At 64.3% G+C, this 56126-nt stretch carries 53 protein-coding genes and 2 pseudogenes (1 of these 55 running past the window's edge); 22 read left to right on the forward strand and 33 right to left on the reverse strand.

Annotated elements, in window-relative coordinates:
* Window positions 1-246: 246 nt before the first annotated feature.
* From HDG34_RS34920 to HDG34_RS34945, 6 genes are all read right to left on the reverse strand, one after another.
* A complete protein-coding gene (locus HDG34_RS34920) occupies window positions 247-1434 on the reverse strand; it encodes a fumarylacetoacetate hydrolase family protein (RefSeq protein WP_184067532.1) in 1188 nt (395 codons plus the stop codon).
* An 80-nt stretch (window positions 1435-1514) separates the two neighbouring features.
* A complete protein-coding gene (locus HDG34_RS34925; protein WP_184067758.1) occupies window positions 1515-3086 on the reverse strand; it encodes a UxaA family hydrolase in 1572 nt (523 codons plus the stop codon).
* A gap of 96 nt (window positions 3087-3182) precedes the next feature.
* Window positions 3183-3878 carry a hypothetical protein gene (locus HDG34_RS34930; RefSeq protein ID WP_184067535.1) on the reverse strand — a complete coding sequence of 232 codons (696 nt, stop codon included), beginning with the start codon at window positions 3876-3878 and terminating at the stop codon, window positions 3183-3185.
* Between the two features lie 27 nt (window positions 3879-3905).
* The gene (locus HDG34_RS34935; RefSeq protein ID WP_184067538.1) at window positions 3906-4799 is read right to left on the reverse strand and encodes a fumarylacetoacetate hydrolase family protein; all 894 of its coding nucleotides are present in this window, start codon (window positions 4797-4799) and stop codon (window positions 3906-3908) included.
* Between the two features lie 12 nt (window positions 4800-4811).
* Window positions 4812-5624 (reverse strand): 2-keto-4-pentenoate hydratase, encoded by an 813-nt coding sequence (locus tag HDG34_RS34940; RefSeq protein ID WP_184067540.1) that lies wholly within the window; start codon window positions 5622-5624, stop codon window positions 4812-4814.
* The gene (locus HDG34_RS34945) at window positions 5621-6433 is read right to left on the reverse strand and encodes an IclR family transcriptional regulator (RefSeq protein WP_184067543.1); all 813 of its coding nucleotides are present in this window, start codon (window positions 6431-6433) and stop codon (window positions 5621-5623) included. The genes HDG34_RS34940 and HDG34_RS34945 overlap by 4 nt, the downstream gene beginning before the upstream one ends.
* 84 nt (window positions 6434-6517) lie before the next feature.
* Between HDG34_RS34945 and HDG34_RS34950 the strand changes: the two genes are divergently transcribed.
* The 9 genes from HDG34_RS34950 (at window position 6518) to HDG34_RS34990 (ending at window position 15184) form a co-directional block, all read left to right on the forward strand.
* Window positions 6518-7951, forward strand: a complete 1434-nt coding sequence (locus HDG34_RS34950; RefSeq protein WP_184067546.1) for an MFS transporter — start codon at window positions 6518-6520, stop codon at window positions 7949-7951.
* A gap of 122 nt (window positions 7952-8073) precedes the next feature.
* The gene (locus HDG34_RS34955) at window positions 8074-8526 is read left to right on the forward strand and encodes a cupin domain-containing protein (protein WP_090805074.1); all 453 of its coding nucleotides are present in this window, start codon (window positions 8074-8076) and stop codon (window positions 8524-8526) included.
* Between the two features lie 10 nt (window positions 8527-8536).
* On the forward strand, window positions 8537-9439 hold the full coding sequence (locus HDG34_RS34960; RefSeq protein WP_260321436.1) for a shikimate dehydrogenase: 903 nt from the start codon (window positions 8537-8539) through the stop codon (window positions 9437-9439).
* Window positions 9440-9611: 172 nt separating this feature from the next.
* Window positions 9612-10631, forward strand: a complete 1020-nt coding sequence (locus HDG34_RS34965; protein WP_184067549.1) for a Gfo/Idh/MocA family protein — start codon at window positions 9612-9614, stop codon at window positions 10629-10631.
* Window positions 10632-10660: 29 nt separating this feature from the next.
* Complete coding sequence (locus tag HDG34_RS34970; protein ID WP_184067552.1) at window positions 10661-11689, forward strand: alpha/beta fold hydrolase; 1029 nt, start codon at window positions 10661-10663, stop codon at window positions 11687-11689.
* 509 nt (window positions 11690-12198) lie between these two features.
* Window positions 12199-12759, forward strand: coding sequence for a hypothetical protein (locus HDG34_RS34975; RefSeq protein WP_184067555.1), 561 nt, complete (start codon window positions 12199-12201; stop codon window positions 12757-12759).
* 267 nt (window positions 12760-13026) lie between these two features.
* Complete coding sequence (locus HDG34_RS34980) at window positions 13027-13719, forward strand: NnrU family protein (RefSeq protein WP_184067558.1); 693 nt, start codon at window positions 13027-13029, stop codon at window positions 13717-13719.
* Window positions 13720-13872: 153 nt separating this feature from the next.
* Entirely contained in the window at window positions 13873-14580 is a 708-nt protein-coding gene (locus tag HDG34_RS34985) for an SDR family NAD(P)-dependent oxidoreductase (RefSeq protein WP_184067560.1), read from the forward strand.
* A 139-nt stretch (window positions 14581-14719) separates the two neighbouring features.
* Window positions 14720-15184 (forward strand): RidA family protein, encoded by a 465-nt coding sequence (locus HDG34_RS34990; protein ID WP_184067563.1) that lies wholly within the window; start codon window positions 14720-14722, stop codon window positions 15182-15184.
* A 68-nt stretch (window positions 15185-15252) separates the two neighbouring features.
* Here HDG34_RS34990 and HDG34_RS40300 read toward each other — a convergent pair.
* The 8 genes and pseudogenes from HDG34_RS40300 to HDG34_RS35030 form a co-directional block, all read right to left on the reverse strand.
* Window positions 15253-15438 (reverse strand): annotated as a pseudogene (locus tag HDG34_RS40300) (acetolactate synthase, large subunit, biosynthetic type); the annotation flags it as partial.
* A 121-nt stretch (window positions 15439-15559) separates the two neighbouring features.
* Complete coding sequence (locus HDG34_RS35000; protein WP_184067569.1) at window positions 15560-15760, reverse strand: copper chaperone; 201 nt, start codon at window positions 15758-15760, stop codon at window positions 15560-15562.
* Window positions 15761-15808: 48 nt separating this feature from the next.
* The gene (locus tag HDG34_RS35005) at window positions 15809-17038 is read right to left on the reverse strand and encodes an MFS transporter (RefSeq protein WP_184067572.1); all 1230 of its coding nucleotides are present in this window, start codon (window positions 17036-17038) and stop codon (window positions 15809-15811) included.
* 91 nt (window positions 17039-17129) lie between these two features.
* A complete protein-coding gene (locus tag HDG34_RS35010; RefSeq protein WP_184067575.1) occupies window positions 17130-18653 on the reverse strand; it encodes an efflux transporter outer membrane subunit in 1524 nt (507 codons plus the stop codon).
* The gene (locus tag HDG34_RS35015) at window positions 18650-19726 is read right to left on the reverse strand and encodes an HlyD family secretion protein (protein ID WP_184067578.1); all 1077 of its coding nucleotides are present in this window, start codon (window positions 19724-19726) and stop codon (window positions 18650-18652) included. Before HDG34_RS35015 ends, HDG34_RS35010 begins: the two co-directional genes overlap by 4 nt.
* Window positions 19727-19738: 12 nt before the next feature.
* A complete protein-coding gene (locus HDG34_RS35020) occupies window positions 19739-21211 on the reverse strand; it encodes an MFS transporter (protein WP_260321438.1) in 1473 nt (490 codons plus the stop codon).
* 557 nt (window positions 21212-21768) lie between these two features.
* A complete protein-coding gene (gene mug / locus HDG34_RS35025) occupies window positions 21769-22305 on the reverse strand; it encodes a G/U mismatch-specific DNA glycosylase (RefSeq protein ID WP_221309357.1) in 537 nt (178 codons plus the stop codon).
* Window positions 22306-22336: 31 nt separating this feature from the next.
* Complete coding sequence (locus HDG34_RS35030) at window positions 22337-23308, reverse strand: GlxA family transcriptional regulator (protein WP_184067587.1); 972 nt, start codon at window positions 23306-23308, stop codon at window positions 22337-22339.
* 419 nt (window positions 23309-23727) lie between these two features.
* Here HDG34_RS35030 and HDG34_RS35035 point away from each other — a divergent pair, with 419 nt between their 5' ends.
* The 4 genes from HDG34_RS35035 to HDG34_RS35050 are packed head-to-tail and all read left to right on the forward strand — an operon-like array spanning window position 23728 to window position 28465.
* Complete coding sequence (locus HDG34_RS35035) at window positions 23728-26625, forward strand: 2-oxoglutarate dehydrogenase E1 component (RefSeq protein ID WP_184067590.1); 2898 nt, start codon at window positions 23728-23730, stop codon at window positions 26623-26625.
* Between the two features lie 6 nt (window positions 26626-26631).
* Window positions 26632-27237 carry a GlxA family transcriptional regulator gene (locus HDG34_RS35040; RefSeq protein ID WP_184067593.1) on the forward strand — a complete coding sequence of 202 codons (606 nt, stop codon included), beginning with the start codon at window positions 26632-26634 and terminating at the stop codon, window positions 27235-27237.
* Window positions 27237-27536 (forward strand): helix-turn-helix transcriptional regulator, encoded by a 300-nt coding sequence (locus tag HDG34_RS35045; protein WP_184067597.1) that lies wholly within the window; start codon window positions 27237-27239, stop codon window positions 27534-27536. The genes HDG34_RS35040 and HDG34_RS35045 overlap by 1 nt, the downstream gene beginning before the upstream one ends.
* Window positions 27536-28465: a LysR family transcriptional regulator gene (locus HDG34_RS35050; RefSeq protein WP_184067600.1), complete on the forward strand. Its 930-nt coding sequence runs from the start codon at window positions 27536-27538 to the stop codon at window positions 28463-28465. The genes HDG34_RS35045 and HDG34_RS35050 overlap by 1 nt, the downstream gene beginning before the upstream one ends.
* A 60-nt stretch (window positions 28466-28525) precedes the next feature.
* On the opposite strand, the gene HDG34_RS35055 is transcribed toward HDG34_RS35050, so the two are convergent.
* From HDG34_RS35055 to HDG34_RS35075, 5 genes are all read right to left on the reverse strand, one after another.
* On the reverse strand, window positions 28526-29836 hold the full coding sequence (locus HDG34_RS35055) for an HlyD family efflux transporter periplasmic adaptor subunit (RefSeq protein ID WP_184067604.1): 1311 nt from the start codon (window positions 29834-29836) through the stop codon (window positions 28526-28528).
* 34 nt (window positions 29837-29870) lie between these two features.
* Entirely contained in the window at window positions 29871-31391 is a 1521-nt protein-coding gene (locus HDG34_RS35060; RefSeq protein WP_184067607.1) for an efflux transporter outer membrane subunit, read from the reverse strand.
* 54 nt (window positions 31392-31445) lie between these two features.
* On the reverse strand, window positions 31446-31883 hold the full coding sequence (locus HDG34_RS35065; protein WP_184067764.1) for a MarR family winged helix-turn-helix transcriptional regulator: 438 nt from the start codon (window positions 31881-31883) through the stop codon (window positions 31446-31448).
* A 106-nt stretch (window positions 31884-31989) separates the two neighbouring features.
* Window positions 31990-33552: a DHA2 family efflux MFS transporter permease subunit gene (locus HDG34_RS35070; RefSeq protein WP_184067610.1), complete on the reverse strand. Its 1563-nt coding sequence runs from the start codon at window positions 33550-33552 to the stop codon at window positions 31990-31992.
* An 85-nt stretch (window positions 33553-33637) separates the two neighbouring features.
* Window positions 33638-34075, reverse strand: a complete 438-nt coding sequence (locus HDG34_RS35075) for a MarR family winged helix-turn-helix transcriptional regulator (protein WP_184043427.1) — start codon at window positions 34073-34075, stop codon at window positions 33638-33640.
* A 196-nt stretch (window positions 34076-34271) separates the two neighbouring features.
* On the opposite strand from HDG34_RS35075, the gene HDG34_RS35080 reads away from it, so the two are divergent.
* A complete protein-coding gene (locus HDG34_RS35080; protein ID WP_184067612.1) occupies window positions 34272-34694 on the forward strand; it encodes a VOC family protein in 423 nt (140 codons plus the stop codon).
* A 200-nt stretch (window positions 34695-34894) separates the two neighbouring features.
* Window positions 34895-35605, forward strand: a complete 711-nt coding sequence (locus tag HDG34_RS35085) for an SDR family NAD(P)-dependent oxidoreductase (protein WP_184067615.1) — start codon at window positions 34895-34897, stop codon at window positions 35603-35605.
* 31 nt (window positions 35606-35636) lie between these two features.
* Here HDG34_RS35085 and HDG34_RS35090 read toward each other — a convergent pair whose 3' ends face one another.
* The 5 genes from HDG34_RS35090 to HDG34_RS35110 form a co-directional block, all read right to left on the reverse strand.
* Window positions 35637-36581, reverse strand: coding sequence for a LysR family transcriptional regulator (locus HDG34_RS35090; protein WP_184067618.1), 945 nt, complete (start codon window positions 36579-36581; stop codon window positions 35637-35639).
* A 166-nt stretch (window positions 36582-36747) separates the two neighbouring features.
* Window positions 36748-37848, reverse strand: coding sequence for a nitronate monooxygenase family protein (locus HDG34_RS35095; RefSeq protein ID WP_184067620.1), 1101 nt, complete (start codon window positions 37846-37848; stop codon window positions 36748-36750).
* 58 nt (window positions 37849-37906) lie between these two features.
* Window positions 37907-39190, reverse strand: a complete 1284-nt coding sequence (locus tag HDG34_RS35100) for an MFS transporter (RefSeq protein ID WP_184067623.1) — start codon at window positions 39188-39190, stop codon at window positions 37907-37909.
* Window positions 39187-40395 carry a YbfB/YjiJ family MFS transporter gene (locus HDG34_RS35105; protein ID WP_184067626.1) on the reverse strand — a complete coding sequence of 403 codons (1209 nt, stop codon included), beginning with the start codon at window positions 40393-40395 and terminating at the stop codon, window positions 39187-39189. Before HDG34_RS35105 ends, HDG34_RS35100 begins: the two co-directional genes overlap by 4 nt.
* Window positions 40396-40515: 120 nt before the next feature.
* A complete protein-coding gene (locus tag HDG34_RS35110; RefSeq protein WP_184067629.1) occupies window positions 40516-41448 on the reverse strand; it encodes a LysR family transcriptional regulator in 933 nt (310 codons plus the stop codon).
* Between the two features lie 222 nt (window positions 41449-41670).
* Here HDG34_RS35110 and HDG34_RS35115 point away from each other — a divergent pair, with 222 nt between their 5' ends.
* The gene (locus tag HDG34_RS35115; RefSeq protein WP_260321437.1) at window positions 41671-42384 is read left to right on the forward strand and encodes a cytochrome b; all 714 of its coding nucleotides are present in this window, start codon (window positions 41671-41673) and stop codon (window positions 42382-42384) included.
* A 179-nt stretch (window positions 42385-42563) separates the two neighbouring features.
* Here HDG34_RS35115 and HDG34_RS35120 read toward each other — a convergent pair.
* From HDG34_RS35120 to HDG34_RS35145, 6 genes and pseudogenes are all read right to left on the reverse strand, one after another.
* Window positions 42564-42727, reverse strand: a pseudogene (locus HDG34_RS35120) (Hsp20/alpha crystallin family protein); the annotation flags it as partial.
* Window positions 42728-42775: 48 nt separating this feature from the next.
* Window positions 42776-43051: a DUF1488 domain-containing protein gene (locus HDG34_RS35125; protein ID WP_184067770.1), complete on the reverse strand. Its 276-nt coding sequence runs from the start codon at window positions 43049-43051 to the stop codon at window positions 42776-42778.
* A 172-nt stretch (window positions 43052-43223) separates the two neighbouring features.
* A complete protein-coding gene (locus HDG34_RS35130; RefSeq protein WP_184067631.1) occupies window positions 43224-44078 on the reverse strand; it encodes a potassium channel family protein in 855 nt (284 codons plus the stop codon).
* A gap of 156 nt (window positions 44079-44234) precedes the next feature.
* On the reverse strand, window positions 44235-45476 hold the full coding sequence (gene chrA, locus HDG34_RS35135) for a chromate efflux transporter (protein ID WP_184067634.1): 1242 nt from the start codon (window positions 45474-45476) through the stop codon (window positions 44235-44237).
* 180 nt (window positions 45477-45656) lie between these two features.
* Window positions 45657-45968: a hypothetical protein gene (locus HDG34_RS35140; RefSeq protein WP_184003716.1), complete on the reverse strand. Its 312-nt coding sequence runs from the start codon at window positions 45966-45968 to the stop codon at window positions 45657-45659.
* A gap of 43 nt (window positions 45969-46011) precedes the next feature.
* Window positions 46012-46140, reverse strand: coding sequence for a transposase domain-containing protein (locus tag HDG34_RS35145; RefSeq protein ID WP_409259705.1), 129 nt, complete (start codon window positions 46138-46140; stop codon window positions 46012-46014).
* Window positions 46141-46190: 50 nt separating this feature from the next.
* Between HDG34_RS35145 and HDG34_RS35150 the strand changes: the two genes are divergently transcribed.
* Window positions 46191-46445 carry a hypothetical protein gene (locus tag HDG34_RS35150; protein WP_184067637.1) on the forward strand — a complete coding sequence of 85 codons (255 nt, stop codon included), beginning with the start codon at window positions 46191-46193 and terminating at the stop codon, window positions 46443-46445.
* 112 nt (window positions 46446-46557) lie between these two features.
* Here HDG34_RS35150 and HDG34_RS35155 read toward each other — a convergent pair whose 3' ends face one another.
* Window positions 46558-47433, reverse strand: a complete 876-nt coding sequence (locus tag HDG34_RS35155; protein ID WP_184067639.1) for a helix-turn-helix domain-containing protein — start codon at window positions 47431-47433, stop codon at window positions 46558-46560.
* A 37-nt stretch (window positions 47434-47470) separates the two neighbouring features.
* On the reverse strand, window positions 47471-48028 hold the full coding sequence (locus HDG34_RS35160; protein WP_184067642.1) for a carboxymuconolactone decarboxylase family protein: 558 nt from the start codon (window positions 48026-48028) through the stop codon (window positions 47471-47473).
* A gap of 205 nt (window positions 48029-48233) precedes the next feature.
* Here HDG34_RS35160 and HDG34_RS35165 point away from each other — a divergent pair, with 205 nt between their 5' ends.
* The gene (locus HDG34_RS35165) at window positions 48234-49250 is read left to right on the forward strand and encodes an alcohol dehydrogenase (protein WP_184022783.1); all 1017 of its coding nucleotides are present in this window, start codon (window positions 48234-48236) and stop codon (window positions 49248-49250) included.
* Between the two features lie 234 nt (window positions 49251-49484).
* Here the strand turns inward: HDG34_RS35165 and katG are convergent, their stop codons facing one another.
* Window positions 49485-51743 carry a catalase/peroxidase HPI gene (katG, locus tag HDG34_RS35170; protein WP_184067645.1) on the reverse strand — a complete coding sequence of 753 codons (2259 nt, stop codon included), beginning with the start codon at window positions 51741-51743 and terminating at the stop codon, window positions 49485-49487.
* A 546-nt stretch (window positions 51744-52289) separates the two neighbouring features.
* On the opposite strand from katG, the gene HDG34_RS35175 reads away from it, so the two are divergent.
* The 4 genes from HDG34_RS35175 to HDG34_RS35190 all read left to right on the forward strand — a co-directional run.
* Entirely contained in the window at window positions 52290-53534 is a 1245-nt protein-coding gene (locus tag HDG34_RS35175; RefSeq protein WP_184067648.1) for a tyrosine-type recombinase/integrase, read from the forward strand.
* A 226-nt stretch (window positions 53535-53760) separates the two neighbouring features.
* Window positions 53761-54342 (forward strand): hypothetical protein, encoded by a 582-nt coding sequence (locus HDG34_RS35180; protein WP_184067651.1) that lies wholly within the window; start codon window positions 53761-53763, stop codon window positions 54340-54342.
* Window positions 54343-54676: 334 nt separating this feature from the next.
* Entirely contained in the window at window positions 54677-55276 is a 600-nt protein-coding gene (locus HDG34_RS35185; RefSeq protein ID WP_184022779.1) for a DUF2760 domain-containing protein, read from the forward strand.
* On the forward strand, window positions 55273-56126 hold the start of the coding sequence (locus HDG34_RS35190; RefSeq protein ID WP_184067654.1) for an Hsp70 family protein. It continues 994 nt past the right edge of the window; only the first 854 of its 1848 coding nucleotides appear in the window; it begins with the start codon at window positions 55273-55275; its stop codon lies beyond the right edge, outside the window. Before HDG34_RS35185 ends, HDG34_RS35190 begins: the two co-directional genes overlap by 4 nt.

Here is a 56126-nt window from a genome sequence, read left to right on the forward strand (position 1 = left end):
GGCAACGCATTCATCACGGGCCAAACGATCCCCGTCAACGGAGGCGCAAGCTTCATATAGATCCTTGGCCGCATCGCGCGCGGGCAAGATCCGATATGGGCACCGCTTGGACCATGCAGCCGCAAACGGTCCAGTTTGAGGATGCGTTTAAAGCAGGTTGCTTGAAGTGACGCGACAACTGCGTTGACAGCCGCCGGTCCGCTGATAGTCAATGAAATATCAGCGCACCAACGGGCAATGGAGCGACTACGACTCCGCTTTCCCGGTATGCCCACGAAGAATGCTGGCGAGCAGTGCGCCGACCCCAAACTCCCAGGGCGCAATGCGATGCGAATGGTTGACCGTGTTGATGAGCGCACCGAATCGCGGGCTCGATATCGTCACCGTATCGCCGATCTGATGCGTGAATCCTTGCCCTGGCACGCTACGATCCGCGGTCGGTGCAAACAACGTCCCGAGATAAAGCATCATTCCGTCCGGGTATTGATGGTGAGAGCCCATCGCTTGCGCAACGAGTTCTGTCGGGTCCCGGCTGATGCGTTTCATGGAACTCGCCCCTGTCAGAACATATCCATCTGTTCCTTCTACGCGTAGCGAAAGCTCCGCAGCCCGAACATCATCGAGACCGAATCTACTGTCGAAGAGGCGAATGAACGGGCCAATCGAGGCCGACGCGTTGTTGTCCTTCGCCTTACCGAGCAGCAGCGCACTCCGGCCTTCGAAATCCCGGAGATTGACGTCGTTCCCAAGCGCGGCGCCGACGATTTCCGCCCGGCTGGTCACCGCCAGCACGATTTCAGGCTCCGGGTTATTCCACTGCGAATTTTCATGAATTCCGATTTCGCTGCCGGTACCGACAACGGACATGGGCTGCGCTTTCGTGAAAATTTCCGCATCGGGACCGATGCCGACTTCCAGATACTGCGACCACATTCCTTCCTGAATAAGTACCTGGCGCACCGCTTCGGCTTCGGCAGACCCCGGGCGAACGCTTGCGAGCCGATCGCCCAGTGCTGACATGACACGCGCGCGCACTTCGTCGGCCCGGCTCGCGTCGCCTCCCGAGCGCTCCTCGATCACCCGCTCCAGAAGGCTTTCGACGAACGTCACACCGCTCGCCTTGACCGCCTGAAGGTCACATGGCGCGATGAGCCAAGGAGTCGACGGATCGCGCCGATCGAAGGCGGAATTGGCAAGAACCAGGTCCAGTGTCGCAAGTCTCGGCAGGTTCGCAGCGGCCTCCTTCAGCCGAAGGCCGATTCCTGGCTGCTCAAGCAGCGTGCTGGTCGTCAGCGCGAACGACGACACATCCACCAGTTCGCCCCCGATAACGGCAACAGGACACGGCGCGCCGATATCGGGGCACCACGCGCGCCCCACGAGCACCGCCTGCTCCAGATCGTCAGGCAACGCGGATCGGTCATTCAATGTCATCTAATCTTTTTCCAACCTGGTATGGGTTATTGCTGAGCATCAGTGCGGAGCACGCTGTACTTGTGCCGGACAACAGCGGCTCACATGATTGCGCTGATTTGCCAAGGCACGAATTCGTTTTGCCCGTAACCGTGCTGCTCGCTACGAGAGCGTTTCCCGGATGCCACGTCGAGCAGCAGTTGGAACAGCACCGCGCCAAGTTGCTCGATCGTTGTGCTGCCTTCCAGCACTTCTCCGCAGTTCAGGTCCATATCGTCGGACTGACGTTGCCACAGTGCGGTGTTTGTCGCGAGCTTTACCGATGGCGAGGGCGCGCAGCCGTAAGCCGAACCGCGTCCCGTCGTAAAGCAGATCAGATTCGCACCGCCGGCAACCTGGCCGGTCGCCGACACCGGATCGTAGCCAGGCGTGTCCATGAACACGAGACCGCGCGCCTTGACCGGCTGGGCGTATTCGTACACCTCGACCAGGTTCGTGGAGCCTGCCTTTGCGATGCCGCCCAACGATTTCTCGAGGACGGTCGTCAAACCGCCGGCCTTATTGCCCGCCGACGGATTGTTGTTGATCTGCGCGCCTTGCCGCTGCGCGTATGCTTCCCACCACCTGATGCGATCGACCAGTTTCTGTCCCACTTGGGGCGTTATCGCGCGGCGGGTCAATAAGTGCTCGGCGCCATAAATCTCCGGCGTCTCCGAGAGAATCGCGGTACCGCCGCGCCGCACGAGCAAATCGACGGCTGCACCCAGCACAGGATTGGCCGTGACGCCCGAATATCCGTCCGACCCACCGCATTGAAGGCCAATGGTGAGATGACTTGCCGAAACCGTTTCCCGCTTAACGTCATTCGCGTCGGGCAACATCTGCCGAACCAGTTCGATACCTTTTGCAATTGTCAGGGTCGTGCCACCGGTGTCCTGAATCGTGAAGGTTCGCAAGCGGTCGTGTTCCCTGAGCCCCTGGGTTTCGAGCAGCCGCGAAATCTGATTCGTTTCACAGCCCAGGCCGATAACCAGCACGCCCGCGAAGTTGGGATGGCACGCATAGCCGCCAAGTGTGCGCTGGAGGATCGCGAGGCCGTCGCCTTCGGAGTCAATAGCGCAACCCGAACCATGGGTGAGCGCGACGACGCCATCGACGTTCGGAAACGCGGCCAACGCTTCAGGACGAATGTCACGGCGGAAATAGTCGGAAATGGCTCGCGCGACCGTGGCGGAGCAGTTCACCGAGGTAAGGATGCCGATGTAATTGCGCGTCGCCACACGGCCGTCTTCACGCACAATGCCGCGAAATGTCGCCGATTCAGTTGACGGGACAGTGGCACGTACGCCCTGACTGAATGCGTAGTCACGGGCGAATTCGCCCATCGCGAGATTGTGGGTGTGAACGTGCTGCCCCGCGCGGATCGGCTGACTCGCAAAGCCGATGATCTGGCCATAACGGTGCACCGCTTCACCTTCACCGATGTCGCGTGTCGCCACTTTGTGACCGGGCGGGATCAATCCCGAGACCGTCACCGCTTCCTCATCCAGCAACGTGCCGGACATGAGCTGATCGAGGGCGATGACGACATCGTCAGCGGGATTGAGTCGAATGACGCGAACCGGTCCGACCGCGGTCGATGCGACAGACTTGCCCGCAACAGGGGACGACATGGAATTACTCCTTCGTTTCTCAATGCGTAACGACGGTTTCAGGATCGGCTGCACGACGTCGCATTACGCGCGGTGCAGCCGTGTTCAAACGACGTTTCAGCCAGCGCTCCACGGCGTCTTGCAGCGCGTGTACTCGAGTTGATAGAGCGTGGAGTCCGGCGCAACCGCAGCGGCCCCTGGCAAAGCAGTGAGCCCGGCAAGGAAAGCGTCCACTGTTGTGCGGACGTAGTCGGCACGGCATCCTTCGATCATCACGATCCATGTCGGCACCTGGGTGCCTTCCGAACGCGCCTTCTTCTCAGCAGTTTCGACCTTGCTGACGGCCTCATCGGCCAGACACAGGTGCACGCCCGTGATCCCGGGCCGGTCGGCGAGCGGCGGCAAGACCCGTTGACGCAATCCCTTCACGACATCGGCCCGCGCCGCGGAAGGCACGTCGAAGCGCACCGTCATGAGACTGGCGCCCTGCCCAACACCTTCCGAATACGCCACATGGCAGATCGAGCGGGCCACGCTGCGAAACGAGGCGACGACCTGCTTCGTCCACGACGTCGGCGAATTGAGCCGAAGCAGGTAGTCCTGCGCGCCGAGCACCTCCACGGTGTCGGCTTCGTACAGATTGAAGTACTCGGGGCCCGCATCCAGCGCAATGTAGCGCCGCCCGCGCCTGAACCCCGGAATCCCGGCGCGTTCCGGCATGTGCTCGCGGTTGTGCCACTCGTAGAATTCATCCTTCGCTTCCGGCAGCAGGTCATGCCAGATTGCGACGACGCCCGTTCCAGCAAGGCTCATATCTCCTCCTCTACAGATCGAATCGTTTTATCGTGCCAACGGATATTCGCCACGGCCCCATGCCGTGCCAAGCGAATCCGCATACCGCACGACCTTCTGGCTCTGCTCGCCGAGTCCGCTGCCGCCGAGGGTCATGGTGTCGCCCGCTTTCAGAAAGACGGGCGGCTTCTGACCGAGGCCGACACCGGGAGGCGTCCCGGTAATAATGACGTCGCCAGCCATCAGTGGCATGAAGCGGCTGAGATACGCCACGATATGCGCGACGTTAAAGATCATCGTGCGTGTGTTGCCCGTCTGACGACGTGTGCCGTTGACGTCGAGCCACAGGTCGAGCACCTGCGGGTCGGGCACTTCATCACGCGTTACGAGCCACGGGCCGAGCGGCGCAAAAGAGAAGCCGCTTTTGCCCTTGGTCCACTGGCCTTCGCGTTCGAGCTGATACGCGCGTTCGGAAACGTCATTGGCAAGGCAGTAACCCGCCACATGATCGAGCGCGGTAGCTTCATCGATCTGCCAGGCAGGTTTGCCGATTACCACGCCCAGTTCGACCTCCCAATCCAGCTTTTGCGCGTCTGCCGGCAAGATAACCGGATCGTTCGGACCGCTGATCGAACCCGTATGCTTGTTGAATACGACAGGTTCCCGCGGGATGGGCGTATCGGTTTCAGCGGCATGGTCGGTGTAGTTCAGACCAATGCACACGAGGTTACGGACATTGCCGATACAGGCGCCGAGGCGCGTGCCCGCTTCCACGACGGGCAGGCGATTCAGATCGAGTTCGCTCAGCTTCGCAAGGGCGGCAGGCGAAACAGTCGTTCCGTCGATGTCGTCGACGACGCCGGTCAGATCGCGGATCACGCCGCTCGAATCGATGACACCGGGATGCTCCTGACCAGGCTGGCCGAAACGGACGAGACGCATTGAAGACTCCTATCAAGACAAAAAAAGTATCGGCAACGTGCCGAGATCACCGAAGCCGATATGCAACTCACAACCAATCGGTAACTCGAGCACGCCCGCGTAAGAGCCCGTGATCACTGCCTGGCCGGCATGCAATCCAAGGCCGCGGACGCGGAGAAAATTGACGAGCCAAACGATCGGCGCGAGCACGGTGCGATCAGGGTGGCGGCCAGCAAAACTGACCGTGTCGTGTCCGGCGCGAGTCAGACTGACGGTGAATTCGACCGGGAGATCGGCCGGCGTCGCGCCCTCGCGCAATTGAACGCGCGGCCCCATGACAAGACCGGCGTTGAACAGACCGTCTGCCAGCAATTCAGGAAACGTCAGCGATTCTGGATGCGCATAGCGACTGCCCAGCAGTTCGAGCGCGAGGTGAACATTCCCGAGAGCGTCGAGCACCTCGGCTTCGCCATACGATTCGCGCCGTGGCGGCAGATCGCGAGCCAGCAAACAGGCGAGTTCAGGCTCTGCCCTTACCAAGGACTGCCCAGGCATGGCGCGAATGCGGCATTGGGCGCCTCGATGGATGACGGCGTCGTAGATTGGCGCAGCGATGAGTTTGCCCGCCGGCGGCAGCGCACATTTCCACGCGCCAGCCTGCCGGCCGAGCTGATCGCCCACCTGTTGCTGGATCGCGAAACCCTCGTCCAGATTCGCGGGCCGCAGCTCGATGGGAAGGCGCTCCACGAGCGTGCCTTGCCGGCGCGCCGCGACGAGGACACGTGCTGCCTGCTCATCCAACGCGGTGAGTCGCTCGAGAGCCTGAGCTGCGCCCGGCGCGTTCATGCCGCCTCGCTCGCATGTGCACCGACGCTCTGGCGCGGCCATACGGCACCCAGCTTCGCGGACGCTTGCTGCAATAGCGCGTAAAAGGCCTCGTAACGCTCCGGCTGAACCCGTGTGACCGGCCCGGCAATGCTCATGGTGCCGACCACCGCACCGTCAGGCAGCGCACGCACCAGCACCGCCAATGCGACGACACCCGGCTCGGCCTCTTCGACGACAAGGCCATAGCCACGCTGCCTGGTCCGCTCCAACTCCGGAATCAGCTGCTCGACGCTGGTAATGGCCTTCGGCGTCCATGCGCCCGCGGCGGACGCTTTTCCGAGTCCACCACGCAGGGCGTATTCGATCGCCTGGTCGTTCGGCATTCCAGCCAGCCACGCCTTGCCAACCGATGTGGCATGCAAGACGATGGGACTATGCATGGACGGCGAATACATCAGGCCCGGTGCCGCGCCCTGGGACGCTGCCAGCCATGCGAGTGTTCCTTCGTTGACCACCGTCAGCCGGACCAGCTCGCGGCACTGACCCGCGACCTCATCGAGGATCGGCTGCACCAGACCCGGCAGACCAAGCCCATGCAGGTACCGCTGACCGAGCAGGGACAGCTTCAAGGTCAGACGGTACTGGGAGGTCTGTTCATCCTGTTCCGCCCAGCCCTGCTCGCACAGTTGCGCGAGTACGCGATGCGCGGGGCCCTTCTCCAGCCCGAGTTCGGCGGCGATATCGGAGATGCGCATCCAGCGCGCCTCACGTGCGAGCAACTCGATCGCCTGCAGCGACCGGTCAACTGCTCCCTTGACAACTCTCATAATTGACGTAACATGATTCTTAATGGAACGGTGTTACAACAATAGACAAACAGCACCGGAAAGTCAATCACGATGGAGACAAGCATGAATCGGAACACCCGGGTTAAGCCTCACGGCAAGCGCCAGTCGAAGATCGCCGCGGCCAGCGGCTGGATCGGCTCGGCGCTGGAGTACTACGACTTCTTCATTTACGCGACTGCGGCGTCGCTGGTGTTCCCGCAGCTCTTCTTTCCGTCTGATAATCCAACGGTCGCCATCATCGCCTCACTGGCAACCTTCGGTGTCGGCTATATCGCCCGCCCGGTGGGCGCCGTCGTCCTCGGCCACTGGGGCGACCGCCACGGCCGCAAGACGGTGCTGCTCCTCTGCATGTTCCTCATGGGCTTTTCAACGATGGCCGTCGGGGTCCTGCCAACCTATAAGCAGGTCGGCATCTGGGCGCCGGTGCTGCTCGTGGTTCTTCGCCTCATCCAGGGCTTCGCGGTCGCCGGGGAGCTCTCCGGCGCCAGCTCGATGATTCTCGAGCACGCACCGTTCGGTCGGCGCGGCTACTTCGCGAGCTTTACCCTCCAGGGGGTGCAGGCCGGACAGCTCATGGCGGCAGCGATCTTCCTGCCGCTCGCGCATTTCATGCCCAGGGACCAGTTCACCTCCTGGGGCTGGCGGATTCCGTTCCTGCTCAGCATTGTCGTTCTCATCGCGGGCTACGTCATTCGCCGCAAAGTCGATGAGACCCCGGCGTTCGCCGAGGAGCGCGTGCACGGCGAAATTCCCGCCTCGCCAGTCGTCGAAGTGCTCCGGCAGAGCTGGGACGATGTCGTGCGCGTAGTCTGCATGGCGCTTACCGCCGTAATCGCCCTTGTCGCCGCGGTCTTCGGCACCGCCTACGCGGTTCAGCCGGCGTACGGCATCGGCTTCCCTCCCGGCATGTATCTGTGGATCCCTGTTCTGGGCAATATCTGCGCAGTGATCCTGATTCCCTTCGTCGGCAACCTCTCAGACAGGATTGGTCGCAGGCCGCCAGTCCTTGTCGGCACCCTCAGCGCCGGACTGCTCTCGTTCGTGTATCTGTACGCTATCAGCATCCATAACGTGTGGCTGGCGATGGTTCTCTCGGTGCTCATGTGGGGCATCGCCTATCAGGGCTTCAACGGCGTATTCCCGAGCCTGTTCTCCGAACTGTTCCACACGCGCGTGCGCGTGTCCGGGATGGCCATTGGACAGAACGTCGGGACGACGCTTTCCGCGCTTCTCCCGGCATTCTTCGTCGCGGTCGCGCCCCCCGGCTCCGCCAATATTCCACTGAAGATCGGAGCCCTGACATTCGGCATCTGTGTCGTGGCCGCGATCGCCGCCTTTACCACGCGCGAGACGTACCGGGTCCGGCTCCACGATCTCGGCGACCGCAACGCGGTCCCTGTACCCAAAGGCGAATACGATCGTCTGCGCGCCGAGATGTTGCGTGAGGCGACCGGAACAGCCGGCTCACAGGATCTGACGAACCAACTGCGCTCGTAGCCGAAAGCAAGGGCCATCTCGGCAGCGACCGCCCGGCGCAACTTACGCTGTTCGGACGAGCCGGGCAGGAACACGCGGCCGCGGCACTCGCCAATATCTGATGCCACACAGGAGAAAGACACATGCACAACCAAGGTACGCCACGTTACGATGGCCCGCGCGAACTCGCGCAATCCCTGACTCCGTTCGCACGTGTGAGCGCATCCGCAGCGGTCTGGAACAAGGAAGGGCTGCGCGCGGACTCCGAGTATCGCGACCTCGGACTCGCCGCGGTGACCAACGGTCGCATCGGCGCCAAGCACATTCGCGCACTGACCCCGTTCACCGATGCCACGGGCTGGCATTGGCACGACATGACTGCGCACTATCTGTATGTGCTGCGCGGATCGGTGACGTTCCGTTTCGCCGGCGTCGAGGGCGATGTGACTCTCAACGCCGGGGACGACCTCTCGCAACCCGCCGGCGTTCCGCACAATGTGATCTGGCGCTCCGATGACCTTGAAGTCATCGAGATTAACGAGCCCGCTGTCTACGGAACATGGGATCTCGCCGAAGCCCCGGCACCCTGGAAGTGAGCAGTAAGCTATGACTGCACCTTCCGTCAACATCGGACATGAGGCCGCAATGCATCCACATATCACGGGAAGAACGCGACTTTACGGGTTAGTGGGCGATCCGCTGACGGCAGCCAGGTCGCCGCAACTGCTGAACCAGCTTTTTATCGAACAGCGCACGGACGCGGTCTGCGTTCCGTTTTGGGTCAAGGCGGAAGACCTGTCCGCATTCGTCGCCGGCGCACGAGCGTTACGCAATCTTTCCGGCCTGCTGGTCACAATGCCTCATAAGCAACGGATGCTGGATTTTGTCGACGAACTCCATCCCACTGCTTCCAGGGTCGGCGCACTCAACGTGATACGTTGCAACGAAGATGGACGCTGGGTCGGCGCCATATTCGATGGCGTGGGCTGTGTGCTTGGCATGCAATGGGAAGGCAATCATCCGGCGAATAAGTCAGTTCTTCTCGTCGGTGCCGGAGGCGCGGGCAGGGCTATCGCATTTGCAGTCGCGGCGGCGGGCGCCCGAACGTTAACCATATCCGACGTTGACGAGCAGCGGGCTGGCGAGCTCGCGGAATCCGTTGCTGCCGAAACCGGTTGCATCACGCATTCCGGACCTCCCGACCCGCACGGTTTCGAAGTCGTGATCAATGCCACACCGCTCGGCATGAACGCGAATGACGCCATGCCGGTAAATCCCGAGCGGCTCGCACCCGGCACCATCGTCGTAGACATCATCAATGCGCCAGAGCCGACGCAGCTTCGCCGCGCCGCGCATGCGCGCGGCTGTCGTACCCAGGACGGGGGGCCGATGCATGAAGGGCAGGCAGTGCATGCCCTACGCTTCCTTGGGTTCGATTACCACCCTGCTGGCAGGTCAGCACCAGACGACGGCGTGCTTTTCGCGCCTGCAACGAACGCAAGTCGTTAATGCCCTAACGCCTCTGGGAAAGCACCCGGAATCGACAGTTTTACCAGTTTGAATGGAGGGAAGATGCGATGAACAGTTTCAACGTTTCCACATTGGTATGTGCGGCCAGCTTTAATGCGCGCATCGCGCAAGCACGGAGTCGATTCGTCGACGGTGCGAAGGGAGAACGCGCATGAAAGTCGCATTGCTGGAGGCCAGCCATTGGCATGTCCCACTCTATCTCGATGCGCTCGAGGCGCCCGGTATCCAGGTGGTAGCCGTTTCAGATGCGGAGCAAGTAAAAGGACAGGCAATTGCCGCGCGCTTTGGGAGCACGTTGTACTCGTCGGCGTATGAGTTGCTCGAGCGCGAGGATGTCGATTTCGCGTTTGTGTTTGGGCGGCATTCCGAAATGCCGACGCTCGCGGAGGCGGTGATCGAACGAAAAATTCCGTTCGCGCTGGAGAAACCCTGCGGCGTAAACATGTCGCAGGTCACGCGGCTGCGCAAACTGACCGAGGAAGCCAATCTTTATTGCGCCGTACCGTTGATCTTCCGGATGAGCGAGTTGCTCGGCGCACTGGAAGATGCGGAGGATTGCATACCGTCGGACTTTAACTACATGTCTTTCCGTTTCATTGTAGGTGCGCCTGGTCGTTACGAAGCTGCAGGCGCAGGTTGGGCACTCGATCCTGTGTATTCCGGAGGCGGATCCACGATCAATGTCGCAACCCACTTCATCGATCTCTTCAGATTACTGACCGGCAAAGAAGTCGCGCGAGTCTCCGCCACCATGAACTCCCGAACGCATCGAGGCGCCGTCGAGGACTACTCGTTGCTGACAATGCAAACCGAAGACGGCGTGATCGGGCTCGTGGAGACCGGATACAGCTTTCCCAGTACTCAAGACGAGCAGCGCGAATTCTCCTTCACCCTTTCATCCGATCGCATGTACGCAAAATCGGGCCCCGACCGGATCGAGATTCGGGACCGGAACAATCTTGCCGCCGGCACTCGCAGTCGCCGTCTCCAGTTAGAGACCGACATTTACTACCCACTGTTCGTCAAGCGAGTGCTTGGTGAATGCCGCACAGGTGCAAGGCCGATCGCGTCCTTGCGCGACGCCGAGGCGATGATGCAGGTCATGGATGCGGCCTACGCTTCTGCTCGGCAGGGGGGTGCGCTTCAGACTCTTGAACCGATTTCCGGGTAATCCAGGCCATCGGATTGCGTCGCACGCCTATGCCGCTAACGAGATATTGCAATTTGGCCGATTATCCTGCACCGAAGGAAGGCGACTGGATCGCGCGAGACTTCCGTTTCCACACCGGGGAGGTGATGCCGGAGGTGCGGCTACACTACCGAACCATCGGCGACCCGTCCGGCGAGCCGGTCCTGGTCCTGCACGGCACGACGGGCACAGGCGCCGGCATGCTGACGCCCGCGTTCGCGGGAGAGCTGTTCGGGCCCGGACAGCCGCTTGATGCCAACAATTATTTCATCGTCCTCCCGGACGGAATTGGAGCCGGCGGATCGTCCAGGCCGTCGGACGGGCTGCGCACGCGGTTCCCGGCTTACAACTACGACGACATGGTGCTCGCGCAGTACAGGCTCCTGACCGAGGGCCTGGGCATCAGGCACTTGCGCCTGCTGATCGGCAACTCGATGGGCGGCATGCACGCGTGGATCTGGGCGGTGCGATATCCGGACTTCATGGACGCGCTGGTGCCAATGGCGTCGCAACCGACCGAGATGTCCGGCCGCAACTGGATGCTGCGCCGCATGCTCACCGAGATGGTCCGCGACGACCCGGAGTACCTGGATGGCAATTACGCCAGCCCGCCCCGCTCCTTGCGCATTGCCAGCGCGTTCTTCGCGCTGGCCACCAACGGCGGAACGCTGGCCTACCAGAAAGCAGCTCCGACAATGGAGTTGGCCGACAACTTCCTGGACACCCTGTTGGCCCAGCCTTTCACGTTGGATGCCAACGACTTCTTATATCAATGGGGTGCCTCGCGCGGCTATAACCCGGCACCCGGCCTGGAGCAGATCCGGGCTATGGTGCTCGCCATCAACGCGGCCGATGACGAACGCTATCCGCCCGAGACCGGTCTGATGGAGCACGCGATGCAGCATGTGCGCCACGGCCGGCTGCTTTTGATCCCTGCCAGCGAGGATACGTGCGGCCACGGTACCAACGGCCTGGCGCGTTTCTACAAAGCCGAGTTGCAGGAACTGCTGCAATCAGCCCCACGCCGCGCCTCCAGGTGATGCTGACCGGACAATACGGCGCCCCTTCGTCCGGCGCCTCGCTATTGAGCTGGACCTACACAACATGTCTTTCGAGCAACGACCATGTTCCGTTCGGCGATGGGCTGTTGCTGTCGCCGTGCGGCAGCGGGATGTGACGCATACGCTGCCCTCGCGTCCGCCTTGAGCGTCCGCCCGATGGTGTTGTCGCTGCGGTGCTCGTTTCTGCCGCTCGTGGATCAAGCGAACTGGCGCCAAGGCCCGTTGCGCCACAGAGGCGCAGCGGGACGAATGGAAGCGTCCCGCGAATGGATTTACGCCGGAGGGATTCCAGCATCTCGCGTTCAGGTTCATCGTTGGCCCGATAGCTCGGTATGAGCGCGGCGGGTGCAGTTGGATGCTGGATAAACGGCACGCAGGTGGAGGGTCCACGTTGAATGTCGGGGTTCATTTCATTGACCTGATCTCATCCCTCACAAACAGATCCCATCACCCACGTCTCGGCGCAGATGCGAACGTATCGACCTGATGTGACCGTCGAGGAGCAAGCCGTGTTCACGTGCCGAAACGCTGCGGGACAAATCGGCGTGGTTGAAACGGGTTACCTGTATCCATCGACAGCGGAGGATCAGCGAGACTTCGCGTTTTCCATCTCGCATACCTCCTCCTACGTCCGGGGTTATGCCGACCAGCTTTACATCAAAGCGCGGGGCCAACAGCAACGGCGCGCCACGAAGGTGGAGTACAACACGGACGAGTTTTATTCGGTGTTCTTAAAGCGCAGCTGGGCCGATCTGGCGAATGGTTGTCCTCCCGTTGCAGGGTTGCGGGAGGCCGAGCATGCGATCGCTGTCGTCGAGGCAGGATACCGCTCTGTCGCCAACGGCGGCGCACCAGAACCGGTCGACAATGCCTTCCAGGACCGTTGCCGCCTAACGGCTCTACCCGCCGCTACGCCTTGCGACGAGTTGTTGTGCGAGTCAAATTTCAACGCAGACCTTAACTCCGCCGCCAAGGGGCCGCTCTTCGCCGCTTGCGGAAGACCGCACCACGCGCGCCCGCCCTCGCCTCTCGACATTTGCCCATCCTGAACCTCTCGACGGATGCGATTGTTCTGGTTGGCAAGACGGTTGTTCACTTCGACGCGCCGGGGATGGTTGGCGGCCCATTGCCCCGCTTGCGCAGTCGATGCGATGGCGAGTGTCCCGGCCATCGCGACGACGACACTGCCAATCAAGGTTTTGCGGCGCGCGGCAATCGAAACTCGCGAAGCGATCGCTGCATTCCTTGTGGCGCGCGAAGTAGTATTCTCGCAATGCACGCGGTCGACCGATCATCTGACTTGAGGAGCCGGGCCAATGGGAAGCATCGACACACTTGTCGTGGCGGCATTCGCTTTTGTCGGCAGCCACTTTCTCCTGTCCCATCCGCTGCGGGCGGGTATGGTCCGGGCAATCGGCGAACGGGGTGCCATGGGCGTCTATTCGCTGATTGCGATACTGACGTTCGGCTGGATGGTCATGGCTTACGACAGGACGCCCGTCTCCGCGCCGCTATGGCCGGCAGGCAACGCGCTGTGGGCAGTTGTGACCGTGCTCATGCTGATCGCGTCGATCCTTCTGATGGGCTCCCTGATCCGCAACCCGGCGTTGCCCACCGGCGGCCGGCCCACCGCGTTTCCCGACGCGGCGCGCGGCGTGTACGCAGTGACCCGTCACCCGATGATGTGGTCGTTCGCGCTCTGGGGACTGTGCCATATCGCCGTGTTCCCGGTCACCCGGAACTTTGTGCTTGCCGGGGCGATCATCATCCTCGCGCTGGTCGGTGCCGCGCTACAGGACCGCAAGAAACGGCGGCTGCAACCCGATCTGTGGCCCGCATGGGAATCGAAGACGAGCTATCTGCCGTTCGCGGCGATCGCCGCCGGCCGCGCGCGGCTGGGCGGGTTCGGCATGCACGCGCTGGTGGGCGGCGTCGTTTTCTGGCTCGTCGCGACGTGGGCTCATATCCCGCTCTCCGGTTGGCCCGCGGGCATCTGGCGCTGGCTCTAGCCGCACGGTTCCACGAGATTTGTTCTCGTGGCGCAAGACTCTTTGTCCACGGTGTGTGTTCGAATTCGCGGCGGATGCGCCTACGGTGCCCTCCATCGGGTCCATCGATTCGAACGGCCAGCAGGCCAGATCAATCACACTGTGAGACAAACCATGAGCACTTCCAAAGTCGTCATCGTCACCGGCGCATCGCAAGGCATCGGCGCTGAAACCGTCAAAGCCTTCCGCGCGCAGGGTCATCGCGTCGTCGCCACGGCTCGTTCCATCGCACCGGCCGTCGAGGCCGACTATGTCGCCGTGGCCGGCGACATCGGCGACGCCGCTACCGCCCGCCGCGTCGTCGACGCTGCCATCGAGCACTTCGGACGCGTCGATACGCTCGTCAACAACGCGGGCATCTTCATCGCGAAGCCGTTCACGCAGTACACCGCCGAAGACTACGCGGCGATCCTGAACGTCAACCTGAACGGCTTCTTTTACATTACCCAGTACGCGATCGACGCGATGCAGAAGCACGGCAGCGGTCACGTGGTCAGCATTACCACGACGCTCGCCGAAAAGGCGAACAGCAAGGTTCCGTCGGTGCTCGCGTCATTGACGAAGGGCGGCCTGAATGCCGCGACGCGTTCGCTCGCCATCGAATATGCGCGCGCCGGTATCCGCGCCAACGCGGTGTCGCCCGGCATCATCAAGTCGCCGATGCATCCCGCCGAATCACACGCGACGCTCGCCGGGATGCATCCGGTCGGGCGCATGGGCGACATGAGCGACATCGTCAATGCGATCCTCTATCTCGACTCGGCACCGTTCGTGACCGGCGAGATCCTGCATGTGGACGGCGGCCAGAGCGCAGGCCAGTAAGTGGTCTGGCGTCACCCGCACTCGCCCGGCAAGCCGACCCACACCGCACCCATGACGCGATTCATCGTCAGTGCGGGTGTCCGCACATTGCGCGCATGATCTGATTCGCGCGCTCGACGCCCCACTCAAGGAGCCCACCATGTCCGTCCAACAGAAACTCGCAGAACTCGGTCTCGAACTGCCCTCTCCTGCGCAACCGCTGGGCAGCTATACGGCTGTCAGCGAAGCCGGAAACCTGCTTTTCATCTCGGGACAGGTGCCGCTGTCCGACGGCAAAATGGTCTATTCGGGGCGTGTCGGCGAGAACCTGACGCTCGAAGAGGGCCGCAAGGCTGCCCAACTCGCCGCGCTCAACGTACTCGCGCAGATCTCGCGTCATCTCGGCGGTTTCGAGCGCCTGCATCACATCGTTCGCGTCGAGGGGCACGTCAGTTCCGCCGATGGATTCTACGGGCAGCCCGCCGTGGTCGACGGCGCTTCGGATCTGTTCGCTGCCGTGCTCGGCGACAAAGCGGGACATGCGCGTTCAGCGTTCTCGCATAGCCAGGGTCCCGCCGACGCCGCTGTCGTGATCGTCGTCATCGCCGAATTCCTGTCCGCCTGATCGACGCGCGCCAGGCGTGACGCACGCCCTTCCCGCTTGGCGGCGCGGGCCTCGAAACGCCTCCAAACGTGCTTGCCGCCAGCCTCCCGCTGATCGCGAGACGGGATGAAAGGCCCGGTGATCATCTCCGCATAGCTTTGTCCCGGCCCGACCATGGGAAACACATCGGCGTTCTGGTCGATCATGACTTCGAGGAACGCCGGTCCGGCGAATTCGATGAACGCCCTGAGTTTCTGTTCCAGTTCAGCGAGCGATTCGTCGGCGCGGCGGTCGGTTACGACGAAGCGGCTTCGGATGGCGGCGGCAATCGCGCCGCGGCCCATGCCTGGCGTCAGCGATCCGCCCGCCGCGATACGCGCGCGGGCGTCGTTGGAGTCACCACTCCTTGACGGCCACCTCGTAGTTGTCGTCGTAGAACGCGACGAGAAATTCCTCGGGCATCAGCCACGAGTCGACGCTCACGCTTTGCGTGCCAACGTCGACCGCGACTTTCGCGTCGGGATCGACCGACTTCATCGCATGCTCGAGCCTGGTAACATCATCTGCACGGATTTCAGTTTTCATCGAGAACTTCATGTTTCACCTCACCAGTCATCTACGTTCGAACCAGGCGGCGGCTCGCGATCAATCCGGGCTCGCCTGGACCTCGACCACCGTCCCGCGAGGCGTGCCGATCCAGTGAATCGCGGCGGCGAGACTGCCGAGCGCGATACCGAACGCGACGATGCCCGTCCAGCCATAGCGTGTCATCAACCAGCCGCTGACCGTCGCGCCGACAGCACCGCCGAAAAAGGTGGCCGTCATATAAAGACTATTGATGCGGCCCTGCGCTTTCGGATCGACCGCGAACGCGCGCGTCTGGTTCGATACGAGACCGGACTGCACGCCGATATCGAGCACGATCACGCCCACGATCAACAGCGTCAGCGAGCTCGCCGCGCCCGACAGCAGCAGATACGCGAGCGTGACGATGCCGATGCTAGCGCCGATCACCTTGCGGAACCCGACCCGATCGGTCGCATTGCCGCCCAGTGAAGCGGCGAACGCGCCGGCCGCGCCGATCACGCCGAAGCCGCCTGCCCATGCGCTGCCGAGATGCCACGGTCCGCTCGCGAGAAGCGCGGCGAGATTGACCCAGAACCCGTTGAAGCAGGCCCACAGCAGGGCCTGGATCAGCATCGATTCGCGGATCGGCCGATTGTCCCGCGCGAGCGGCCACAGCGAAGCGAGCAGGCGCCCATAGGAGAGATTCGTCGACGGCACGCCGCGCGGCAGCAGCGCCGCGGCCGCGATCCAGACCGGCACCATGAAGGCCGCTTCGGCGACGTACACCGCGCGCCATCCATACGCTGCGCCGATCACGCCGGCGATGGTACGGCCGGTCAGGATGCCGACCATGATCCCGCTCACGACGGTGCCGACGTTACGCCCGCGCTCGCTTGGCAACGACATCACGGCGGCGAACGGCACCAGCTGCTGCGGAACGCAGCTCACGATGCCGAGGCCGAACGACGCCGCGACGAGCGCCCAGATGCCGGGCGCGACGGCCCCCGCGACGCCGAACACGCAGGCGAGCGCGATCTGGATCAGCACCAGCTTGCGGCGATCGAACCGGTCGCCGAGCGGCAGCAGCAACGCGAGCCCGCTCGAAAAACCGAGCAGTGCCGCGGCGGCGACGAGATCGACCGTCGTCACGTCGACGCGCAGACCCGCGGCGATCAGCGGAAGGATCGGCTGCGTGCAGTAAATGTTGGTGATCACCGCGCCGGCGATGATCGCCATCATGACGATCTTGCCGCGCGATGCGAATGCGGGCGTGGCGGCACTATCGGCCGAATGGGTTGAATCGCGCATGACAAGCTCCTTGTTGTTCGTTCGCTCCGGTATTCGCAGCGACATGCCGCGATCCAGTTCCAGTATTGAACGGCGGGCGGCACGTTGCCCGTTATCCGCCGTAGGTCGACTCCCATCCCCCTCCCAGCGCTTTACAGAGCGTGATCAGATTGGTCGCGGCGGTGGCTTTGCTCTTCTGCAGATTGCTCTGCGCTTCGAGCAATTGCCGCTGCACGTTCAGCACGTCGAGATAGTCGAGCGCGCCCGCCTTGTAGCGTTCCCGCGCAACGGCCAGCGCGCGCTCGTTCATGCTGACGGCCGTGGCGAGCCGATCGCGGCGGCGTTGTTCGGCGTCGTAGGTGACGAGCGAATCGTCGACTTCCCGCCACGCGCGCAGCACCGTCTGCCGGTAGACGATGGCGGCTTCCTGTTGTTGTGCTTCACGCAGTTGCAGCGTGCCCTTCAGACGGCCTCCCTCGAATATCGGCAACGTAATCGAAGGCCCGACGACGAACTGCCCGGACGCCCAGCTGGCGAGATTCGACAGTTGAAGACTCTGAAACCCCGCGCTGCCGTTCAGCGTGATGCGTGGATAGAAATCGGCCTTCGCGACGCCGACGGTCGCGGTTGCCGCATGCAGGTCCGCCTCCGCCTTGCGGATATCGGGCCGGCGCTGCACGAGCTCGGACGGGAAGCCGATCGGCACCTGCGCGGGCAGCACCGGCACCTCGCGCGGTTCGGCAAGCGTCTGCCGCAGCGCACCGGGTTCCTGCCCGAGCAGCAGCCCGATCGCGTTGATCGTGGTCTCGCAGTGCGACTCCAGCGTCGGAATCAGGCTTTCGATGTTTTCCACCTGTGCGGCAGCGTTCGACACGTCGAGATCGGTCGTGACGCCTTCATGCGCGCGAACCCGCGTGAGCTTCAGCACATCGTTGGCGATGTCGAGGTTCTGTCTCGCGATCTGCAGCAGATCCTGCGTGTCGCGCAGCTCGATATAGTCGCGCGCCAGTTCCGCGCGCGCTCTCAACAGCACCGCGTTGCGGTCCTCGTATGACGCCTGGGACAGCGCGCTCGCCGCTTCGACGCTGCGTCGCACGTGCCCCCACAGATCGATCTCCCACGACGCATCGAACCCGGCCTGATACAGGTTATAGGCGGGCGAGCCCGCCGAGCCGGGCAACGGAGCCACGCCCAGCGGCGCGCTGCCGGAAGCCGATTGCGGTTGGCTTTGCGTCGGCGTGACGCCGAGCAGCGACAGGATGCCGTTCTGGCTGCCGCGTTCGCGGTTGTACGAGGCGGCGCCGTCGAGCGTCGGGTTTTCGGCAGCGCCGGCAACGCGCCGCTCGGCCCGGCTTTGCAGCAAACGCGCGGAGGCCGCGGCCACGTCGAGGTTGGCGTCGGCCAGCTGCTTTTCCAGCTGGTTGAGTACCGGATCGTTGAACAGCGTCCACCAATCCGGACCGAACTGGGATTCCACCGCCCGGCTCGGCGACTGCGCGGTTTGCGTACGCTCGAAGACCTGCGGCGTGGCCGTCTGTGGACGTTCGAAATTCGGACCCACCGTGCATGCCGTCAGCGCGACACAGGTCAGAAGCGCTGCGACGATCGCGCGCGCAGAGTAGTTGCTCGTGTTCATTCTCTTTGCGCTCCCTCGGCCGTCGCTTCGCCGCTGTGGCCCACCACGACGTCCGCTTCGACCGAGAGCCCCACGCTCAATGCCGCTGCACTCGCCTGTCCGCGATCGATCGTGATCTTGACGGGCACCCGCTGCACGACCTTCGTGAAGTTGCCGGTGGCGTTGTCGGGCGCGATCGGCGCAAAGCTCACGCCGGTCGCCGGCGCGAGGCTATCGACACGGCCGCGGATCACGATGCCGGGCAGGCTATCCACCGTCACGCGTACGCCTTCGCCCGGTCGCATGTTGGTGATCTGGCTCTCCTGGAAGTTGGCGACCACGTACGCGTCCGACAGCGGCACGATCGCCAGGACTGGCGCGCCGGGCGTCACGAATGCGCCGACCCGCGCCGAACGGCGGCCGACCTTGCCGTCGACGGGTGCGCGGATCTCCGTGTACGACAGGTTGAGCTTCGCCTGCTCGAGCGCCGCCTCGGCGTGTTCCAGCGCGCCCGCGGCCTTGTCGCGCTGCGTGCGCAGCACGTCCAGATTCTGCTCGGTGGCCAGCAACGCCGCCTGGTCGTGCGACTGCTGCGCAAGCTGCTGCGCGAGCGTGCTCGAAGCGCGTTGTTGTTCCTGCGCCGTCCCCGCGCCGGCGTCGGACAGGTTCTGGTAGCGCGACGCGTTGGCCCGCGCAAAACCGATCGATGCGTCGTCGGCGCGCAGCGTCGCGCGCGCCTGCTCCACCAGCGACGGCTGACGCGCAATTTCCGCATCGAAGTTCGCCACCGATGCCTTCGCCGCGACCACTTCCGCCTCGGCGCTCATCAACGCCGCGCGAAAGTCGCGGTCATCGATGCGCACGAGCAGTTGGCCCGCTTTCACGTCCTCATTGTCATTGACCAGTACGTCCGTGATCTGACCCGGGACGCGCGGCGCGACGAGCGTGAAGTCCGCGGTGACGTAGGCGTCGTTGGTGGACTCGGTATTCGGGCTCGCGAGCAGCCTCGTGCAGCCCCATGCAGCGAGGCCGACGACGCCGATGACCGCGGCAGCACGAAAGATCTTCAATGGGGATGGCATAGTCGATGACATGGGAATCGTTCCTCAATGCGAAGCAGGCGGCGTCGTGCTCCACGGCGGATAGATGCGCACCGGCAGCACTGGAACCAGCAGAAGAAGCGCAACGGCGACACACGCCATCAGGCGGTACAGATCGGCGGAAGTCAGAACGACCGCCTGTTCGTGGATCCGGTGCGCGAGCTGACCCAGACCGTAGTCCGCGCCGACGCCCAGATTCGCTATCAGTGGGCGGTTGCCCAGTTGGTCGACCAGCATGCTCGAATGGAAATGCTCGCGCGCGGTCCCCACACTTTCGATGAGCCCGCTCGCCACCGCCGCGGAAAACGTCTTCAGGGAATTGAACATCGCCGAAGCAAACGGACCCTCGGTGGGCGGCAGCCCCGTCGTCACGCCCATCAGGATCGACATGATCACCATCGGCTGCGCGACGATCTGCAACGATTGCAGCAGGTAGAAATTGTCGCGAATCCACTCGGTCGTGATGAAGCTTCCCATCGCGCAGGTCACGAACATCAGCGCGAGACCCGTGGCGATTACCCAGCGGTGATCGGCGCGGCGCGTGTTCAGCAAAGCGGCCGTCAGCGGCAGCGTGATCAACAGCGGCACGGCCAGAAACAACGACAGCGGCGCGGTCTGCAACGGGCGGTACGTATGGACTATCGCGAGATACTGGGCCGGTATTGCCGCCATGCCCACCAGCAGGATCACGGTGCCGAGCAAGGTCGATAGTCCATGCGTGAAATTCCTGCGCGCAAGCAGTTGAAGCTTGAAAAACGGCACCGGCTGACACCATTCGTTGACGAGAAATGCAACGAGCAGCGGCACCCCCGCGCCGAACATCACGCAAATGAACCCCGAATCGAACCAGTCGAGACGATCGCCCTGCAAAAGACCGGTCACCAGCATCGCGACGGCGGGAAATCCGGTCACGAAGCCGATCCAGTCGAACGAGCGAAACCGCTCGAGCTTCATCGGGTCCGCGGGAAGCCCCCGCTGAATCGCGATGCAGCACAGCACGCCGAGCGGAACGATCTGCCAGAACGCCATGCGCCAGCTGACGAACTCCGTCCACACCGCGGCGAGCGGCGTGCCCAGGGCCGGCCCGAAGGTCGCTGTCAGCGCATAGCCGGCGAGGCCATACAGCTTGAGATTGGGCGGCAGATAGCGCAGCGCCACGATGATCAGCATCGGCGGAAGACATCCGCCCGCGATTCCCTGAAGAATGCGCAGCACGTAAAGCGTCGGCAGATTGGGAGCGAACGGGCACAGCAAGCCGAAGAACATCGTCGCGAGTACGGCGCCGATCGTGAACCGCTTCAGCGTGAACGTGATGCCGAACCACGGCGCAAACACCATCGTCGCGACGTTCGCTGCTTCGAACAGCGAAGTGAGCCAGGTGCCGTCGTCATGTCCGATCAGGAACGCGCCCTGGATATCGGCCAGCGCGGCCGCGGTGACCTGCTCGTTCAGGATCGCCAGCAACGACGCGAACAGCATGCCGACGAGCCCGAGCGCAATACGCCTGGTAAAAGCCAACTGCGCAGGAGCCGTCCGGGGCGGCGCCGCTACCACGCGTACAGGACCGCTCTCCAGCGATCGCGGGAGACTCGGCGCTTCCGTTTCAGTCGTCATAGGTTTCAACCCGCTCTGGTTTAGTTAGCTCTACTGCCCGACGCGGACAGTCAGCTGTCGGCTCACCGCTCTTCGTTGCTGTTCACCGATTGCTTAATTGTCAGAGATCGGACCGATTTCTTAAAGCTTCAGCTAGGCGGGTTTTGGGCCATCCAGTACGGAAAATTGGCCAGGCCGTGCTGTGTCGACCGGCTGTGCGCCGCTCGCGCGGCATGGGCGGAAAAGCGTGCGTCGTGACGAACCATGGTGGTTCGTCACGGGCCATGCGATTCAGGCGCTGGTTTGAGTCAAGCGGAACGCTGATGCGCGACCAGCCGTTACAGGCTGCGTGGAACCGACCCGCAGGGCTCGGGCAAAAGCGTGAGACGCGGCTTAGCGCGCCGCAAAAGGCAGCAACGCCCGCCTATGGCGGCAATCGCCGTCTAGTCGGGAAGCGCCAGTTTCGCAGCCAACCGGAGCTCACGGTAGGCGCTCACGAGTGCATCGAGGCTGAACGATCGGTTCAGTCCGCTTGGGTTTGGCAGGACCCATGCGCGCGCACCGGCGAAATCACGGGCTTGCAAGCCCCATTCGATATCACGCTGGCCGGACATTTCGGCGAGCGCCACCTTGCCAAGAAACGCGATGAAGCGCGGCGCGTAGTGTCGAATCTTCAGTTCGAACTGCGCCGCGGCGGCTTGAATCTCCGCCTTCGACAGTTGGTCCGCACGAGCCGTGGGACGTAAGACCGCCGTGGTAAGACCGTATCCACGATTCAACAGTTGCCGGTCGTTCCCGGGGCGAAACTCCTCGTCCGTGAAACCGGCGCGATGGAGAACTCTCCAGAACCGGTTACCCCTGCCTTCGAAGTGGTGCCCTGTCGACGCCGCGCGTAATCCCGGGTTGATGCCGCAGAAGAGGATCGACAAGCCGGACTGAATGATGTCGGGAAGCAATTGCGCCGAATCGTCGTTGGTCAACGACGACACGTCCGCCAGCGCCGCGGTGGGCTCACTGTTGTGCACTCGCCTCCCCTCTGAATCGCATCCGATATTGCTTCGGCGTGACGTTGAGCCGCCGCGAGAATGTCGTGCGCATATGCGTGGCGTTGTGAAAGCCGCATTTGAACGCGACCGTCTTCAGCGGAGCATCGGTATCCTCGAGCAGTTTTCTCGCCGTATCGACGCGCACCTGCTCGACGAATACCGAGGGCGTCACCTTCGCGTGCTTCGCGAATACCCGCGACAATGTACGGCGGCTCACCGAGGCCGCGCTCGCGAGCTCCTCGATCGACAGCGTCCCGGTAATATGCTCGCTCACATATCGATAGACCTTGTGGAGGATCGGATCTTCGTCCTTGCCCGCGCCGATATAGGGGCTGTACTGCGACTGACCGCCTTCCCGCTGGATATACACGACCAGACGCTTCGCGACCCGCACCGCGAGCTCGTGCCCCCAGTCCTCGGCGACGAGCGCCAGACACAGATCGATGCCCGCGGTCACGCCGGCTGACGTGAAAAGCCGACCGTCGCGAACGAAGATCCTGTCCGGCCGCACGTTGGCTTGCGGAAATTCATTGGACAGCCGATTCGCGTCCGACCAGTGCGTCGTGACTTCCTTGCCATCGAGCAGCCCCGCACGCGCGAGCACGAATGCACCATTGCATACGGAGCCGAAGCGGCTCGCGCTGCGCGCCTGATTCTGCAACCAGGTCAGGAATTCATTCGAAGGCTGCGCATCGGGCAACTGAGGTCCGCCCGCGACAAGCAGCAGGTCCCATTGAATGTCACGGTCGGCATAGCCAAACGAAACCGCCAGTTGCATGCCATTCGAGCAGGTCACGGTGCCCGCTTCGCGTCCGACCAGCGAGACCTCGTAGCGCTGATGCTCGGGAAGAAACGTGTTCGCCTCGGCGAACACATCGAGTGGGCCTGCTACATCCAGCGCCTGCACACCATCGAATACAACAATGGCGACTTTCATGCCGTGACCTTCATGGTGGAAACTATGTTTGCGATGCCGTGGCGCAGCTTACCGCATCATCGGCCGCTGATGCCGTCAGCGCCCGGAAAAACTATTGTGTCTGGGCGTAACAAATCTCTCGCCGCAACGATGCCCGACACGAGGTAAGCCAGCACTGCACGCGTGGCCCAAAACTTCGACTAGTTGGCAGACGAACGCACCATCCGCGCATTTCCGCCACAGCATCGATTAACTAGACTGTCTACACGACTGCGACTGGGGATATCACCCGGGCGTGCCGGGAGGTCTCCCGCCAAGGACGGCGCTTGTGACGCGCGTCGATGCCTGGCTGTTCGGTGGGTGGCTACAAGCAACGATAGTCGTCACTCCATATGTTGCGGCCGGCTCACGGCCGCACAGCGAGCAAGGGCAGATTCATCATGTTGAAGGAACGTCAGAGCTCTTTCCTGTTCGGGGGCAACGCCCCCTACGTCGAAGAGCAATATGAACTTTACCTGGCTGACCCGAATGCGGTCACAGCCGAGTGGCGGACGTGGTTCGACGCGTTGCGCGACACCCCCGCCATCGATGGCAGCGATCGTGACGACCAGCCGCACGCACCGGTGATCTCCAGCTTCGTCGAGCTGGCTAAACGAACGCCGCGTGCCGTCGTCGCGGCCAGCAACGAAGCCGGTAGCGAGCCCGATAAGCAGGCCAATAAGCAACCCAATAAGCAGGCCAACAAGGAGGCCGCCGACGCGCTGGGCCTCGCGAGAAAGCAGGTGGCGGTGCAAACGCTGATTGCCGCGTTCCGGATGATCGGCACGCGCGTGGCCGATCTCGACCCGCTGGCGTGGACGCCGCCACGCTCCTACGCCGAATTGACGCCGGCCTACTACGGCCTGACGGCCGCCGACATGTCGACCACGTTCAGCACCGCCGACACGTTTCTCTTCGAGGACGACGCGACGCTGAAGGATATCGTTGCCGCGCTCGAGCAAACGTACACCGGCACACTCGGCGCCGAGTTCATGCACCTCGCCGACGCGCAGCAGCGGCGCTGGTGGCAGCTACGGCTCGAATCCTCGCGCGCCACGCCGTCGCTGCAGGCCGCTGAGAAACTGCGGCTGCTGGAGCGTTTGAGCGCAGCCGAAGGGCTCGAAAAACACCTGCACGCGCGCTATGTCGGACAAACGCGCTTCTCGCTCGAAGGCGGCGAGTCGTTGATCGTGCTGCTCGACGAACTGGTCCGGTATGGCGCGTCGAAGAAGCTGCGCGCGCTCGTGATGGGCATGGCGCACCGCGGCCGCCTGAATGTGCTCGTGAATGTCGTCGGCAAGCCGCTGCGCGCGCTGTTCGACGAATTCGACGGCAAGGACGCCGAAAAACTGACGGCCGGCGATGTCAAGTATCACAAGGGCTTTGCCAGTTCGGTCGAGACCGACGCCGGACCGGTCGAGGTGACGCTCGCGTTCAACCCGTCGCATCTGGAAGTCGTCAACCCGGTCGTGCAAGGCATGGCGCGCGCGAAGGCGGATCTCGCCGGCAGCGCCGACGGCGGCGACGTGCTGCCGGTCGAAATCCACGGCGACGCGGCGATGAGTGGACAGGGCGTGGTCATGGAAACGCTGAGCCTTTCCTACACGCGCGGACACGGCACGGGCGGCACCGTCCACGTCGTCGTCAACAACCAGATCGGTTTTACGACTTCCGATCCGCGCGACACGCGTTCGTCGTTCTATACGACGGACGTCGCGAAGATGATCGAGGCGCCGATCCTGCACGTCAATGGCGACGACCCTGAAGCGGTCGCGATGGCGGCGCGGCTCGCCCTCGACTATCGCAGCAAGTTCAAGCGCAGCGTCGTCATCGATCTCGTCTGCTTTCGCAGGTACGGGCATCAGGAACAGGACACGCCCGGCATCACACAACCGCTGATGTATCGCTCGATCGCGGGTCATCCGGGCGTGAGGACACGCTACGCGAACCGGCTGATCCAGCAAGGCGTGCTGACGGCCGACGAGGCGCAACGCTACGTCAGCGCGCGTCGCGAACTTCTCGAGCGCGCGCACGAGACCGTGGGTTCCTATGCTTCGCCGCTAGACGAGGAAGCCGGCGAGCGCTCGTGCTCAGCCGCGCAAACCGGCCCGGCCCGCCACCTCGCCCCGTCGGCCGACGATCTGCGCGGCCTCGCGCAGCGGATCTCGACCGTCCGCGCGGACCTGACGCTGCATGCGCTCGTCAGGAAGATGATGAACGGGCGTCAGGAGATGGCATCCGGAAAACGCCTGCTCGACTGGGGCATGGGCGAACATCTGGCATTCGCATCGTTACTCGCGGCCGGGGTCGGTATCCGACTGAGCGGGCAGGACAGCGCACGCGGGACGTTCAACCACCGGCACGCCGTTCTGCACGATCAGACACGGATACATCGTCCCGATGGGGTCTATGTTCCACTCGATCATCTCGGCGCAACCCAGGGCCGGTTCACCGTGACGAACTCGATTCTCTCCGAGGCCGCCGTGCTGGCATTCGAGTATGGCTATTCGACGGTGAATCGCAATGCGCTGGTGATCTGGGAAGCGCAATTCGGTGATTTCGCCAATGGCGCGCAGGTCGTGATCGACCAGTTCATCGCGGCGGGCGCGGCCAAGTGGGGACAACACAGCGGCCTGACGCTGTTCCTGCCTCACGGGCAGGAAGGCCAGGGTCCCGAGCACGCGTCGGCGAGGCTCGAGCGCTACCTGCAATTGAGTGCGCAAAACAATATGCGGGTTGCGGAACCGACCACGCCCGCGCAACTGTTCCATTTGCTGCTGATGCAGGCCCGCGCCTCTGAACGGCGCCCGCTCGTCGTGATGACGCCCAAGTCGCTGCTGCGCCACCCGGAGGCGACCAGCACGTTCGACGAGTTGAGTCACGGCGAATTCCGCGAGGTTCTGCCGGACACCCAGATCGACGCGTCGCGCGCGACTGATGTGGAGCGTGTGATCGTGACGAGCGGCAAGGTCTACTTCGAATTGCTCGCGCATCGCCGCAGCGTCGGTATGACCGACACCCCGATCATCCGCGTCGAGCAGCTCTATCCGTTTCCGGCGCAACAACTGGCCGCCGAGCTCGCTCGCTATCCGAACCTGAAGAGCGTGGTCTGGTGCCAGGAGCAAGCGCGCAATCAGGGCGCATGGAGTTTCGTCGAGCCGCTGCTACGCGAGATTCTGCCTGCCGGCACGACGCTGCTGTACGCGGGACCTGATGCTTGCGCATCGACCGCGCCGGGATCGCATGCGGCGCATGTGGCGACACAATCCGCGCTCGTGTCGCGAGCGTTCACCGGCTGAGTGCGCATGCGTGTCGCGATGATGCTCTATGCGGGATTTCAGCTGCTCGAGGTCAGTGGTCCGATGGATGTGTTTCATCAGGCCAACCGCCTGTATGGCGGCGTCCTCTATGAGGCGCATCTGATCGGGCCGTCGCCGGGGCCGGTGTTTTCGTCGAACGGGACGGCCGTGGGTACGACCGAGTGCCTATTCGATACGCGCCCGCCCTTCGATATTGTCGTGGTGCCTGGCTCCCCGGTGGTCGGTTCTGCCCGTGAGCATCGCAAACTCGTGGACTGGTTGAGCGATGCGGGACCAAGGACCCACAGGCTCGCCTGCATTTCGAACGGCGCGTTTCTGCTTGCAAGAGCCGGTCTCGCCGATCGCCGCTGGCTGACCACGCATTGGCGCGACGCTGACCGCCTCGCGGCCGAATATCCGCTGGTCCATGTGATGTCGAATCCTGGCTGCCTGAAGGATGGCAACCTGTACTCGTCGGGCGGCGCGAGTGCGGGCATCCATCTCGCCCTGTCGCTGGTGCGGGAAGACCTCGGCGAACATGCGGCGGGAACGATCGCCACGGCGTTGCTGACGCCGCCGGCACGAAGCGCCGGGCACACACGGAGTAATTGATGATCGACACGAACCTGATTCACAAGGCTCTCGCGAATCCGCTGCGGCGCGACATCCTCGCGTGGTTGAGAGCCCCCGCCGAGACCTTTCCGAACGGCTATCTCAACCATGGCCGCGGCGTACCCGTGCACGTCATCCAGGCACGCAGCGGTCTGGCCCAGTCGACGGTATCAATGCATATCGCCGTGCTCGTCGAAGCGGGACTTCTGGTTCCGAAGCGAGTCGGCCAATGGATTTTCCTGTCGCGCAATGAAGAAGCGATACGGACATTTACGGAACAGGTTCGCGTGCATTTGTAATGGACAAGCTCAACATGATGCGGATATTCGTCCGCATCACCGAAGAAGGAAGCTTCACGGCAGCGGCCTCGCGCCTGAACATTCCGACAGCCAACGCGTCGCGGGCGGTCGCGCAACTCGAGACGCATTTGCGCACGCGTCTGCTGCACCGAAGTACCCGGCGCGTCGCGCTGACCGAGGCGGGCGAGCGATATCTGGACCGCTGCCAACAGATACTCACCTCTGTCGACGAGGCCGAAGCCGAGGCAGCCAATGCGCAAGTCAGACCCTCGGGGCGGCTGCGCGTGCATGCGTCGCCAGGCTTTGGCACGACCTGTCTGGTGCCGGCAGCGGTCCGGTATCAGGAGCGCTATCCTGCCGTGTCGGTCGAGCTGACGTTATCGTCAGGCACGCCGGATCTTCTCGACGATGGCTACGACCTGATGCTTCGATTGAGTGCGACGCAGCTGCCCGACTCGGGGCTCGTTTCGCATCGGCTCGGAGAGGTCCACAGCGTGCTCTGTGCAGCGCCCGCTTATCTGCACGCGCGCGGTACGCCGCACACGGTACAGGACATTCGGGGTCACACTTGCCTACAGTTCGTTATGTCGATTTTCCCGCGCGATCGCTGGCATCTGGACGGACCCGACGGCCGTGAAACGGTCGAGCTTCCGAAGGCGGCGGTCGAAATCAACCTTCCTGACGCGCTCGGTGTCGCGCTGCGCGAAGAGGTGGGTATCGGAGCGCTGCCGATGTCGAGCGCGCTGCCCTCGCTCGACAGCGGCGCACTGGTGCGCGTGCTGCCGCAGTATCGGCTGCAGAAACTGACGGCCTTCACGGTCCATGCGTCGCGTCAGTATCTGGACGCCAAAATCAGGACTTTCGTGGATTTCCTGCGCGAGGCCGTACCGACGGCATTGGCCGAGGACGAGGCGGCGCTCGGCCGTTGAGCCCCGCCTCGGTGACCTGCCGCTTCACGCTGTGTCGCGACAGGCTGCGCTCGACGCGCTTCAACCCGCATTTGCCTTGTGTTCGTGCGACGCCACGCGTTGCGATTGCGATGGCGATTGCGGTTGCGCGGCCATCGCGCGGGAGATCATTTCGTTTTGCTTGATGATCTTGTCGATCTCGGCGTCGGCCTGCGCATCGTAGTGCGCGAAAACATCGGTGCGATAGCGCGTGTTCTGCGCCGCGCCCAACTGCGAACCGGATTCGTCGCGCGTGTCGGCGTCGACCGCCATCGACAGGCCGATACGCAGCGGATGCGCGGCCAGCTCGGCCGGGTCGAGCGCGATGCGAACCGGCAGCCGCTGCACGATCTTGATCCAGTTGCCGGTGGCGTTCTGCGCCGGCAGCGTCGCGAACGCGCTGCCGGTGCCGGCCGAAAAGCCCTCGATACGCCCGTGATATCGCGCGCCGCTACCGTAGACGTCCGATGTCAGCGTGACCCGCTGGCCGATCCGCATGTGCTTGAGCTGCACTTCCTTGAAGTTCGCGTCGACCCATACGCCGTCGAGCGGCACGATCGCCATCAGCGGCGTGCCGGGCGCGACGCGCTGGCCGACCTGAACCCGGCGCTGCGCGACGTAGCCGGTCACCGGAGCCGGCAACGTATCGCGCGCATAGGCGAGCCACGCGGTCCGCACTTTCGCGGCGGCGGCCTGCACGTCCGGATGCTGTTCGACCGTGGTGCGGTCGGTCAGCGCGTGGTTGGCTTCGCCCTGCTGGCGCGCGGCGTCGAGCGCTGCCCGCGCGACGCTGACCGCGTCGCGGGCGTGCGCGATGTCTTCGGCGGACACGGCGCCCGTGTCCGCGACGGCCTCGCGACGATGCAGGTCGTCGCGGGCGCGGCCCAGATCGGCTTCGCGCTGAGCGACGTTCGCGGCGTAGAAGTCGTTGTTGACATACAGGCCGCTCACGCGCCGCACGGTCTGGCCGAGCTGCGCTTCGGCATCGGCAAGCGCCAGTTTTGCATCGGCTGGATCGAGCGTGACGACAGGGTCGCCCTGCTTCACGATCTGCGTGTCGTCGGTGTTGACGGCGATCACGGTGCCGGTGACCTGCGGCGTCAGTTGCACGAGATTGCCGCTGACGTACGCGTCGTCGGTCACTTCGTGATATCGGCCCTCGGTCAGATAGTACCCGCCGTAGGCCGCGCCCGCGAGCACGACCGCAGCGCCGAGCAGCGCGATCAGGCGTTTGCGGCGTGCCGGCGGCGTGGCCTTGTTGTCGTCTTGGGGCGTGGCAGGCGCTTGCCCGCCGGTCTTCTGTTCGTCTTCCCGATCCGCCAGTTCGCGGTCGGTCGTGATCGAATCGCTCATTGCAGTTCTCCTGATAGGTTTTCCGACCTGCCGTTCAACGTGCGGCAACCGCGGCATTGGCTTGACGGGTCGGGACGGCGGCGACGTCCGCGTGATGGTCGGTGCTGGCCGACGTATCGACGTAGCCGCCGCCTAACGCCGACGCGAGCTCGATCTGCTGGTCGCGGCGGTTCATCTTCAGATTGGCGATCGCCTCGTCGGCGTTCAGCGCGGTGACGTCGGCATTGAGTACGGTCAGCTGGTTGGTGAGGCCGGCCTTGTATTGCGTGGTCGCCAGTCGATCGGCATCGCTCGCGGCCTGCTGCGCGGCCTGCGCATCGCCGAGCTGCGCGTCGCTCGAGCGGATCTGCGCGATCTGCGTGGCCACGCCGCTCAGCGCGCCGATCAGCGTCTGGTTGTAGGTCGCCACCGCATAGTCGAACTGGGCGTAGCGGCCCTTCAACTGCGCGCGCAACTCACCCCCATCGAAGATCGGCAGATGGATCGCCGAGCCCACCGAGGCCGTGCGACTCGCGGCGCTCAAAAGGCGGCCGAAGCCGAACGCGTCGAAACCGATCGCGGCGCTCAGGTTGATGTCGGGATAGAACTCGGCCTTCGCTTCCTTCACCTCGTGCGTGATCGCATCGACGCGCCAGCGCGCCGCGACGATGTCGGGCCGGCGGCCCAGCAGATCAGCCGGCAGGTTGTCCGGCAGACGCACGTCGTCGCCGACGCCGAGCGTCGGCCGCGTGATCGCGAGTCCACGGTCGGGACCCTTGCCAAGCAGCGCCGCCAGTTGATACCGGGTGGTCAGGATGCTGCCGTCGAGCGCGCTGACGCGCGCACGGCTCGTGAACAGATTCGCCTCGGCCGTCTTGCGCTCCACTTCGGTATCGAGGCCGTTTGCGATGCGGCTCGCGGTGATGCGGTCGATCTGCTCGCGCCGCGCGACTTCCTGCTGCGCGATGTCGCGCAATGCGTAGAGCCGCGCCAGCTCGTTGTAAGTGCGGGCGATCGAGGTGTCGAGCGTGAGCCTGACGACTTCCACGTCGGCCTCGCTCGCGGACGCCTCCGAGACAGCCGCGCGCAGCGCCTCGCGGTTCTTGCCCCACAGGTCGAGATCGTAAGAAGCGCTCAGCAGCCCCTTGTTCTCGGTCTGCCATGAGCCGGCGTACGGCGGCGGAATCAACGCGGTGCTGCTGTACTGCTGGCGCGTCAGCGTGTACGACGCATCGACGCGCGGCAGCGTGTTCGCCTTCGCCGTTTCGCTATAGGCTTGCGCCTGCTCGACTCGCGCGCGCGCCTGGTCGAGCGTGGGGCTACCTTGCAGTGCCTCGGCGATCAATGCTTTCAGTTGCGCGTCGCCGAACTGGTCGACCCAGTCGGCGGATGGCCAGTGCCCCTGCTCTTGCGGGAGGCTCTGGGACGTTTCCAACTGTCGTGGTTGAACGATCTGCTTGTCGCTGTGGATGCCCGCATAGTTTGCACATGCCGCCAGCACGGCGAAGGAGATCACCGAAACACCGAGCTTCAGCGAACGGGCGACGGTGTTTGCCCTAGAAGTCTGCGTTTTCATTTTCTGACAAATCAGATTAATGGGTAAAAAAAGCGCGGCACACGGCCGCGCCGCTCAATCGCCTGTGAACTTGCGAAGCAGGCGGTCCAGCTCGGCAAACTCGGCCTTCGTGAATTTGCGCAAGCGGGCGTTCAACACATGCGGCGCGACTTCCGGAATCCGTGCGGCGACTTTCTGCCCCTCCGCGGTCAAGGTCAGATTGACCACGCGGCGATCTTGCGGGTCGCGCGATCGTACCAGCAGCCCCTTCGATTCCAGCTTGTCCAGCATCCGCGTCATCAGGCCGGTGTCGATTCCGAGCAGCTTCGACAGCTCGAAAGGCGTGGTTGCCACACCCTGCTTCAGCGAAAGCAGGATGCCCATCTGCTGGCCGTTGATTTCGAGGTCCTTGAGCGCCGCGTCCATTTCCGCGACGACGACGTTACGGGCCTTGACGAGCCTGAAGCCGATACTGTTCGTAAGCATGAAGTTCTTCGTCGTGTAATGGTCCATGGCGGTGTCCTCCTCGTTGATTTGAACAATATCTGCATTATCAGATAATGTCAAGAAAAGGATGGTCTGTTTCATTTTCCGTCCGAACCAGGTTGCCAAATTGGATTCAATGTCCGCCGGCGGCTGCCGCGCCCGCGGCACCACCCTTGGCCGGCTTCGTCACCCAGATCAGCGGGATGATGACGACAAAGATCACCGCCGAGATCCAGAAGATGTCGTTCAGGCCGAGCATCGTCGCCTGCGCGTTCAGCGAGGCTTCGTAAAAGGCCGTGGCCTTGGGAACGCCCGCGTCCAGCGCCGCCTGCAGGTGCGCGATCGCGCCGGTAAAGCCAGGATCGTCCACGCTCGATTGTTCGGCAAGTCGCGCATGGTGCAGAATCGTGCGGTCGTTCCACGCGGTGCTCATCAGTGACGTGCCCACCGCGCCGGCAAAAATCCGCGCGAAGTTGGACAGACCCGCCGCCGCCGGAATCTCCTCCGGCTTCAGACCCGACAGGATGATCGCGGTGAGCGGCGTGAAGAACAGCGCGGTCGGAATGCCCTGCAGCAAGGTGGGCAGCACGAGCGTCCAGGCGTCGACGCCGGTCGTGTAGTTCGAGCGCATGAAGAACACGCCGGCGAATCCGACGAACGCAAGCGTGGCAAGCACCCGCATGTCCGAACGAGGCATGATCTTGCCCATCACCGGGGCGAGGATCACGGCGAAAATGCCGAGCGGCGCGGTCACGAGCCCCGCGTCCACCGCCCGGTAGCCGAGAAAGCCCTGAATCCACTGCGGCAGGATCACGAGATTGGCAAAGAAGATGGCATAGGCGACCGAAATCGCAATCGTGCCGCCGAGAAAGTTACGTCTGGCGAAAAGCCGCAGGTTGACGATCGGCTTTTCCTCCGTCAATTCCCAGATCAGGAAGAACAGGAAGCTCACCACGGCGACGATCGTCAGCGCCCAGATCACCGGCGAGCTGAACCAGTCGAGGTCGCGGCCCTTGTCGAGCATGATCTGCAGCGGTGCGACCCATGCGATCAGCGAGATCAGGCCGACCTTGTCGATCGGGAGCTTGCGGGCCGGCGTCTCGCGGTCGCGGTAGATCGCCCAGATCGCGCCCGCGGCGAACAGGCCGACCGGCACGTTGATGTAGAAGATCCACGACCAGCTGTAGCTGTCGGTGATCCAGCCGCCGAGCGCCGGGCCCGCAATCGGCCCGACCGTCGCCGTCATCGCCCACAGCGCGAGCGCGCTCGAGCTTTTTTCCTTCGGAAACGACGCAAGCAGCATGGCCTGCGACAACGGCACCAGCGGCCCTGCCACCGCGCCCTGCACGACACGGGCGGCGAGCAGCACCATCAGGTTCGGAGCGAGGCCGCACGCCGCCGATGACAGCACGAACAGCAGGATCGCCCCGACGAACAGCCTGACCTGGCCGATGCGCTGCGTGAGCCACCCTGTCAACGGAATCGACACCGCGTTGGCCGCGGCAAACAGCGTGATGACCCATGTGCCTTCGTCGATCGACACACCGAGGTTGCCGGACAGCGTAGGAATCGCGACGTTGGCGATCGACGAATCCAGCACATTCATGAAGGTGGCGAGCGCCACCGCAAACGTGCCGAGTGCAAACTTTGCGCCAGTCAGTTGGGCCGGCGCGCCCGGGTTGGTCGATGGATTCATGTCACGTCCTCGTCTCGGTTCGAAGCGCCCGTCAGTCGCGGGCGATTATCTGCAATGTCAGATAAATGGTTAAAAAAATGCCGCCTCAGCGGTCGAGCAGTCTTGAAAGCAGCAGGCTCAACGCGTCGAAATCGGACTTCGAGAAATGCGAAAGCCGCTCGCTCCATGCTCCCTGGATAACCCGTGTGTTCCGGGCGGCGACGGTCTGCCCTTCCTGCGTCAACGACACATCCACGAGGCGACGATCCCTGCCGTTGCGGGCGCGCTCGATCAATCCGCTGTTTTCGAGCTTGTCCAGCACTCGGGTCATCCGAGCCGGGTGGACGCCCGCCAATTTCGACAGTGCGGCCGGTGTTTTCACTCTCCCGCGCGCTAGCGTAAGCAGAACGCCGCGCTCCTGCAGATTCAGTCCTGCATCCGCGAGCCCCGCCTCGAGTTCGCTTGCAATCAGCTGACGCGCCTGACCCAGCACGGACACCAGCTTCTGCGTGCGCTCAAAGTCTTCGTTGATCGAATCATCCATCGGTCGCCTCCTCGATATCTGACTTTAATATATTTGACTATGCAGATTGATGCAAGCGGATTTCCTCGCCGTATGCGCTACATGGTGTAAAAACTGAATTGAACTGCCGGCGACTATTGTCGCGATTCCTTGGGGCGAAAATCTTTCCGGCGCGGATTCGGGCGCTGCCCGCTCTCACTTCAGGAGTGACAGAAGGATGACTGACAAACCGCTTACGCTGGGCATCGATCACGTCGGACTCACCGTCCGCGATCTGAACCTCACACGCGACTTCTTCGTGAAGTGTCTGGGCTGGCAGCAGGTGGGAGAAAGGCCTGCCTATCCGGCTACGTTCGTGTCGGACGGACATGTCGTGGTGACCCTCTGGCAGGTCACCGATTCAAGCCGCCTCGTCGAATTCGATCGCAAGGTCCATGTCGGACTGCATCATCTTGCGCTGCGCGTGGGCAGCGAGGAAGCACTGCAGGACACCTTCGCGCGCGTGTCCGCCTGGCCGGGCGTCAAAGTCGAATTCGCGCCCGAAGACCTCGGTGGCGGGCCCAAACGCCACACGATGGTGTACGAGCCGGGCGGCATCAGACTCGAATTCGATCACGACCCGCGAACCCAGGCATCGTGAACGCGGATGCGCGCGACAGACCGGCCGACACCAACAGGACCACTGCCGCTACGCGCCATCACTCACCGCTTGTTCCTGCGGCTCACAACTGTTTGTCCGCGCCTTGTGTGCAAAAGCGGAGCACGACCTCATAAATTGGTAGCCATCGGAGCCATCAGTCCGATCACAGATTGCTGATCCAACCTACTTCGAGGTTCACTATGAGTCAGTCTCCCAAAGTCATCGTGGTCACCGGTGCATCGCAAGGCATCGGCGCCGAAACCGTCAAGGCATTTCGCAAGCTTGGCCATAACGTGGTCGCGACATCGCGCGGCATCAAGCCGTCCGACGATCCCAACCTCGTCACCGTGGCCGGTGACATCGCCGATCCGGACACGGCTCGACGGGTGATCGAGACCGCCGTGGCGCGTTTCGGTCGTGTCGATACGCTCGTCAACAATGCCGGCATTTTTGTCGCCAAGCCGTTCACCCAATACACCGCGGAAGATTACGCGACGATCACCGGCATCAATCTCGCGGGCTTCTTCCACATCACGCAGCTCGCGATCGCCGAGATGGAAAAGCATGAGCGCGGGCACGTGGTCAGCATCACGACGAGCCTCGTGGATCACGCGATTGACGGCGTACCGTCCGTGTTGACCTCGCTGACCAAGGGGGGCCTCGCCGCCGCGACCCGCTCGCTCGCGATCGAGTATGCGAAGCGCGGAATTCGCGCCAACGCGGTTTCGCCCGGCATCATCAAGTCACCGATGCACGCGCCCGAAACGCATGCGGCGCTTGGCGCATTGCATCCAGTGGGTCATATGGGCGAGATGAGCGACATCGTGAATGCGATCCTCTATCTCGACTCGGCGCCGTTCGTGACCGGCGAGATCCTGCATGTGGACGGCGGCCAGAGCGCCGGCCACTGAGCGGGCCATGCGATGAAGCGGCGCGCGCCGCTCAATGCGCGCGCGTGCTCGGCGCGGGCGTCGCGGGTTTGGCCAACTGCTCGACGAGAAATTCGACGAAAGCCCGCACGCGCGAGGTCAGGTAGCGCGCGTGCGGATAAAGCAGGATGAATGGCCGCGTGCGTCCGCCCGCTTCGCGCAACACTTCCACGAGCCGACCTTCGCGCAGGTCGTCCTCCACGACGAAGCGATACGTCTGAAACAGGCCCGCGCTGGCACGCGCGAGCGTCACGCCGGCGAGCGCGTCGCCCGAGGTTCCATAGCTGCCCTGCGTCAGCACGTCGCCATCTTCAGGCGAACCCTCGAAGGTCCAGGCGAGATGGCGCCCGCTGCTCGGCAGTTCGAACTGGATGCACTCGTGCGCCCGCAGGTCCTCGACGGTTTTCGGCACGCCCGCGCGCTTCAGATAGGCGGGCGCCGCCACCACGACCATTTCCGCGTCTTCGAGCTTGCGCGCGACGAGATTTGAATCGGCCAGTGCGCGACCGCGTATCGCGAGATCGAAACCTTGTTCCGCAAAGTCGATGTTGCGATTGCTCAGGTGCGTCTCGACCTGGACTTGCGGATAGCGCTCGCGAAACGCCGGCAATAGCGGCAACACGCGATAGTGTCCATACGGCGTCGGCATGCTGATGCGCAGCACGCCGGCCGGCGTGGTCTGCTCGCCCGTCACTTCGCGCTCGGCGTCCATCAGTTGCGACAGGGCTTGCCGGCACTGCTCGAAGTAGCGCCGCCCCGCGTCGGTCAGACGGATCTGGCGTGTAGTGCGCACGAACAGGCGCACGCCGAGCCGTTCCTCGAGCCGCGCCACCGAGCGGCTCACCGCCGCCGGTGTGACACTCGCGGCATTGGCCGCCAGCGTGAAGCTACCCAGCTCCGCCGCGAGGCAGAAGAGCTCGATGCTGCCCAGCAGGAGATCGTCGAATTTGCGTTGCATGCCTGTCCGCCTTTGTTTTGTTGGCTTGAGAACCCGTCGATCGCGGCCGCGCTGGACCGAATGCATGGGGTGCGGAACTGAGGCGGGAAGCTAATCGGACATCGGCCCGCGCATGCCCACGCGTGCCGATGTGTTCCATCTGTGCGCTGGTATTGAAGCTGGACTGCTAGTTCCACACCGATTGCAACCGCTCGATACTTTCTCGCGTTTCGCGTTCCAGTTGCGCCATCAGTTCGCCGGCCGGCAACGAACGCGCAAGCGGCGCGGCCTGGCCCGCCCATTGCGCGCCGTAGCCGAATTCACCCTTGGCCTTGGCGGCTGCATTGAGCGCCTTGCCCGCGTCATAGGTGATTGGATAGGACGGCGTGCGCGGGGCTTGCGGGTCCTCGCCGAGCGCGGTGAAGCGATTGACGATGCTGCGCGCGAGGCGCCCCGAAATGGCCGACGTGAACGTCGTCGAGCGTGCTGCATCGCTGAGCAGCGCGCGGCGATAGCCGTCGTCGATCGAGGTTTCCGGGCACGCGACGAACGCCGTGCCCAATTGCGCAGCCTGCGCGCCCAGCGCGAGCGCGGCCGCGATGCCGGCGCCGTCCATGATGCCGCCCGCCGCGATCACGGGCAGGTCGAACTCGCTCGCGAGCAGGCGCGTCAGCGCGAACGTGCCGAGGCGTTCGTCGCGCCCGGTCGTGTCGAACACGCCGCGATGACCGCCCGCTTCGATGCCCTGCGCGACGATCGCATCGACACCCGCCTCGACGGCCGCCGCCGCTTCGTCGAGATTGGTCGCGCTCGCCAGCAAACGGATGCCCGCGTGCTTCAGTTGCGCGATCACCGCATCGGGCGGCAAGCCGAAATGGAAGCTCACGACGGCCGGCTTCTCCGCGAGCAGCACCGCCTGCATCGCGGTGTCGACGACGAAGCTCGTGTAGATCTCGCTGAGCGCTTGCGGCGGCGTCGCGCCGTATTGCCGGAACACCGGTTCGAGCCACTCGAGCCATGCACGCTCGACGGCCGCATCGGGTGTCGCCGGGCGATGGCAGAACACGTTGATGTTGAAAGGCTTCGTCGTTAGCTCGCGAGTCTGATGGATCGCGCGGCGCGCGTTCTCCGCGTTCATCGCGGCAACGCCGAGCGAGCCGAGGCCGCCCGCGTTCGACACCGCGGCGGCCAGCGCCGGCGTGGTGACGCCGGCCATGGGCGCCTGAATGATCGGCTTGTCGATGCCGAGCGTGCGCAGTAACGCGCGATTATCCGCTTGTGTGCTCATGTTCCCTCCCCACCGGATGCGTTAAACGATTCGATGTGCCTGCCAGCTTGCCAGCATGTCAGGCCCCAGCGCGGCGGTGCGCCCAGCCCGCGAGGCCGCCGCAAGCGATCAGCAGCGCGCCGGTCACGAAGAACACCGCGTGCAGCCCGAGATGAACGCCGATCACGCCGCCGATCACCGGTCCCACCACCTGGCCGCTGAATTGCGCCGATTGCAGATAACCGAGCATGCGGCCGGTCCTGCTTTCATCCACCGATTGCCGCGCCAGCTTGCCGATCGAGGGCAACAGGCCCGCGAGCGTCATCCCCATCAGCACGCGCAAAGCCGCGAGCTGCCACCAGTGCGTGACGAAGGCTTGCGGCACCATCGCCAGCCCCGTGAGCACGAGGCAGACAACGATCACGCGCCAGCTCCCGAACCGGTCGGCCAGCGCGCCGAGGCGCGCGGCCGTCAGCATGCTTCCGAGCGCCGAGCATGCCATAACCACGCCGGCCACGCGCGCAAGATGCGTGGCATTCACGCCAAGGCCGCCGATATACACGGTGATGATCGGCTCGATCGACATGTTGGCGAGCAGCACCATCATCGCGGTCACGAGGAGCGCGGCCACCACCGCGTAATTGGTGCGTCGGGCGGGCGCGTCGGCGGTGCCGCGCGCATGAGCTTTCGCGTCGCTATCCGGGTGAAACTCTTCCTTCACCACGAAGATGGTGAGCAGCGCCGCCGCCGCGATCATCGCGCCGCCCGCGAAGAATGTGCCGCGAACGCCGATCCAGTCTGGCAGCACGCCGCCGATGAGCGGCCCGACCAGATTGCCCGCGAGCGCGCCCGTCGAAAGTATGCCGAGCGCCCAACCCGCGCGCTCGCGCGGCGCCTGGGTGCCCACCATCACCGTGGAAGCCGATGCATAGCCACCTACCAGACCTGCGATCAGACGCAGCGCGACCAGTTCGTAGACATTGTGCGCCACGCCGATCAACGACATCACCAGGGCCATACCGATCGCCGCGCGAACGAGCATGGGTTTGCGGCCGAAACGGTCGGCCAGACGCCCCCACAGTGGCGCGGTAAGAGCGGTGCCGAGGAAGGTCGCGCCGAAGGCGATGCCCGACCACTGGATCACCGCGGACGGCGAGCTGACGCCGAGTTGCCGCACGTAAAGCGGCAGGAACGGCAGCAGCATGCTGAGGCTCACGAGCGTCGTGAACGAGCCGATCACGCAGACGATCAGATTGCGCCGCCAGTACTGGAGGTTGCGCTCGGCGTAGCCGCGTGGCCGCGCGTCGTGCTGCAGGTGCGTCGGCACGAGCGCCGCCGGTGAAGAGGAAACCGTGGCATTCATTTCACGCTCCGTGCGGAAAACAGCTCGACGGCGAGTGCGAGCAGAAGCGCCACCGCGCCAATCGCGTAGAGCACCAGATAATTGCCGCCGCTTGAAGAGAACACGAACGAAAGACCGTAGGCCGCCAACGCCTGCATCACGGCAAAGCTCGTCGTTGCGCGGCTCCATGCGCCCTTGACGGCGGACGGATGGTGCGCGAGCAACTCGTTCACGCGGCCGAGCGCCAGCGGCACGATACCCGGCGTGAATGCGCCCACGACAAAGGCGGAGACCATCAGCCCCGCCGACCCGAACAAGCCCGCGGCGGGAATCGCGACCGCAACGGCCTGCACCAGATACGCGACGCGCAGCGCGCGGCCGAAACCCGCGCGATCGGCGAGATGCCCCGCCGCGAGCGGCCCGACGATCGCGCCCAAGCCGTACAGCACCCAGAACTCGGCGCCCGCATCGACGCCGCGGCCCAGCCCGCGCGCCACGAAATCGACGAGGAACAGCATGTGCGGCACGAGCCCCACGGCGTTCAGGCCATATTCGACATAGAGCGCGCGCAGGCCGGCGCGGGGATACGCAGGCGCTGTTTCGAAGCGCGAATCAGCACCGGCGTGCGCGGGCGCCGCGTGCTCGGGCCAGCCGTTCCACGCCACGGCGGTCAACACGAGCGAAACGGCCGCGAGCCCGAGCCACGTCCACGTGAGCCCCTGACGCAACAGAATCGGCACGATCGTGCCCGAGGCCGCGATGCCGAGCCCGATCCCCGTGAAGATGCCACCGCTCGCGAAGCCCCGGCGCGCCGCCGGCACGTGCGCGAGGATCGTGGGTGCGGCGAGCACCATCAACGCGCCGCCCGAGAGCCCCGAGGCCAGGCGCCAGATGAAAAACCACAGGAACGACACGGGCACCGCGCAGGCCACGAAGGCGATGGTCGCGAGCAGCATCATCGCGCGCAGCACGGTGGCGGGTTTCGCCACGCGTACCATCGCGCCCGCCAGCAGTGCGCCGGCCAGATAGCCGCCGAGGTTCGCCGCGCCGAGATAGGCCGCGCTCGAGGCGGGAAACCAGTGCGCGCCGATGATAGCCGGCAAAAGCGGCGTATAGGCAAAGCGCGCGAGACCGATGCCGATCAGGCTCGCGCTGGCCCCGGCGAGCGTGCCCCGCCAGACGTTGTAGCCGGCCGGAGCGGCCGGATTCGAGATGGCTTGCTGCATGACGACTCCCATGGACCGGTGCTGTTAAGCACCCGATGAATATGGGAGCCAGTCTAGAACGACTCGCATCTCGGGAGAATCACCGCACTGCGTAAGTCATTCTTCCGCGCGGCGATCGAATCAGCGTCGATCGGCGTCGGTGATTTGCTGAGCCCGCTCGAAATACTCGCGCAGCAGCGGCGTGGCGAAATCGACGAAACCGCGCACCTTCGGCACCGCAAGGCGCCCGTGCGGCGTCACCAGGTTGACGGGCAACGGCGCATGCTCGCTGTCGCGCAGCACGATTTTCAGCGCGCCGGCCTTGACCTGCTCGGCCACGTGATAGGAGAAAAGCCGCGTGACGCCATGCCCGGCCACGGCCGAAGACAGCGCAGCGCGAATCGTGTTGACGATGAAGCGCGGCGTGAACCGCACGACCTGCGGCAGCGCCGTTTGACGGGCCGCCGGAAAGCTCCACGAATCGAGCCCGAAATGCGTCATCGAGATGATCGGGTGGCTGGCGAGATCGGCGGGCACATCGATGGCCGGATGCGTGGCGAGATAGTCGGGCGAAGCGACCACCACCCGCCTCACCTCGCCCACCGGAATGGCCACGAGCGTGGAGTCCTGCAGATGCGCGATGCGCAGCGCCACGTCGATGCCCTCGTCGACGAGGCTCACGGGCCGGTCGAGCAGGTGCAGGCGGATCGACGCCTGGGGATGGCGATCGAGAAACGAATCGACAATCGGGCGCAGCACCTCCTCGCCCACCGCCACCGCCGCCGTCACGCCTAGCAGTCCGCGCGGCGCGGAGCGCTCGTCGGCTGCGAGCAGGTCCGCCTCCTCCAGATCCCCGAGGATGCGCCGGCACGCCAGCGCATAGCGCTCGCCCGCCTCGCTGAGCCGGATCGTGCGCGTGGTGCGGTGTAGCAGCGGCGTGCCCGTGTGCGTCTCCAGAAACGCGATGGCCCGGCTCACAGCCGCGGGCGAGCGGCCCAGCCGACGGCCTGCGCCCGCCAGACTGCCCTCGTCGAGCGTGGCGACGAATACCTTCATGGCGTCGATACGGTCCATTGCGTGTTTGAGCTTGAGATTGGGCCTAGGTGGCGCCGCAGTCTTTTAGGGCGGTGAGTTCCGGCACGATCTTAGCGGAATACGAGAAGCGACAGCGTGGCATGCACGGCTGCACAATCGTAAGACTGAATGTGGCGCTAGTGCGGCGCTTGGCATACCCTGAAGAAGTTGTTTAGCAGATCCTGGTATGCTCCGCTGCCGCTAGCGGGCTGGGTACGTCAAATGTCGCGAGCACCGCGAGCTTGCTGCGCCCGTGGTGATGGCACTCCGCGTGCAAGCTCAGCCAGCGTTTTTTGTGGCGTCTCAGCCTCAACGTTTCCATCCTGTTCGCTCGACCCGATGACCAACCTCAAACATTCATCCGCGACCGCGACGGCGACGCGAATCGCAGCCGGCGATGACCACACGCAATACGACTCTTTCTCGATCCTGTTGCATTGGATCACGGTGATTCTGGTGTTGGCCCAATTTGGACTCGCCCAAACCTGGGGGTTTGCGCCTAAACCCACGCGTCACCTGATGATCGTTTCCCACATGTCGTTTGGAATATTGCTTTCGGCCGTGTTGATCGTGCGCATTGGGTGGCGTCTGATGCTTGGACATCAAACTCCCGTGTCTGCCGCGGGATGGGTCGAGCGGGCCGCGAAAGGCGTCCACTATGTTCTGTACGCGCTGCTGGTCGGCGAAGCGGTACTGGGTTTCGTACTGCGATGGTCCGGCAACGAATCGATGAGCTTTTTCGGGCTGCTGATGCCATCTCCTTTCGCGCCCACCAGTAAGGCGACGCATCACGCCATTGGTGAGGCTCATGATTTCGTCGGCTGGGCCATCATCGTCATCGCGGCGGGACATGCCGCCGCCGCGCTGTTTCATCACTATGTGCTGCGCGACGACGTGCTCAAGCGCATGCTGCCGCGCAAAGCGGGCGACGCGTAAGCCGCTCACTTGCCCGCCCGGCGCTCGACCGATAACGAAACAATCGGCTTGCTCGCGCTGAAGCACACCCATTCGGGTGCGAAGGTGCGCGAGCGCTTTCCTGCAGACTGGCGCGCGCTTCAGCCGGACCTTTGCCGCAACAAAAAGGCGCGCCCGTGACAGCGCGCCATCCTCGCGTGTCAGTCGATGGTCAGCCGCTTGCGATCGCCCGACGCCTTTTTCGGCAAGCTGAGCGACAGCACGCCATCCCTGTACTCGGCTTCGCGTTCGCCTCCTCGACCTCGCCGCCGAGCGCGAACGAGCGGCTGAAGGTGCCGGCGTAGCGCTCGCGGCGGATCACCCGCCGCGACGACGCGTCGTTGATCCACGTCAAGCGTGCCCGCCCGACCCGTCACGCGCAAAACCTGAAAAACCCGCTATGCAGCAGCACGGGCCTGGCGCCGAGCTCGTCGAGCAGACGCCGGGCGGCCTGTTCGATCTGGGAACGGTGCGCGAGGAACGCCTGGAGCAGATCGTCTTCCCGCAGCGAGCGCGCGCCGAAATGGTCTTCGAGCGCCTCGGCCGTGATCGCGCACTGCACGGGCCGATCGCCGACGAGCGCCGCAAACGCCAGCACCAGATCGCGGGCGCAGTATTCGGGCATGCAGGACGGAAAGGAAATGTGCATGGTGACGCCCCCCACGGGCATGAAGTGCCGCATCGGCGGATGCGAGGTAGCGGACCCGCCGCGACGTCTCCAGCTTAATCACGCAATCCACGGCGGATTTGACGTACGTCAAGGCGGAGTCACGCACGGTCCGCGGTGGCCCCGTTTGCCGCGGCGCTGTCAGCGCGAATGGTCATTCGCCCGTGCGCGTCACGGAACCCGCAGCGGCGTCGCTGCGTCGCGCGGCGGCGTCGATCGTCTGCCGCAACGCCTTCAGTTCAGCGTGCAGGCGCACGATTTCATCGTTCAGATGCTTGATATCCCGATGCATCTCGCGTCGCAACGCCCTCTCTTCCTTGCCGATGAATGCCGCGGCGATGCTCGCGAAGACCAGCGACAACATGCCGTAGCCGAGCAGCACGACAAATGCCGCGAACACACGCGATGCGGGCGTCGTCGGCGCGATGTCGCCATAGCCCACCGTCGCGCTGCTTTCGAACGCAAGCCACAGCCCTTCGGAGTACGAGTGCACGTGTGGTTCGAGCCAGTAAAATCCGCCGCCGGCCATCGCGAGCACGAGCGCGCCGGCGAGCAGCAGCCACATCAACCGGTTCGGCGTGACGAATTCGCGCAGCGACAGCACGATGCGCAACGCGACGACACCCATGAACGACAGCCGCAGCAGCCATTCGACGGGCTGCCACGGCGGCGTTCCGAAACCGGTGCTGAGCGCCGCGCCCAACGCGATGAGCAGGTCGAGCCAGTTGTTCGCGAGCAGCGTCTTCGGTCGTCTGCTCAGATGGGCCAGCCAGGTGAACGACAACGCGAAGCCGGCGAACATGCCGACGTATAGTGTCCGCGACAGGCTCAGCGCCAGCGGGGTGCGCACCGTCAGTTCGACGTAGAACGCGGGGATCGCGCAAAAGCTCAGCGCGCACAACCCCCAGCGCAGTTGGCGCCATGCCCGCACAGCGCGCGGACCGTCGTGTGCGCTTGCACCGCCCAATCCGTAGCCGCCGAGGCCGTGGTCGATCATGTGGTCCGTCATCGCGCGAATGGCTTCCGGCCTGTCGGGTTTCGCGCGATATCGTCGTGGTGCCGCAAACGCACCGAGGCCGCGCGATCATCGTTGCAGGCTAACCGACCCGCGGCTGTCAGCCTTGATGCAGATCAGTGCTGGTGCAAGGCGTGCGCGATCAGCCTGTCAGAGCGGGTGCAGCACCGTTTGCGCGACGCCGGCCGCCACACACAGCACGACGACCGCAAGCGGGGGCACCTTCCAGCGCAGCAACAGCAAAAAGCCGATGCACGCCACGGCGAAATCCGTCGCCGACAGGACCGCGCTCGTCCACACCGGCGAATAAAGCGCGGCGGCCAAAAGGCCGACCACCGCGGCATTGACGCCGGCAAGCGCCGCCGCCATCGCCGCACGCGCGCGCAGCGCCTGCCACCACGGCAATGCGGCGAGAACGAGCAGCAGACCCGGCAGAAAGATGCCCACTGTCGCCAGCAGTGCGCCGCTCCAGTGTCTGGGTGGCAGCGCCATCATCCAGCCGAGAAACGCCGCGAACGTGAACAGCGGTCCGGGTACGGCCTGGGCCGCGCCATAGCCGGCCAGGAAGTCGTTGGGCGCGACCCATCCGGTCGCGACGGTTGCCCGCTGCAACAACGGCAGCACCACGTGGCCGCCTCCGAACACGAGCGCGCCGGAGCGATAGAACGCATCGAATACGCGGATGCCTTGCGAGGTCCCGCTTGCCGCCCATAGCGGCAACGCGAACAGCAATGCGCAAAAGACCACTAGCGCGACGATGCCTGCCGTGCGCGACACCTGAAAATCGCCGGCCCGCAGAGGAATGGCGCGTGGCGCCTGCACCGCCGTGGTCCGGCACAGCGCGACACCGAGCACGGCGCCGGCGCCGATCACGATCAGTTGGGCGTAGACGGTGCCAGGCACGCTGAGCAATCCGAGCGATGCGAGCGCGATCGCCGCGCGGCGGCGATCCGGACACAGACGCCGCGCCATGTCCCAGACAGCCTGCGCGACGACGGCCACCGCGACGAGCTTCAGGCCGTGAATCACGCCCGTGCCGAGCGCGCCGCCCAGGTCCGGCGCGATCGCGGCAAAGGCCAGCATCACGAGTACCGACGGCAGCGTGAAGCCGCACCAGGCCGCTAGCCCCCCACCCCACCCGGCCCGCAGCAGCCCGATCGAAAACCCCGCCTGGCTGCTCGCGGGTCCCGGCAGAAATTGGCACAGGCCGATCAGGTCGGTGAAGGCTTCATCGTCGAGCCAGCGGCGCCGCTCGACGAACTCGCGCCGGAAGTAGCCGATGTGAGCGATCGGACCGCCGAAACTGGTCAGCCCGAGTTTCAGAAAGACGACGAAAACCTCGATCACGCGCGTGAGCCGTGAGCGGCGCGGCGACGACAAATCAGTTTCCATGGATGTGCGGGTTCGAGCGCTGCCGATTTCGAGAGCCGGGCTTCGTGTTTGACGACGCACAGTATAGAGGCCTACGGCGCGACCACGCGGCGCACCCGCGATTGATCGTATGCGATCCATCATTGGCGTCTCTCAGAGGGCATTCATTTGAGAAGCGCCGTGCTCGAACGACAGAGGATTCTAATCGTGCTTGTGTTTGCTAAACGAGTAAGGATGAACCAGCACAAGGTTCCCGGCTGACGGTAAGATCGCGACCGGAGTTGTTCGGCGTTTTACTTCATCGAGATCGGCGTCTGTCTGAACGACCGGCACGCGACGCCCACCCCATACTTGCGCGCAAACTGGCCGGGGGTCGTCAGGATGCGGTGTGTCCCAAGCGATCTCCAGGGATTCGCCGGACGGGAATTCGAGAATGAGTGAATCCGCAGCAAGAGGCAGCAACTGACCTGACGCATCCTGGATATACGCTTTGATCTGTTTCGGTTCGGTCATATTTTCCTCCGGTAGGTGTGGTGATGATAAAGATCAGCGATGCTCATCGGGCCTCTTCCATGGGTAGCAACGCGTCGTAGTCGTCGACGCTTTTCGCCGAAGGCAGACGCTGAAATAGCCAGGTGAGATAGCGATAGGGATCGATGCCGTTGACCTTGCAGGTCTCGACCAACGAATAGAGATTGGCGCTCGCATCAAGGTGCAGACCTCTTCGTGCTCGCGTTGAAGCGAATCGTACGCCTCGCGTATCGCGAGAAACGCATTGAGTTCGTCGGCGGTGATGGCGACCTTAATCGGCATGCCGGTTGGACAGGCATGCCGATCACGTATTCAACTGACGCGACGATATACGCGACGCACCAGGATTCCGGCACACGCGCGAGCACCTCGGTCACGTCGCCGAAGTCGGAGATGATGGCCGCGTGCGAACTGGGCGCGCGCCGGAACCAGTGTGGCTCGTCGGCTGCTTCGACGTGAAGCGCCGCGACCGGAAACAGTAGAAGCCCGTTGTCCATGGAGAGTGAGTGGCGTCGGATTGCTCGACCTGATCGGCTCGGATGATCGCCCAAAAACCGAAGACATCGCTATATCACGGCATACGGTTTGCCGATATTGGAGGTTGCGGGGACGCGTGCGCCGCGAGCAGCTGCTGATGACGTGCTTCGGTGGCGTCGTCGGCGGGGAACATGCATTCGATGCGCAACTCCTGCGCGGCCACGTTTTGCGGTGTGCCCACGGTCGTGACCATCGAGAAATAGCGCAGCACCACGCCCTCGCTGATGAAGCCGAGCGGAACCATCGGCAGCGTCGCGGGTGTCGCGGACGAGCCATGATGCGTCTTCCAGTCGCGCGGCACGTCGGGATACGCAAGCAGTTCATCGAGTAGACGCTTCGTGTTGGCGCCGATTACATGACCGACCGACTCGCGATACACGCGTTGCAGCAGACTTCGCGCGACCTCCTGCCAATCGGCGACGAACGGACGCATGCCATGTGGATCGAAGATCAGATGCAGCATGTTGCGCGGGCCTTCGCGCGCGGTCATGTCGATGAAGCAGTTGAAGAAGCGCGGGGCCGCGTCGTTGGACATCAGCACGTTCCAGTCGCGGTCCATCACGAGCGCCGGAAACGGCTCATGCTGACGCACGACCCGTTCGAGCGCGCGAACCACGCCGTGCATTTCCTGCGCATTCCACGGTGCTTCCGAATAGATCGGTGCATAACCCGCGGCAAGCAGCAGCGCATTGCGCTCGCGCAGCGGCACGTCGAGGGTCTGCGCAAGCGTCAGCAGCGTGTCGCGGCCCGGCACGCTGCGCCCGCTTTCGATGAAGCTGATCTGCCGCTGCGAGATGCCGGCCTCGAGCGACAGATCGAGCTGACTCACGCCACGCACGTCACGCCAATAGCGCAACAGACTGCCGAGATCGCCTGGCTGCACTTTCGGATCGTGACTCGTGACGTTCATGGTGTTGCCCTCCGGTTGATGCCTGAACGGGATCGCTTCAACGCGCGGGCGCGTGCCACGCGAATTCGGCGAACTGCGTTTCGAGCGGCGGCTCGGTCACGCTGCCGGTGTAGTTCGTGATCGTCGACGCGGCGACCGCCGCAACCACCTCGAGAATCTGCTCCGCGCTGAAACCTGCCGCGAGGAAGCGTTGCCGGTCCTCATCGTCGAGGCGGCCGCGTTTTTCGATCAGCGTGCGCGCGAGCGTCGACAGCGCCGCGAGCCTCGCGTCGTCGGGCACGCCGCCGTGGCGGATCGCCTCGACATCGGCGCGACGCAGGCCCGCGTTCAAGCCGAGCGCGGTATGAAACGCAACCGCCCATTCGCTCGCGTTCGTCACGGCGTTGGTGAGCAGCAGCGTCTGGATCTCCGGTTCGGTCAGACTGCTCGCATGCACGCGCTCGAACAGGCCGATGAAGCCGTTGATCAGCACCGGTGAAGCCGCCATCTTGGCCGCGATGTTCGGAATCAGGCCGAACGCCTGTTGCAATTTGCGGAGCACGGGCTTCGATTGCTCGGGAGCGGACTCGATCGTGTGAACGGGATAGCTGGACATGGTATCTCCTTGACGTGTGCGCCATCGGAGCGACGGCGCGGTAGTCGAAGAGTAGAGGCAGCCGCGCGGCTCGCCAATTACATCGGATGTCATCGCCATCAGCCATGCGGCGGCGGCTTCTTTCTGGCGAGCCGCCTGGACGCGGAATATCATGTTGGAGTTTGTTCCCCTCTTGTCCCGTTCGTCACTGGAAAGGAAGAACATCATGCCCACAATGAAAGCAGTCGAAGTGAAGCAGGCCGGCGGCCCGCTCGAACTGGTCGAACGCGAAGTGCCCGAGGCGGGCGCGGGTCACGTGCGTATCAGGATTCAGGCTTGCGGCATCTGCCATAGCGATGCGATGACCAAGGAAGGCCTGTGGCCGGGCCTGGCCTATCCGCGTGTGCCCGGTCACGAGATCGCGGGCGTGATCGATTCGGTCGGTGCGGGTGTCGAGGGCTGGCAGGTCGGGCAGCGTGTCGGGGTCGGCTGGCACGGCGGGCATTGCGGCAAATGCGAACACTGCCGCCAGGGCGATTTCGTGCTGTGCAAGTTCGCCCTCATCCCCGGCATCAGCTACGACGGCGGCTACGCCGAATACATGGTGGCCCCGGTCGAAGCCCTGGCGCGCATTCCCGACGATCTGTCCGACGTCGATGCCGCGCCGCTGCTCTGCGCGGGCATCACGACGTTCAACGCGATACGCAATAGCGGCGCGCGCGCTGGTGACGTGGTCGCGATTCTCGGGATCGGCGGCCTCGGTCATCTCGGCGTGCAGTTCGCGCGCAAGATGGGCTTTCGCACGGTGGCGATCGCGCGGGGTCAGGACAAGGCCCCGCTCGCGCAGCAACTGGGCGCGCATCACTACATCGACAGCAAAACGGAAAACGTCGCCGAGAAGCTGCAGGCACTGGGCGGCGCGAAGCTGATACTCGCCACGGTGACGAGCGGCAAGGCGATGACCGCGACGCTCGGCGGTCTCGGCCTGAACGGCAAGCTCGTGATGGTCGGCGTGTCCGAAGAGCCGGTCGAAGTGCCGATCGTGCAGTTCATCATGGGACGCAACTCGGTGCAAGGCTGGCCCTCCGGCACCTCGGCCGATTCGCAGGACACGCTCGCGTTCAGCGCGCTCACCGGTGTCAAGCCGATGATCGAAGAGTATCCGCTCGCCGAGGCAGCGCAGGCCTTCGACCGGATGATGAGCGGTCACGCGCGTTTCAGGGTGGTGTTGAAGATGGTCTGAGTGGCAGCCTCCGGTGGGGCAATGGAAATTGCATGACCATTCTGGTTACGGGCAGCACGGGTGTCATCGGCACCCGGTGCTCGCACATCTGAAATTCGGCGGCGCAGAAGCAGTGACGAGGCGAAGAAAAAGTGCGCTTGCCGGCATCCCGGCAAGCGCGCTCGATGACTTCGCAAATCCACCTTCAAAAACTGCGTCGACGTGGCAAAGAACCACTCGCCAGCACTGGCTGGATCAAGCCAGCTCGAAACGATCCAGATTCATCACCTTGACCCACGCGGCAACGAAGTCGCGCACGAATTTCTCCTTGCCGTCCTCGCTCGCGTAGACCTCGCCCAAGGCGCGCAGCACCGAGTTCGAGCCGAACACCAGATCGACGCGCGTACCGGTCCACTTGACCTCGCCGCTCTTCGTGTCGGCACCTTCGAACGTTTCCGCGGCCTCCGACACCGGCGTCCATTCCGTGCCCATGTCGAGCAGATTGCGGAAGAAGTCGTTGGACAGCGTTTCCGGCTTGCTCGTCAGCACACCTTCTTTGCCTGCGCCCACCTTCAGCACGCGCAGGCCGCCGATCAGCACCGTCATCTCTGGCGCCGTCAACGTCAGCAGTTGCGCCTTGTCGATCAGCAGCTTCTCCGCCGCCACCGGGAACTTGCCGCCCAGATAGTTGCGGAAGCCGTCGTGGACCGGCTCGAGCATCCCGACCGATACGACGTCGGTTTGCTCCTGCGACGCATCCATCCGACCCGGCGAGAACGGCACCGTCACCTGCTGCCCGGCGTTCTTCGCGGCCTGCTCGATGCCGGCGCCACCCGCCAGCACGATCAGGTCGGCAAGCGAAATCTTCTTGCCGCCGGACTGCGCACCGTTGAACTCGCTCTGGATGCCTTCGAGCACCTTCAGCACCTTCGCGAGTTCAGCGGGCTGGTTGACGGCCCAGTCCTTCTGCGGTGCGAGCCGGATGCGCGCGCCGTTGGCGCCGCCGCGCTTGTCCGAGCCGCGGAACGTCGAGGCCGAGGCCCACGCGGTCGTGACCAGCTGCGACACCGACAGCCCCGACGCGAGGATCTTCTGCTTCAGCGCCGCGACGTCCTTGTCGTCGACGAGCGGGTGATCGACGGCCGGAATCGGGTCCTGCCACAGCAGTTGCTCCGACGGCACTTCCGGGCCAAGATAGCGGGCGCGTGGACCCATGTCGCGGTGCGTCAGCTTGAACCACGCGCGCGCGAACGCGTCGGCGAACTCGTCGGGGTTGGCCATGAAGCGCCGCGAGATCTTTTCGTAGATCGGGTCGAGGCGCAGCGACAGGTCGGTCGTCAGCATCGTCGGCAGCACTTTCTTCGATGGGTCGTGCGCGTGCGGATACGTGGCCTGCGCGTCCTTCGCGACCCACTGGTTCGCACCCGCCGGGCTCTTCGTCAGCTCCCACTCGTGGCCGAACAGGCTCTGGAAGTAGCTCATGTCCCACTGCGTCGGCGTCGCGGTCCACGTGACTTCGATACCGCTCGTGATCGTGTCGCCGCCCCTGCCGGTGCCGAAGCTGTTGCGCCAGCCGAGCCCCTGGGCCTCGAGACCGGCACTTTCCGGTTCCGGACCGACGTTATCGGCCGGCGCCGCGCCGTGCGTCTTGCCGAACGTGTGGCCGCCGGCGATCAGCGCGACCGTTTCCTCGTCGTTCATCGCCATGCGGCCGAACGTTTCGCGGATGTCGACTGCCGCGGCGAGCGGATCGGGATTGCCGTCCGGGCCTTCCGGATTCACGTAGATCAGGCCCATCTGCACCGCGCCGAGCGGGTTTTCGAGGTTGCGGCCGGGCGGATCGGTACGGCTCTTTTCGGTGCCGTGCAGCTCCTCGTCGGCGACCAGCACGCCTTCGTCGTCTTCCCTGCCGGCCGCTCCCTTGCCGTAGCGCACGTCGCCGCCGAGCCAGGTCTTTTCATTGCCCCAGTAGACGTCCTGATCCGGTTCCCATGTGTCCGCGCGGCCGCCGCCGAAACCAAAAGTCTTGAAGCCCATCGTTTCGAGCGCGACGTTGCCGGTCAGGATCAGCAGGTCGGCCCACGAAATTTTCTGGCCGTATTTCTGCTTGATCGGCCATAGCAGCCGGCGAGCCTTGTCGAGGCTCACGTTGTCCGGCCAGCTATTGAGCGGCGCGAAACGCTGCTGGCCGCGCCCTGCGCCGCCGCGGCCGTCGCCGATGCGGTACGTGCCGGCGGCATGCCATGCCATACGGATAAACAGCGGGCCGTAGTGGCCGAAATCCGCGGGCCACCAGGGCTGCGAATCGGTCATCAGCTCGGCGAGGTCTTTCTTGACCGCGGCGTAGTCGAGGCTCTTGAATGCCTCGGCATAGTTGAAGTCTTTGTCTAGCGGATTGGAGCGGTTCGAATGCTGGTTGAGCAGGTCGAGGCGCAATTGCTTCGGCCACCAGTCCCGATTGGTCGTCCCGCCGCCGGCGGTATGGATGAACGGGCACTTTGCTTCGTTTGACATGCGTTCTCTCCTTTGGAGGATGTCTCCGTTGTCGATCGGAGTCGGTGCCTGGGTACTTTCTCCAATCCCATGCAAGGTACTTGTTATGCGTTTGTCATCGTGTCAGGCTTGCGTGGCAATTTGACGACCCGATAACCCGACAGTCAGCCGAATGGCTCGGCAGTGCACTCATGAAATCCAGGGTCGAGGGCAACGCAGCCGATGTCCGTAACGGCTGACTCCGGTCGGCGCTCCACTCCCATTCGAATATAGGCGAGGACAAAGTTCAATAGAATTCGAATACGGCAATGCCACTAATAGACGGCGACTATAGCGGGCGGAAAAAGAGCGCCGCCCTGCATCACTATATGCCGATCGATCGTCACCGCGTCGAAGCTTGAGCGCACCCGGCTGTTTTGCGCCAGGCGCAGCCGACTGTGTGATAGGGTTTCGCGTTTCGTCCGCAACAGAGTGGGCACTGCTTTCTTTTCAGGCAAACGCTTCTGAGAGCACCTGAGCGGAGCAGAATGACGCCAACCGGCGTGCGCCCGAGGAGTGTCCCGAACCGTGTCCAAAGCCGTGCCGAAAGCTGCCCCGAACGCTGAGCTCGCCACCGTCCAGCCCGTCGAATCGCTCGTCGTGCCGGAACTGCTCGATGGCCGCGACGGCACCAATCGCGGCGCGGCGGAAAACTCGCAGCTATCGGCGCGCAACGACCTCGACGCCGTGCGCGCCTGGCTGTCCAATTACGCGGACACCAAGACCACCTTCGACAACTACCGCAAGGAAGCGGAGCGGCTGCTGCTGTGGGCCGTCGTGCAGCTCGGCAAGCCGTTGTCGTCGCTGACGCACGAGGATCTGCTGCTGTTCAAGGCGTTCATCGCCGATCCGCAGCCGGCCACGCGCTGGGTGTCGGCGAACGGCGGCAAGTACGCGCGCGGCGACGCACGCTGGCGGCCGTTCAACGGGCCGCTGTCGCCGGCCAGCCAGCGCCAGGCGCTGATCATCCTGAACGCGATGTTTACGTGGCTCGTCAATGCCGGCTATCTGCGCGGCAATCCGATGGCGCTCCTGCGACAACGCGCGAAGCGCTCGGCGCCGCGCGTGACGCGCTATCTGTCGACCTCGCTGTGGGACGAAGTGAAGCTGTTCGTCGAGCAGCTGCCGCAAGATACCGATGCGCAACGCGCGTACTACGCGCGTTGCCGCTGGCTGACCACGCTGTTCTATTTGCAGGGCATGCGCATTTCCGAGGTGGCTGGCGGGCAGATGGGCCAGTTCTTCAGAAGGCTCGGCGCCGATGGTCAGGACCAGTGGTGGCTCGAGACGCTCGGCAAGGGCGACAAGGAGCGGATCGTGCCGGTGTCGGCCGAACTGGTTCAGGAGCTGCGCAGCTACCGCACGCTCAATGGCCTCGCCGCCCTGCCGACCCGCGCCGAGGAAACGCCGCTCGTGCTGCCGTTCAAGGGCCGCAACCGCTGCCTGTCGCGCTCGGCGATTCACGACGCGATCAAGGGCATCTTCGCGGGCGCGGCCAAGTGGCTGCGTGCGCGCGGTCCCGAATTCGCCGATCGCGCCGACGAGCTCGAGCGCGCGTCGGCGCACTGGCTGCGGCATACGGCCGGTTCGCACCAGGCGGACGGCGGCGTCGATCTGCGCACGATCCGCGACAATCTCGGCCACGTTTCGCTGAATACGACCAGTCTTTACCTCCACACCGAGGACGACGCGCGGCATACCGAGACCGTTAATCGACACCGGATGAACTGGGACGACGCGAAGTCTGAAGACGGCAATGCGGGCGGCAATTAGGCGCGGATCGGGCGGGTGAAACGCGCCGGAATTTTTGCGTTATTTCTTTCTATTTCCCAGTTGGCTCAATTCATCAGGCGATGCGCGCCGGGCATGCGTTTGCGCCTGCGCGTTTACCCGCTCGTTTCCCTGCTCATTTCCCTGGTCGTCGATTCATATCTCAAGAATGCAAAACGCCGACCGTTAAACGGGCGTCGCTCGACAAATAACCAATACAAACCGGGGAATGAACTTGAAAACCATCACCAACGCGCTGTTGGCGTCGGCTGCGTGCGCTACCTTTCTCGCGGGCTGCGTGACCAGTGGGCAAGGCCGGCTCGTCAGCGCCCCGAACCGGGTCAACGAAGTGAGCGTGACCGCGTATCAGCCGTTGCCGACCGATGTGTACGTCGCCAATGTGGTCGATCGCGATGTGGTGCTCGTCGGCGGCGATACGTATATCTGGGTCGTCGGCCGGGACGGCGTCCGGCATCGCCAGTTCTATTCTCATGGCGATCATCGCGCCGAGGTTTTCCATCGCCGTGAGGAACTGCATCGTGTGATGGCGAGCCATGACGGTCATCTGCCGGAGCATCCGGGCGGCGGCGCGCATCCGCCGCTCGGGCACCCGGGCGGCCCCGCGCCGGCGATGGCCGCGCACGGACAGCCGCCGCGAGCCGACAGGCACGCCGCCGGACCGGTCAGGTCTGCACCCGCGACGGCCACGCACGGACAATCGCGCCGCGCCGTCATGCACGTCGCCGGGCCGGTCAGGCCCGCGCCCGCACCATCGGCAAAGCGGGTGTCGAAGGATCCGAAGAAGTCGTAACGTCGCTGATAGGCGCGCTGCCAAAGCGCCTTCCTGCATCGCCCGCTTCCCCCAACTCCCCGCCAATCCCACCCCATTGCCCGCTAGAATTGCCGGCTTTGCCCGCGTCGGGCGCGCCGCAAGGCAAAATACGGGTTTTGCGCGCGCCGCACGCGCGGCCGACCCGGTCGCGAAGCGTCCCCAAGCCGTTTTCGGGCCCGGCGGTTGCATCGTCGCCCCGGGCCGCGCGCCGACCCGCAACATCACAGCCCCGCCCGGCCCGTCAGCTTCGCTGCCCGGCGCACGCGGCGCGGCGAGGACCGCTCGTCCCCAACAGAGCAGATCAGGAGCCTTTATGAGCGATTCGAATCCATCCTTCCTCGGCCGCATTTCGCTGGCCGTCGGGACGTTTTTCAGCATTCTCGGCAATGGCGACTTCGCCGCCGACGTCCTGCGCCTGCGCAACGGCGAAAAGATCGGCGCGGCCCCGGCAGCCGCCCCCGCCGCCACGCCAACCCCGGCCCCCGCCGCCGCCCCGCAACCGAAGCCGCAACCCGCGCCGGTGCTGAAGGAGGCCTCCCCCGACGCCGCGCTGCAACTGCTCGGCCTGCTGCAACGCGACGCGCGCTTCATCGATTTCGTCGAGGAAGACATCAAGGCCTATAGCGACGCCGACATCGGCGCGGCCGCGCGCCTCGTGCACGAAGGCTGCCGCGCGACGCTGCGCGAGCACTTCACGATCCGCCCGGTGCGCGACGAAGCCGAAGGCAGCCGCGTGACGCTGCCCGCAGGCTTCGACGCGAGCTCGGTCCGTTTGACCGGCAACGTGGTCGGCAGTGCGCCGTTCAACGGCAGCATCAGCCATCGGGGCTGGCGCGTCGAGGATGTGCGTCTGCCGAAGCTGGCGGACGGTCATAACGCAAAAGTCATCGCACCGGCGGAGGTGGAGCTATGAGCGACGCACGCTATTCGATCGGCATCGATCTCGGCACCACGCACTGCGCGTTGTCCTACGTGGACACGCACGCGAGCGACGGCGAGAAAACCACTCAGGACGTGCTGTCGATCGCCCAGCTCACGGGCCCCGGCGCAATCGATAATCTGCCGCTGCTGCCCTCGTTCCTGTACCTGCCGCATCCCGACGAACTGGCCTCCGGCGACCTCTACCTGCCGTGGACCGGCCAGCGCGAATTCGCGGTCGGCGAATTCGCGCGCAGCCGCGGCGCCGGCACGCCGATCCGGCTCGTGTCGAGCGCGAAAAGCTGGCTGTGCCATCCGGGCGTCGACCGGCGCGCGGGCATTCTGCCGAACGATGCGCCGCCCGAAGTCGCGCGCGTGTCGCCGCTGGAAAGCTCGGTGCGCTACCTGACGCACCTGCGCGAAGCGTGGGACCACGCGCATCCGGACGCGCCGTTCGGCGAGCAGGACGTCACCGTGACGATCCCGGCGTCGTTCGACCCCGCGGCGCGCGAGCTGACGGCGGAGGCCGCCGAGGCCGCCGGCTTCACGCGCGTGACGCTGCTCGAAGAGCCGCAGGCGGCGCTCTATAGCTGGATCCAGAAGAGCGGCGGCCAGTGGCGCAAGCAGGTCAAGATCGGCGACATCATCCTCGTCGTCGACGTCGGCGGCGGCACGACCGACCTGTCGCTGATCGCGGTGATCGAGCGCGACGGCAATCTCGAACTGCATCGCGTCGCGGTCGGCGATCACATCCTGCTCGGCGGCGACAACATGGACCTCGCGCTCGCGCACGTGGTCGCGCGCAAGCTCGCCGCGCAGGGTACCCAGGCCGACGCGTGGCAACT

Origin of the sequence: Paraburkholderia sp. HC6.4b, assembly GCF_014200875.1 — a bacterium.
GTDB lineage: Bacteria > Pseudomonadota > Gammaproteobacteria > Burkholderiales > Burkholderiaceae > Paraburkholderia > Paraburkholderia tuberum.

What these genes read in the sequence shown, in the direction of transcription:
- HDG34_RS34920 (WP_184067532.1), bottom strand. Translation starts at nt 1,434, where the DNA reads ATGACATTGAATGACCGATCCGCGTTGCCTGACGATCTGGAGCAGGCG.
- HDG34_RS34925 (WP_184067758.1), bottom strand. Translation starts at nt 3,086, where the DNA reads ATGTCGTCCCCTGTTGCGGGCAAGTCTGTCGCATCGACCGCGGTCGGA.
- HDG34_RS34930 (WP_184067535.1), bottom strand. Translation starts at nt 3,878, where the DNA reads ATGAGCCTTGCTGGAACGGGCGTCGTCGCAATCTGGCATGACCTGCTG.
- HDG34_RS34935 (WP_184067538.1), bottom strand. Translation starts at nt 4,799, where the DNA reads ATGCGTCTCGTCCGTTTCGGCCAGCCTGGTCAGGAGCATCCCGGTGTC.
- HDG34_RS34940 (WP_184067540.1), bottom strand. Translation starts at nt 5,624, where the DNA reads ATGAACGCGCCGGGCGCAGCTCAGGCTCTCGAGCGACTCACCGCGTTG.
- HDG34_RS34945 (WP_184067543.1), bottom strand. Translation starts at nt 6,433, where the DNA reads ATGAGAGTTGTCAAGGGAGCAGTTGACCGGTCGCTGCAGGCGATCGAG.
- HDG34_RS34950 (WP_184067546.1), top strand. Translation starts at nt 6,518, where the DNA reads ATGAATCGGAACACCCGGGTTAAGCCTCACGGCAAGCGCCAGTCGAAG.
- HDG34_RS34955 (WP_090805074.1), top strand. Translation starts at nt 8,074, where the DNA reads ATGCACAACCAAGGTACGCCACGTTACGATGGCCCGCGCGAACTCGCG.
- HDG34_RS34960 (WP_260321436.1), top strand. Translation starts at nt 8,537, where the DNA reads ATGACTGCACCTTCCGTCAACATCGGACATGAGGCCGCAATGCATCCA.
- HDG34_RS34965 (WP_184067549.1), top strand. Translation starts at nt 9,612, where the DNA reads ATGAAAGTCGCATTGCTGGAGGCCAGCCATTGGCATGTCCCACTCTAT.
- HDG34_RS34970 (WP_184067552.1), top strand. Translation starts at nt 10,661, where the DNA reads ATGCCGCTAACGAGATATTGCAATTTGGCCGATTATCCTGCACCGAAG.
- HDG34_RS34980 (WP_184067558.1), top strand. Translation starts at nt 13,027, where the DNA reads ATGGGAAGCATCGACACACTTGTCGTGGCGGCATTCGCTTTTGTCGGC.
- HDG34_RS34985 (WP_184067560.1), top strand. Translation starts at nt 13,873, where the DNA reads ATGAGCACTTCCAAAGTCGTCATCGTCACCGGCGCATCGCAAGGCATC.
- HDG34_RS34990 (WP_184067563.1), top strand. Translation starts at nt 14,720, where the DNA reads ATGTCCGTCCAACAGAAACTCGCAGAACTCGGTCTCGAACTGCCCTCT.
- HDG34_RS35000 (WP_184067569.1), bottom strand. Translation starts at nt 15,760, where the DNA reads ATGAAGTTCTCGATGAAAACTGAAATCCGTGCAGATGATGTTACCAGG.
- HDG34_RS35005 (WP_184067572.1), bottom strand. Translation starts at nt 17,038, where the DNA reads ATGCGCGATTCAACCCATTCGGCCGATAGTGCCGCCACGCCCGCATTC.
- HDG34_RS35010 (WP_184067575.1), bottom strand. Translation starts at nt 18,653, where the DNA reads ATGAACACGAGCAACTACTCTGCGCGCGCGATCGTCGCAGCGCTTCTG.
- HDG34_RS35015 (WP_184067578.1), bottom strand. Translation starts at nt 19,726, where the DNA reads ATGTCATCGACTATGCCATCCCCATTGAAGATCTTTCGTGCTGCCGCG.
- HDG34_RS35020 (WP_260321438.1), bottom strand. Translation starts at nt 21,211, where the DNA reads ATGCTGTTCGCGTCGTTGCTGGCGATCCTGAACGAGCAGGTCACCGCG.
- HDG34_RS35030 (WP_184067587.1), bottom strand. Translation starts at nt 23,308, where the DNA reads ATGAAAGTCGCCATTGTTGTATTCGATGGTGTGCAGGCGCTGGATGTA.
- HDG34_RS35035 (WP_184067590.1), top strand. Translation starts at nt 23,728, where the DNA reads ATGTTGAAGGAACGTCAGAGCTCTTTCCTGTTCGGGGGCAACGCCCCC.
- HDG34_RS35040 (WP_184067593.1), top strand. Translation starts at nt 26,632, where the DNA reads ATGCGTGTCGCGATGATGCTCTATGCGGGATTTCAGCTGCTCGAGGTC.
- HDG34_RS35045 (WP_184067597.1), top strand. Translation starts at nt 27,237, where the DNA reads ATGATCGACACGAACCTGATTCACAAGGCTCTCGCGAATCCGCTGCGG.
- HDG34_RS35050 (WP_184067600.1), top strand. Translation starts at nt 27,536, where the DNA reads ATGGACAAGCTCAACATGATGCGGATATTCGTCCGCATCACCGAAGAA.
- HDG34_RS35055 (WP_184067604.1), bottom strand. Translation starts at nt 29,836, where the DNA reads ATGAGCGATTCGATCACGACCGACCGCGAACTGGCGGATCGGGAAGAC.
- HDG34_RS35060 (WP_184067607.1), bottom strand. Translation starts at nt 31,391, where the DNA reads ATGAAAACGCAGACTTCTAGGGCAAACACCGTCGCCCGTTCGCTGAAG.
- HDG34_RS35065 (WP_184067764.1), bottom strand. Translation starts at nt 31,883, where the DNA reads ATGGACCATTACACGACGAAGAACTTCATGCTTACGAACAGTATCGGC.
- HDG34_RS35070 (WP_184067610.1), bottom strand. Translation starts at nt 33,552, where the DNA reads ATGAATCCATCGACCAACCCGGGCGCGCCGGCCCAACTGACTGGCGCA.
- HDG34_RS35075 (WP_184043427.1), bottom strand. Translation starts at nt 34,075, where the DNA reads ATGGATGATTCGATCAACGAAGACTTTGAGCGCACGCAGAAGCTGGTG.
- HDG34_RS35080 (WP_184067612.1), top strand. Translation starts at nt 34,272, where the DNA reads ATGACTGACAAACCGCTTACGCTGGGCATCGATCACGTCGGACTCACC.
- HDG34_RS35085 (WP_184067615.1), top strand. Translation starts at nt 34,895, where the DNA reads ATGAGTCAGTCTCCCAAAGTCATCGTGGTCACCGGTGCATCGCAAGGC.
- HDG34_RS35090 (WP_184067618.1), bottom strand. Translation starts at nt 36,581, where the DNA reads ATGCAACGCAAATTCGACGATCTCCTGCTGGGCAGCATCGAGCTCTTC.
- HDG34_RS35095 (WP_184067620.1), bottom strand. Translation starts at nt 37,848, where the DNA reads ATGAGCACACAAGCGGATAATCGCGCGTTACTGCGCACGCTCGGCATC.
- HDG34_RS35100 (WP_184067623.1), bottom strand. Translation starts at nt 39,190, where the DNA reads ATGAATGCCACGGTTTCCTCTTCACCGGCGGCGCTCGTGCCGACGCAC.
- HDG34_RS35105 (WP_184067626.1), bottom strand. Translation starts at nt 40,395, where the DNA reads ATGCAGCAAGCCATCTCGAATCCGGCCGCTCCGGCCGGCTACAACGTC.
- HDG34_RS35110 (WP_184067629.1), bottom strand. Translation starts at nt 41,448, where the DNA reads ATGGACCGTATCGACGCCATGAAGGTATTCGTCGCCACGCTCGACGAG.
- HDG34_RS35115 (WP_260321437.1), top strand. Translation starts at nt 41,671, where the DNA reads ATGTCGCGAGCACCGCGAGCTTGCTGCGCCCGTGGTGATGGCACTCCG.
- HDG34_RS35125 (WP_184067770.1), bottom strand. Translation starts at nt 43,051, where the DNA reads ATGCACATTTCCTTTCCGTCCTGCATGCCCGAATACTGCGCCCGCGAT.
- HDG34_RS35130 (WP_184067631.1), bottom strand. Translation starts at nt 44,078, where the DNA reads ATGACGGACCACATGATCGACCACGGCCTCGGCGGCTACGGATTGGGC.
- chrA (WP_184067634.1), bottom strand. Translation starts at nt 45,476, where the DNA reads ATGGAAACTGATTTGTCGTCGCCGCGCCGCTCACGGCTCACGCGCGTG.
- HDG34_RS35140 (WP_184003716.1), bottom strand. Translation starts at nt 45,968, where the DNA reads ATGACCGAACCGAAACAGATCAAAGCGTATATCCAGGATGCGTCAGGT.
- HDG34_RS35155 (WP_184067639.1), bottom strand. Translation starts at nt 47,433, where the DNA reads ATGAACGTCACGAGTCACGATCCGAAAGTGCAGCCAGGCGATCTCGGC.
- HDG34_RS35160 (WP_184067642.1), bottom strand. Translation starts at nt 48,028, where the DNA reads ATGTCCAGCTATCCCGTTCACACGATCGAGTCCGCTCCCGAGCAATCG.
- HDG34_RS35165 (WP_184022783.1), top strand. Translation starts at nt 48,234, where the DNA reads ATGCCCACAATGAAAGCAGTCGAAGTGAAGCAGGCCGGCGGCCCGCTC.
- katG (WP_184067645.1), bottom strand. Translation starts at nt 51,743, where the DNA reads ATGTCAAACGAAGCAAAGTGCCCGTTCATCCATACCGCCGGCGGCGGG.
- HDG34_RS35180 (WP_184067651.1), top strand. Translation starts at nt 53,761, where the DNA reads ATGAACTTGAAAACCATCACCAACGCGCTGTTGGCGTCGGCTGCGTGC.
- HDG34_RS35185 (WP_184022779.1), top strand. Translation starts at nt 54,677, where the DNA reads ATGAGCGATTCGAATCCATCCTTCCTCGGCCGCATTTCGCTGGCCGTC.